This window comes from Streptococcus parasanguinis (genome assembly GCF_016648855.1).
GTDB lineage: Bacteria > Bacillota > Bacilli > Lactobacillales > Streptococcaceae > Streptococcus > Streptococcus parasanguinis_L.
In genome coordinates this window covers 1-57,671 of the sequence record NZ_JACLQU010000015.1, presented here as the reverse complement: position 1 = coordinate 57,671, position 57,671 = coordinate 1, and the positions used below count along the sequence as shown (strand labels likewise).

Sequence of the window (57,671 nt, the reverse complement as noted above, 5' to 3'; positions counted from 1 at the left end):
TAGTTGGCTAACTCAATCAAGGTGGAAGCTGGTGCAACCACAATGGTTGGTTGATAGTCTTTGAGACGCTCTAAATGCTCCTTGCTATCCTTGAAAATATCAAAATATTCCAAGCGGATAAGGCCTGAATTAATGGTTTGATAGAGTTCATTGTCCGCTCGTAAGAAAAAGGCAATGCGATGACCAAACAGTTTTCCTTTCGGTAGCATCTTGGCTAAGATCGCTGCAGCCCACATACTTCTTTCTTTTTCTGTGGTGACAAAAACTCCTCGGTGGCCGGAAGTTCCAGAAGACAAGCCTACTGCTACTTCTCCATTCATCTCGGTAAAATCTCGCGTCTGTTCTCCGCGAATCGCCATCTCTAAAGCCTGATCTCGATCCACCCCTAGGGTATTGAGCTCATTGAAATGTGTCATCATGAAGGTTTTATCCATCGTTCCAAAGGATTCGGGAGAATGAGTCTGGAAATAGGGAGATTGAGAGGTGATAAAAGCATGGTAGCGTGCCAATTGCTTATCTTGGTATCGCTTCAAGGCCTCTTTTGAACGGAATCGGTGGCACCATCTGGTTTCAATAAAGGTTTTCAGAAAGACTGTTTTTTTCATTTAAAATCCTTTCAATCCGTTTTTGCGGGTCGTGGCTGACCACAACTTGAATACCATCTTGCAAGAGTGTTTCCAGCAACTCAGTTCCTTTTAAATAAGCCTTCTTATCATCCTGAACCAAGGAAGGAATCAGTCGCATTTGCCCTGTGTAAGGCAAGAGGTCTACTCCCCAAGAAAGATCTGCTCCGATGAAGAGTTTGAGCTCATCCAGATAAAGACAGCCTTGTCCTCTCGCATGTCCATCGATAGACGATACAAGAATGCTCCCATCTCCAAAAAGATCCGCAGTCGGGCGATAGGGGAAAGCAGGATGCCTTTGATCTGCTTTGAGACAAGTCACCCGATCTTTGAAATCAGCTGGAAGAAACTCTTTAAAAATCAGATCTTTAAATTTCGGTTTTTGGTACACCTCATAGACTTCCTGGGTAACAACGAAATGAGCATTTGGAAAAAGTGCTGCTCCACCGAGATGATCAGGGTGCAAATGCGAAAGAATCACATAGGAAATGGCTGCTGGATCAATTCCACGCTCTCGCAATAAATAATCGATCTGGTCTTCTTTTTTCATCTGCATTGGGGTGGCTAGACGGTACCAGAAATACCGTGCTTTTTTCTTAATCTCGTAGTGATAGCCGGTATCGTACAAAATATAGCCTTTTTCACGATGATGAATCAAAAAGACACCTGCTGGAAATTGCATTTTTTCATTCGGAATCCCTTTAAATAAGAGTCCAGAATGACTGCTACAAAAACCTGCTGGAAAATAATCAATGTGCTCGATCATGTTGGACATAGTTGTCAATCCCTTCCTCAATGGTCATTTTTGGATAGTAGCCAAGTTCTGTTTGGGCCTTTTGAATATCGAGGGTTTGGCTATAGCGAAGGAGATAATAGGTGTAGCGAGTCAAGGGGGGTTCAGCTTTTATATGAAACAATCGATACACCCCTTCAAGGCTGTACGCCACACCTGCTACTAGACCTGTTGGAATTTTCCGATAGCGGATAGGTTCTCCTAACCCTTTTAGTGTTGTTTCAATCAAATACTTAAAGGTCTTTGGTTCTCCATTTGTAATATTATAAACCTGCCCGTGTGCTTCTTTTGCTTCCAAAGCCAAACGAATGGCTAGAGCGACATTTTCCACACAGGTCATATCCATGAGCTGTTCTCCCCCTCGAATCAACGGAATCCCAATTTTTCTACTGAGGCGTAAAACCCGAGGCAAAATACTGGTATCCCCTACGCCAAATAATCCTCTTGGACGCAAGATGATACTTGGCACATCTGGATAGTCAGGAAATAGTTTTTCAGAAGCCAATTTGCTTCGGATGTAATTGTTGAGGTGGTTTTCTTTGGGAGCATCGCTTTCCTTAATATCCAATTGGTCTTTTCCAGCTGCGTAAATACTGGGAGAAGACACATAAACCAAGCGTTTTACTGCATATTCACGACTCAAGTCAAGGACATTTTGGGTGCCGATGACATTTGCCTGATAGAAATCTTTCCAGGGTCCCCAAGCAGTGGACAAGGCTCCTGCATGAACAATAGCATCAATTTCCTGAAAAGCTTGTCTTAGTTCCTCAATAGAGCTCAAATCTCCTTTAACAAATTGAACGCGCTCACTTTCCAGAGCCTTCCCAACTTTTTCGTTTCGGCCAAAGGCTACAATGGAATAATCGTGATCCAATAACTCCTCAATCACATATTTTCCAAGGAAGCCAGTCGCGCCTGTTACAAGAATTTTCATAGTTTTCCATCCGTTCCACGTCTTAATAATCGTTGAATTTCAAACTCTAAGGTATCCAACGGTTTGTAGGTTTTTGATAGTTTGTTTAGTCTCGTTAACTCTTCCCAAGATTCTTTTTCTAACAGGGCGTTAAAACCTGCTTGAATTTCTTCAGTGCGATTTCGATGAGCTTGAAAAGCAATCCCTGCTTCTACTCCTCGAATGGCATAGTCAAATTGGTCATAATCATGCGGTAAGATCAAGGCTGGTTTCTTAAATTCGATGCACTGATAAAAGATTCCAGCCCCTCCATGGTGAACCACATAGTCCATTTGCGGTATGTATTCTTTGTAAGGGAGATAAGTTACGAGAGTCACATTTGAAGCCACCTCTTCTTCAGAAAATTCTTTTGCCCCGTCTCCTAGTGTGACAAAAAAGTGGCATTCTGGATGCTCTTTGGCTAACTGCTTGGTTTGATGGAGCAAATTTTCTTTTGCCCACGGCAACTGAGTCCCACAAGTCACGAGAACCTTCTTTTTGTCTTCATAAAGGCTGAGATCTAAAGGATAATCTTCTGCTTTTTCAAGAGAAGTCCCCAAAGGGCCAAGCCAAGCATATTGATGAGGGAAATGTGTTTTCAACTCCAGCTCCATCATACCAATTCCAAAGATAGCATAAGGAGAGTAAATAGTCTCCACTCCATTTTGATTGTACAACTTGAAATTGTAACGTTTTAATCGTTTGCGTAAGAGGAAAGCCCCACAGTATTTTCCAATGCGCGTGAGTTTACGGCATAGTGCCTGTATCTTTTCTTCCTTCTTGGTTCGCGCAATTCCCATCCCTCCGAAGAAGCAAGGGGGACCATAAGGAGTTTCGATTGCAAATTGTGTTGCCATTGTGGTAATCCAAGGAATTTCCAACTCTTCTGCCACAAAGCCTGCTGATAGAGTGATAAAATCAGCAATCACAATGTCTGGGCGATTGACGCGCCACTCCTCTAACAATTGATCCGATACATGATTAATCAAATCGAGGCTCTTGGACAATTGCCGATAGGCTGAAAAGAGATTGTGTTTTTTATCGTTATTAGCCGCACGTTCAAATTCTTCTACTTTGTCCTCTAGAATCGGAACGACAGTGAAGCCCAGACTTTCTGCAACGGCCTTTTTCTGAGGTCCTGTGAAAACCCGGATTTCCATAGTTGGATCATCCAATAAGGGTTTGACGAGATTTAAAGTTGGGTACAGATGCCCACTCAAGGGAACAGCTACCACATCAATTTTAATTTTTTTCATTTTTTTCCTGCCTTATATCTTTTTTTAGATCTAAAACTAGCTTCTATCTATTAATTCGTAAAAAAAATCAAAAATTGAAGAAAAAATAAAAATTTTTTAAAAATTTTTTCAAATCTTTTATTTATGACCATACTATCACTATTTAGAAAGAATGAGTTCTCACTAAAAAAGCTCCCAAATGCCCTGGTAATATGCCTCGGACATTTGAAGAGTTTTCTATTTCTGTTCATTGTTCGCTTAATTGTTTTCCAAATAAAATTCGAACCGCTCCCCGACATACTGACTTTTTACATACTCAAAAGCCGTCCCGTCTTCAAAATAGGAAACCTGTGTCAATCCTAAAATAGCCTGTCCTTTTGAAATCTGCAAATAGTCCGCAATCTTATCTTTGGCTAATCGCGCATAGATGGTCTGATGCGACTTTCCGATCTTATAACCATGACGCTCCAAGGTTTGGAAGAAATGGCTGGTCACCTCTTCGCGATTGAAATTCTTAATAAATTTCTCTGGAATGGAAGCTACTTCATAAACGACAGGGATCCCATCCGCATATCGGACCCGCTCCATCCGAATGATGGTGTCTGTCTTATCGATGCCTAATTTATCCACTTCTTGGAGGCTAGGAATGGTTTTACGGTAAGAAATCACTTGACTAGAAGGTTCCTTACCTTGCGATTTCATAATCTCAGTAAAACTGGTTGTTCCGCGCATTTTTTCTTGGACGCGCGTGCTAGTGATAAAGGTACCACTTCCTACCCGTCTTTCAAGTACTCCTTCTTCGACCAGAAGGGTAATGGCCTGCCTAAGAGTCATCCGACTCACCTGGAATTTTTCAGCTAGATCGCGTTCACTGGGAAGCCGCTCTCCAATTTTCCATATTTTTTGATCAATCTCAGATTTAATCTGATCATGAATTTGAATGTAAGCTGGAATCATAACATTGCTCTTTCTCTGTGTTACTTCTATTGTAGCGTAAAATTCCTATTTCTTCAATCAGAGATTGGTAAAGACATGGCTTTTGTGTTAGAATAGAGGAAAGTAAATTTCTATAAGAAGGGGATAAGATGACAAACCTATCAACTGATTTGCATGATGTTGAAAAAATCATCGTGCTTGACTACGGTAGCCAGTACAATCAGCTTATTTCACGTCGAATTCGTGAAATTGGTGTCTTCTCAGAATTGAAGAGCCATAAGATTTCTGCTGATGAAGTTCGTGCAATCAATCCAGTTGGGATCGTTCTTTCAGGCGGACCAAACTCTGTATACGAGGAAGGGTCTTTTGATATCGATCCTGAAATTTTTGAACTCGGTATTCCAATCCTTGGAATCTGTTACGGGATGCAATTGTTGACCCATAAATTGGGTGGGAAGGTCGTTCCAGCAGGTGACGCTGGTAACCGTGAATATGGTCAATCTGAACTCAGCTTGACAGAATCTTCTGCTCTTTTTGCGGATACACCAGACAAACAATTAGTCTTGATGAGCCATGGAGATGCTGTTACAGAAATTCCGTCTGACTTTATCCGCACTGGTACTTCTGCCGATTGTCCTTTTGCATCGATTGAAAATCCAGACAAGAAAATCTACGGAATCCAATTCCACCCTGAGGTTCGTCATTCTGTTCACGGTTATGACATCTTGCGTAACTTTGCCTTGAACATCTGTGGGGCTAAAGGTGACTGGACCATGGACAACTTCATTGACATGCAGATCAAAAAAATCCGTGAAACCGTCGGAGACAAACGTGTTCTTCTTGGCCTTTCAGGTGGTGTTGACTCTTCCGTTGTTGGGGTTCTCCTTCAAAAAGCAATCGGCGATCAATTGATCTGTATCTTTGTAGACCACGGTCTTCTTCGTAAAGGGGAAGCTGATCAAGTTATGGAAATGCTTGGTGGCAAGTTTGGTTTGAACATTGTTAAAGCAGACGCTGCTAAACGTTTCTTGGATAAATTGGCAGGTGTGTCTGACCCTGAACAAAAACGGAAGATTATCGGTAACGAATTTGTCTATGTCTTTGATGACGAAGCAAGTAAACTCAAAGATGTGAAATTCTTGGCACAAGGAACTCTTTACACTGATGTCATCGAATCTGGTACGGATACTGCTCAAACCATCAAGTCTCACCACAATGTGGGCGGACTTCCAGAAGATATGCAGTTTGAACTGATCGAGCCACTCAACACTCTTTATAAAGATGAAGTTCGTGCGCTTGGTACCGAGCTTGGTATGCCAGAACACATCGTATGGCGCCAACCATTCCCAGGACCTGGTCTTGCCATCCGTGTTATGGGTGAAATTACTGAAGAAAAACTTGAAACAGTCCGTGAATCAGATGCTATCCTTCGTGAAGAAATTGCCAAAGCAGGTCTTGACCGCGACATCTGGCAATACTTTACTGTCAACACAGGAGTTCGTTCAGTAGGTGTTATGGGTGACGGCCGTACTTACGACTACACTATCGCTATCCGCGCTATCACTTCAATCGATGGAATGACAGCTGACTTCGCTAAAATTCCATGGGAAGTACTCCAAAAAATCTCAGTCCGTATCGTAAACGAAGTTGACCACGTCAACCGCATCGTCTACGATATCACAAGTAAACCACCTGCAACCGTTGAGTGGGAATAAAAAAAAGGTCCGGGGGACCTTTTTTTCACGAGCCAAGAAATAGAAAAGCGAGTCTAAGGTCCAGTGGACCTTTTTTTACGAGCTAAGAAATAGAAAAGCGAGTTTAAAGGTCCAGTGGACCTTTTTTCATGAGCTTAAAAATAGAAAAGCGAGTCTAAGGTCCAGTGGACCTTGATTCACGAGCTTAAAAATAGTAAAGCCATATAAAATAAAAGATCTTGAAATGATAATGATTTCAAGATCTTTTATTCACTTAATCAGGTTCTACTTCATTGTCTCGATTCGTTGGTAGGATCATAAAAAGAAGCATGAAAAGCCAACCTACGTATGGAATAAGGGCAACAAGAAGATATAACCAGTGCAATCCTGCATCTCTTAGACGCCGAACTGAAAGAGTTAATGAAGGTAGGAAAATAATGAGTCCAAATACAGAATAAAGTGGGCGTAACGAAAAAATCAATTGATAAGCAGACACATCATTAGGATCGATTTGAAGTTGAATTAATGCATAAAACAATGGCATTGTAATAAGCAAATGGATGAAGTGTGGCCACCAGTATTCTGATACCGTTGAGTAACCGGTAAAATCTGCATAGCCCTCCCAAAATTTTTTATAAGCTTTTAACATAATTCCTCCTTTAATTTGTTTTTCAAAGTATACTATCTTTTTCAATTCTTTGCAACTCTTTTCTGCTACGCAGCAACTATTTTCAATACCTTTCAAGTTAGCAAACACACAAAATTACTCTGAATTCTTGTCAGCAGTGCTTTCGTGCTATTTTTAGCCAACTAAGCCACTAAAGAATTTAACGATGGCATTCCAGATGGCTCCGAAGAAGCCGGCAATGGCATTCCACGCATTTGTGAAGAAGTTTCCACTGTCTTTTAAAATGGCATTGGTATCAAAATTCAGATTGATATTGTTAAAGGTATCGCCTGCCTTGTCTACGATACTATCTTTCAGATCCGACAAGGTCTTCGTAAAGCTTTTGCTACTGATGACGCTACTCTTTGAAAGATTCACTGCGAAATTCACGATCAAATTAATCTGGTTGCCTGTCACCGTTGTATCTAACTTATAATTTTTCAGGGTTTCTTCGACAATCTTTCGAATATCATCCTTGCTTAAATCCTGATTGTTCTGTTTGGCATTGGCTACTGCCGTTTTTATGTCGGTCAATGCCACGTTCAATTTATCAGCATCGAAGTTTTTCTTTCCGGCATTTTCTTCATTGATCCCGGATAGAGTCTTTAATTCTTCTTGAGCCAGATCTTTGCTTTCTTGAGAAACTTTGGCACCATTTTTTTCAAGCGAGTAATAAATACCAGCCAAGGCACTTTCTCCGGTCACTTGGATAGGAGAAGCTACTGTAATTTGAGCATGCTCTAATCCAAGTGTAACGGCTGCATTACGATACATATCTGAAGTGACCTTGGTGATATTTTGAGGTGTCACGATATTCACTTCTAGTGGCTTATTTTTGCCTAATTTTTGAATTTTAACAGAGGAATAAAGTTCCAAACTATCATCGTTGGCAACGTTCATAATCGAAGAATAAACCTCTGGTGTCATGGTTTTCCACTCTTCTTTATCTTTTGAACTATCGTAGTTCAAGAGACTCAAGGTTTGTTCGATTTGACTTTGGTCCAGCGAATAGCCCAAAACATAGTCTGGCTTGACATAGGTTTCATCAATGACTTTCTGCACATTGCTATCTGCAAAAACACGTGGGACAGCTGTCAACAAGGCCAAAGTCGTCGTTACAAACAGTGCAATCTTCTTTAATTTCATCTTTTTCTTCTTTCTAACTCAAATCAACTTTGGGTATCTCTTATTACCTTTCTCACCTCACTAGAGATGAAAAAAGAAGTAAATAAAGAGTTTACCCACTTCGATTTTCATTATACAGTTGATTTCTTAAAACTAGCTTACAGTTTTTTTAAGAATGCATGACATTTTTATTATCCCTCAAAATCGGAGGCAGAACTGATCAGCTTAAAAAAGAGCCAATCGGCTCTCTGGAAAATGATTAAAACCATGAAAATAACTTCATAATCGTCATATTGGTTTCTACTAAACGAGAATAATAAATGTTCCCCCCATTAATGTAGAGTTCCATCCCGTTTAAAAGAGAGATAGGGTGGAGGTAAAGATAAGTTTCACCGGTTACATTGCCAAGACTTGGTGCCACTACATCTCGTGAATAAGCGCGGGCCAACTCGAGGGAATTTTTTCCACCGTGTTTTGCGACGTAATCGATGTAGTCTTTCCCAAAATTATAGGCTTGAACCGCTGTCCAGCTATCAACGCCTTTTTTCTTGGCTTCTTTTAACTCATCTGAAAGAGTTTGAATTCCTTGGCGAATGCTGGCCTTATTATCACTAATAGTATTGGTCTCACCACTTGCACTCTCACTCGCCTGCATGACATCGTCCTCTCGACCTTTGGTCTCCGTATAGATCATAGCAAGAATGAGGTTTTCATTGGCCGTGGTGTCCTCCTCAGCAAGGACTTCTCTAACCAGGGAGCGGTACTGCATGACTTGTTTGACATCATGGTGGATCTGAACCCCCTTGTAGATTCCAAATATTAGTAAGATGAATAAGAAGATCTTCACTATACGTTTAATCATTATTTACTCTGTATATCCTCAATATTTTTGATCAGAATAGAATAGGTCCCGTTATCGTTTAGAATAAATTCAACAGATTCGGCATCCTCATAGACATTATTCGGAACGATCAGTTCAATTCCATTCGACAATGACAATTTCTGATTTTCGAACTTCTTCAACTGGCGACTTGCATCAATTTCTTCAAAGGTGACAGGCTCTGGTACAGCTTCTTTGACTTGGTCAATAAAACTGAGGCGAGCTGTCAGATTGTCGTCGAAGAGATCATCCGCTAATTTCTCAGGAGAGAGTTTATTTTCTTCCTCAATATGGTTAAAAATAGCTGATTTAACCTTTGATTGAAATTGAAAATCATCTGTGTTGAAGCTTTCCGCAATCTTCTGGGCTGTTTTTTCTAGTTCCTTGATCGATTTTTTAGGAGAGATCTTGGGTTGCGCCTGCAACAGATTCTCAGAAAAATAGTTCAAGAACATCCCGTTGTACTTGATCCTTTTTTCAATTAAGTGGTATTTGCGACTTTGAAGATTGATGACCAAAGCCTCATCAGCACCAGTGCCAAAACCAGGTAGATTATTTTGCGTCAGCTTAATCGGATTATCCACTTCACCACCAAGATGCGTCAGGGTTTCCCGTAAGGCAATCCGAAGAAAGGCAAAATGGTCCACCCCTTCTTTTGAGAATTGAATGAACACCAAATCGTTTGTCTTTTGATTCTCAGAGACGACAAATTCTTCCTTCCAACGATTGGCTACGGCTACTGAAGTTTCTAGTAGGTCATCTGAGATCATCTCAAGAAAAAGATTGTCCTCTTCGAAAATACCGGTTCTGGCTTCATCCGAGTAGACCCGTTCAATCTTCTTACGCAAGTATTCCTCGATTTTAGGCGTGATATTGAGAAATTTATCTGCCAAATAGAGATCGGTATCGTCTGGGCTAAATTGATGAATGATGGCTTTTTTTACGTAAATATCCATAAGATGGTTTAGTCCTCGTAAAGTGGAAAGGCGTCTGTCAAGGCTTTAACTTGGCTACGCACTTCGTCTAATACTTCTTGATTGTCCGCATTCTTCAGCGCTTTGATCATGAGTTCAGCAACGGTGCGACTTTCTTTTTCACCAAAACCACGAGCGGTGATGGCAGCTGCACCAATCCGAATCCCACTGGTCTTAAATGGAGACAAGGTTTCATAAGGAATAGAGTTCTTGTTGAGGGTAATGTTGACCTCGTCCAGTAAGTTTTGCGCCACTTTCCCATTTTCAACGACTTTCGTCACATCGACAAGGAAAAGGTGGTTCTCTGTTCCGCCTGAAATGACACGGAAATCAGGATCTTGCAAGAAGACATCAGCCATGGCCTGACTGTTCTTAATCACGTTAGCTGCATACTCTTTAAAGGCAGGATCCAGCGCTTCTTTAAAAGCGACAGCTTTGGCTGCAATGACATGCTCCAACGGTCCTCCTTGAATACCAGGGAAGATAGCTGAATTAATCTTCTTAGCCAAGTCTTCATCGTTGGTCAAGATCAGACCTCCACGAGGGCCACGAAGGGTCTTGTGAGTGGTCGTAGTCGTGATATGGGCATAAGGAACCGGACTTGGATGAAGACCCGCTGCCACGAGACCAGCAATATGGGCCATGTCAACCATGAGCTTTGCTCCTACTGCATCCGCAATCTCACGGAATTTAGAGAAATCAATGATATGAGAGTAGGCTGAGGCACCAGCGACGATGAGTTTTGGCTTCACTTCTTGGGCTTGTTTTAGGATGGCATCAAAATCCAAGAGCTCTGTTTCAGGATCTACACTATAGGACACAAAGTTATAGGTTTGACCAGAGAAGCTCACAGAAGCTCCGTGCGTCAAATGCCCACCGGCAGCTAGATCCATCCCCATGACAGTATCACCAGGCTCAATCAAGGCCATATAGGCAGCACAGTTTGCCTGACTTCCTGAATGTGGTTGAACGTTGGCAAATTTAGCACCAAAGATTTCTTTAGCCCGTTCGATCGCTAGACTTTCGACCACATCGACCACATCTGTCCCGCCATAGTAACGACGACCAGGATAGCCTTCGGCATATTTATTTGTCAGAATAGACCCTTGAGCAGCCATCACTGCCTTAGAGACGACATTTTCAGAAGCAATCAACTCAATATTGTTTTGTTGACGCTCTTCTTCTTTAGTGATCGCATTCCATAGGTCTGCATCATAGGCTTTGTAATCTTCTTTATCAAAAATCATAGGTCTACTCCTTTATAAAAAATTATTTATGTACATTATCACTGAGGAAGTTCATCTTCCTCAAAGGAAAGCTCTGGCACTTGTGCAAGCAAATCAGCTTTTGTAATCGAACCTTGCCGCAAAATCCTGGCCTTGGAACCAGAGATATCCAAAATAGTTGAATCTTGACCAGTCAAAATGTCATCATCCTCTATACCAGGAACCACTTGATCAAATTCGCTTACAATAGCCTTATACTTTGTTCCACTTGCATGACCTGAAAGATTGGCCGAGGGACCAACCAAAGGACCGTATTTACGAATTAATTCTAATGTTTTTGGGTGAGCCGGAATACGGAAGCCAACTGTATCCAATCCTGAATGAATCCAGCCAGGTACCTTTTCATTTGCCTGAAGAATAATAGTCAGAGGCCCTGGTAAAAATGAATCAACCAGTTTTGTTAAATAACTAGGTTGATTTTTCGAATAAAGTCGAATTTCTTCTTCGCCGGCTACATTTAAATTCAGAGCCTTGTCTCTCGGTCTACGTTTTAATTCGTATATATAATCGACTGCCTCTTGATTCAAAGCTTTGGCGAAAATACCATAGACTGTCTCAGTTGGCAGAATAACTGCACGTCCTGCTTCTAATTCTTTCTCAATGTGATCCATTGTCTACTACTACCATTCTATCTTGTCCAAATTGGTCTTTCAGAACGCGAACTCGTTTGTTAGGAAACGCTTCTTGAAAGAGCTCTTTTACTTTGGCTCCTTGCTTATAGCCAATTTCTAGATAGATCTTTCCGTCTGGTGTTAAAACACTTGGTGCTTGCTGGGCAATCTTTTCGTAGATAGCATATCCATCACGATCCGCAAAAAGAGCTAAGTGGGGTTCAGAGGCTAAAACATTGGCTCCGACTTCTTCTACATCATCATGGGAGATATAAGGAGGGTTGGACACAATCAGGTCATAGGGACCTGGTAGCTGCTCCAAAACATCTGACGACTTAAATTCAAGGAAAGCTTCTAACTGCTTGGCATTTTCTTGAGCCAGGGCTAAAGCCTCTTCTGAGACATCACTTGCTTGAACCTGCCAGGTAGGTCTAGCAAGGGCTAGGCTAATAGCAATGGCCCCACTACCTGTTCCGATATCTAGAACTCGTAAGGCTTTCTCATCGTTTTCTTCAAGAATAAGAGCGACCAATTCTTCCGTTTCAGGTCGTGGAATCAGCACACGCTCATCAACTGTAAAAACTTGACCAAAAAATTCTGCGCTGCCAATAATATATTGGGCAGGGACGTGATGTTTCAGCTGCTCAAAGATGGATAGAAGCAAGGCCTGATCCTCTACTTTTACTTCTTTTTGCAAGGCAAGGACAAAGTCTGTAAAGGTCCAGTTTTTTAAAGCTCGATACGCGAAGGAGAGGCTTTCTGGTTCCTCTCCAATGGCTATTAATTCTTCTTCATACTGGGCTAATAATGGTCCCAACAACATTATTTGTTCAACTCTTCTAGTTTTTGTGTTTGATCATACAAGACCAAAGCATCGACCACTTCATCTAATTTACCAGATAAGATGGTATCCAGTTTTTGAAGGGTCAAGCCAATCCGGTGATCGGTCACACGGTTTTGAGGGAAGTTGTAAGTCCGGATCCGCTCTGAACGATCACCAGTACCGATGGTTGACTTCCGTTCAGCGTCTTGCTCGTCTTGGGCAATCTGAGCAAAGTGGTCAGCCACACGCGCACGGATGATCTTCATGGCTTTTTCGCGGTTCTTCTGTTGGGTCCGTTCTTCTTGCATCTCGACCTTGATATTGGTTGGCAAGTGGACGATACGAACGGCTGTTGCGACCTTGTTGACGTTCTGTCCACCCGCACCAGATGCGTGGTAGATGTCAATCCGAAGGTCTTTTGGATCGATGTCGTACTCGACTTCTTCGATTTCTGGCATGACCAGAACTGTGGCAGTCGAAGTATGGACACGACCTTGGCTTTCTGTCACAGGAACCCGTTGCACCCGGTGGGCACCAGATTCATACTTGAGTTTTGAATAAACCGATTGACCAGAAACCATGGCTACGACTTCTTTGATCCCACCAACGCCATTGTAAGAGGCTTCCATGACCTCAAAGCGCCAGCCTTGGCTTTCCGCGTATTTTTGGTACATTTGTAAGAGGTCGCCAGCAAATAACTGGGCTTCGTCTCCTCCAGCTGCTCCACGGATTTCCAAGATAATGTTCTTGTCATCGTTTGGATCTTTTGGAAGAAGTAAGATCTTCAATTTTTCTTCGTACTCTTCTTTTTCAGCCTTAGCATCTTTTAGCTCTTGCTTGGCCATTTCTTCCAAGTCCGCATCGCCGCCTGCTTCCTTAATCATTTCCTCAGCGTCGACAATGTTTTGAAGGACTTGCTTGTACTCACGGTATGCTGTCACCGTATCGCGAGTGGAAGCCTCTTCTTTTGAAAGCTCCATAAAGCGTTTGGTATCAGAGACCACATCTGGGTCACTCAATAACTCTCCTAACTCTTCGTATCGGTCTTCTACAGCTTGTAGTTGATCATAGATATTCATGTTTGCTCCTTAATTCTAGGTTGTTAGATCATAGATTGCTACAATTTCGTCTTCTATGACTTGGCCAGTTTCTTTAAATCCATAATGGAGATAGCAAGATCTCGCTTGATTATTTTCCGGTTCATAAGATAACCAAAGACTTGTTGCTTTTCCAGCTGGCTCTGTTCGAACAAAGTCAATGACTGCATCCATAGTCGGTTTAAAATAGCCTAAACCTTGAAATCGTTTATCGATCATAAAACGAAATAACAAGTAGTTCCCCTTACTGATCCCAATTTTCCGGTCATAGGCAATCATAACAAAACCAACTAATACTTCCTTATCATAAACTGCTAAGGGAGCTATAAAATCACCATTTTTATCATATACATAGGCTTCAGCTAAACTAATGGAATTGGATGCAATAAAATCCCTTTGGTTTGGATGAACTTCTAGATTTAAAACGTCAAAATAATTCTCTATTGTAATATCTTTTAAACAAATAGACATTATTATCCTCTCTAAAACGTTCTAGACGCTTTCAGTTGGTATGTCCGGATTAAAATAATGCTTGCGGCAAACCGAGATATAGGTCTCGTGTCCACCAATCTGGATCTGCTCTCCGTCGTAGACAGGTTTGCCCGCTTGGGTACGCAAGACCATAGTCGCCTTGCGGGAACAGTATTGGCAGATAGTTTTGATCTCTTCAATCTTGTCAGCTAATAAGAGGAGGTGTTTGGAACCTTCAAAGAGTTCATTTCGGAAATCATTTTTGAGGCCAAAAGCCATCACCGGCACATCCAGTTCATCCACGACTCTTGCCAAGTCATAGACATGGTGGCGTTTCAAAAACTGAGCTTCATCGATTAAAACACAGTAAGGTTTGATTGCTTGGTTTTTAATAAAGCCAAAGATATCCGTATCGTCTTCAATCGCAACAGCTTCTCGTTTCATACCGATCCGGCTAGAAACCACTCCTACTCCATCTCTGGTGTCGATTGCTGAGGTCATGATGACGACGCTCTTGCCTTGCTCTTCATAATTATGGGCCACCTTCAAAATCTCAATGGTTTTCCCCGAGTTCATGGTCCCATATTTATAATATAATTGTGCCATTTTCCCTCTGTTCTCTCTAAAATGTGTTTCATTATCATTTTACCATAATTTTGCTAAGCTTTGTATCCCAAAATGTGATAAAATAGTCCTATAAAAAATTTAGGAGGTGGCCATATGCCATTTGTACGAATTGACCTATTTGAAGGACGCACCTTGGAACAAAAGAAAGCCTTGGCCAAGGAAGTAACCGAAGCTGTTGTCCGCAATACTGGCGCTCCTCAGTCAGCTGTTCACGTTATCATTAATGATATGCCTGAAGGAACCTACTTCCCTCAAGGTGAAATGCGCACCAAATAATGGTTCTACTAAAAAAACCTTTCTTGCTTGTGATATCACATAGCAGGAAAGGTTTTTTCTTATTTTTCTTGGGCTTGACGTTCTGCTTTCCGTTCTTCGAATTCTTCGTCACTCATCAAGGTTCCGCCGACATTGGCTGATTTGGCAAAGGCTGTATAGCGACGCAACCAACCGCTGGAGATTTTTGATTTGAAAGGTTTCAAATGTTTGCGACGTTCTGCAAGAGTGGCATCATCGACAAGTAGATCAAGGGTACGGTTTGGTAGGTCGATCACGATTTCATCCCCGTCTTCGATTAGGGCGATATTTCCACCTTCTGCTGCTTCTGGAGAAACGTGACCAATCGCAATCCCACGAGTAGCTCCTGAGAAACGACCATCCGTAATCAGTGCCACATCCTTACCAAGACCGCGTCCGACAATCTTAGAAGTTGGCGCTAGCATCTCTGGCATACCAGGACCACCCTGAGGACCCTCGTAACGAATGACAACAACATGTCCCTTCTTGACTGTTCCATTGTCAATCAACTCAAGGGCTTGATCTTGTGAATCGCAACAAATAGCCTTACCACGGAAAGTAGTCACAGATGGATCGACCCCACCGACCTTGATAACAGCTCCATCCTGAGCGATATTTCCGTAAAGGATCGACAAACCACCTACAGGTGAAATCGGATGCTCGATTGGATGGATAATTTCTTCATTTTTGATTTCAGCACCAGCTACGTTTTCTTTCAAGGTTTTACCAGTAACTGTGATACGATCACCCTTAATGGCACCTTTTTTGATCAACTGATTGATAATGGCTGGAACACCACCAGCTTCATGCACATCATGCATAGTATAAACACTTGAAGGGGCAATTTTAGAAAGATAAGGTGTCTTCTTAGCAATCTCGTTGATATCTTTGAGATCATAGTCAATCCCTGCTTCACGCGCAATAGCGAGCGTGTGAAGCACCGTATTGGTTGAACCACCCATGGCCATATCGAGCGCAAAAGCATCATCGATGGCTTCTTTGGTCACGATATCCCGTGGGCGGATACCTTTTTTAATATTCTCTACCAATTGTTTGGCCGCTTGGCGAACCAATTCCCGGCGTTCATCTGAGACAGCTAGGATGGTACCATTTCCAGGAAGAGCAAGGCCTAATACTTCCATCAAACAGTTCATGGAATTGGCAGTAAACATACCAGAGCAAGAGCCACAGGTTGGACAGGCATTTTTTTCCAAGAAATCCAGTTCATCCATGCCCATATCACCAGCTTGATAAGTACCGACAGCTTCAAACAAACTCGAGAGAGTCGCCTGATGCCCCGTCATGTCAACGCCACCCTTCATGGGTCCACCAGAACAAAATACGGCAGGCACATTGGTCCGCATGGCTGCCAAGATCATACCTGGTGTAATCTTATCACAGTTGGGAATATAGAAAACACCATCAAACCAGTGGGCATTGATGACTGTTTCAGCAGCATCTGCGATCAACTCGCGAGATGGCAAACTATAACGCATCCCGATATGGCCCATCGCAATCCCGTCATCGACACCGATGGTATTAAATTCAAAAGGAATCCCACCAGCCTCGCGAATAGCTTCCTTGGCAACATCTGCTAATTCACGCAGGTGAACATGTCCTGGAACGATATCAATATAGGAGTTACAAATGGCAATAAAGGGCTTTTGCATATCCTTGGCTGATTTTACTTGCCCTGTTGCATAAAGGAGACCACGCGCTGGTGCTCGGTCGATCCCCATTTTGATCATATCACTTCTCATCTTGTTCTCCTTCTTATTCTTCATTTCTACCTCCTAATCTTACCACTTTGACATCAATTGTCAAGAACTTTCAGAAAATTTATAATATTCACGGTACACAAAAAAGTCTGGTTTCCCAGACTTCATTTTAGTTTGTTTGCTTTTTTTCGATCTGCCAGAGCCGAAGTTGGTAACAAATTCCACTCACGACAAGGCTAGAAATAAGGCCGATCCAATAAGCGTATGGACCCAAGTTGGTCACATGGTCAAGGAAAATCCCTAGTGGGATAGAGATGCACCAATAACTAAAGACACCTAATAAGAAAGGAACGGTTGTATCCTTATAGCCCCGCAAAATCCCTTGTAGAGGTGCTGCAAAAGTATCAGCCACTTGGAAAAAGAGACTATAAGTCATGAAAATCGCTGTTTGCTGCACAAAGACTGGATCCTTCCCGTATAGTCCTGCTAGTTGGAAGCGGAATGTATAGAGAAAGACGAGGGTGACAATGGCAAAACCAAAGGCTGTCAGTCGTCCCAAACGGCAATATTGTTTGACCACTTCTGGTCTTCCTGCTCCCAGTTCGTAAGATACGATAATCGCCATAGTACTGGAGATACTAACTGGGAAAGCATACATCAGGGTAGAAAAATTCATGGCCGATTGGTGGCTCGCAATGGTCAGTGATGGGAATTTTGCCATTAACAAACCAACCAGCGAGAAGATGATGACTTCTGCAAAAACAATTCCACCAATTGGAAGCCCAAGGCGCAGTACTTCTTTCATCCCTTTAAAATCATAAGGTTGAGGCTTCCACAATTGGAAAGGTGCTACCTTGGGGTGTTTGCACAAGATCAAAACCGCAATGGCCAACAAGACCCAGTAGGCCAGAGAGGTTCCAAGACCTGCTCCTGCTCCTCCCATCTCAGGAAAACCAAATGCTCCATAGATCAGGATATAGTTAAAACAAGCATTCAAAGGCAAGAGCAAGAGCATCAAGTACATGGATAGACGCGTCATGCCCAAGGTATCGAGGAAGGTCCGCACGATACTAAAGAGCAACAAAGGTAAGATTCCTAGAGAAAGGAAATATAAGTAGCGAATGGCTATTTGAGCAACAACATTTTCTAAGCCGATCTGCTTGAGAATCATGGGTGCAATCCCCCAAACAAAGCCTATTAAGAGAATGGCCATACCAAATGACAGATAGAGGAATTGGTAAAAATCGCCAGCAATCCGTTCTTTATTTCCCTTTCCTAAATGATGCCCAACAATCGGTGTCAGCGCAGAGACAATCCCTGTCAGAAAAGTAAAAAATGGATTCCACAGACTGGTAGCTGTAGAAACACCAGCCAAATCAAGGGTCCGGTACTGACCGGTCATGGCTGTATCGACAAAGCTGGCCGAATAATTGGCCAATTGATAGATCAAAATCGGCAAAAATAGACTCAAAAACAAGCGCAAGCGCTCTTTAAAGTGATAGGTTACATACATGATTCTAACTCTCTTCTCATCAAATAAGAAATAAGATTTTCTCCTCTTCCACTCTACTATATGTTTCCTTAAAAGTCAAAAAAACCGAAGATCCAAGGACCTCCGGTGCATCTGTAATTAGTGTTTATTGCGGTTTAAAATAGCGTTGAGAACGATCGCTAAGACACTTGCAACGACAATTCCGTTCGCAAAGAACATTTGGAATCCTGTTGGAAGGCCATTGAAGAGGGTGCTGTTGTTCAAACCAACCCCTGCAGCAATCGATACAGCAGCGATCAAGAAGTTGTGCTCATTGTGTTCAAAATCAACACGCGCAAGAATCTGCATCCCTTGAATCGATACAAAACCAAACATCACTAGCATCGCTCCCCCAAGAACTGGACTTGGAATGATTTGTGCTAAAGCTCCAAACTTAGGAAGGAGACCAAGAAGAACAAGGAAACCAGCCGCATAGTAGATTGGAAGACGAGTCTTGATACCAGACAACTTCACCAAGCCAACGTTTTGTGAGAATCCGGTGTAAGGGAAGGTGTTGAAGATACCACCGAGGAGAACAGCCAACCCTTCAGCACGGTAACCATTGCGAAGGCGCGTGCTATTAATTGGATCTTTGGTAATATCAGAAAGTGCAAGATAGACACCTGTTGATTCAACCATAGAAACTGTCGCGATGATACACATCATGACGATTGAGGTGATTTCAAACTTAGGAGCTCCAAAGAAGAAAGGTGTTGGAACGTGAACGACTGGTGCTTGAGCCACAGGTGTGAAGTCAACCAAGCCCATAGAAGCCGCAATAGCAGTACCTACGATCAAACCAATCAAAATTGAAATGGATTTAATAAACCCAGTCGTATAGATATTAACAACTAAAATGATGAGAATGGTCACCACAGCCAAAATCAAGCTTTGAACGGTTGGTTTTGGCGCATTATTTCCCATATTTCCAATCGCTACTGGAATCAAAGTCAAACCAATGGTTGTAATAACAGATCCCGTTACAATAGATGGGAAGAGATTGGCAATCTTAGAGAAGAAACCAGATACAAGGATGACATAAATCCCTGAGACAATCAAGGCACCAAACATGGCCCCACTTCCATGACTAGCCCCGATCATGCTGAGAGGTGCTACAGACTGGAAGGCAACCCCCAGGACTACCGGAAGACCGATCCCAAAGTATTTATTGAGCTGCACTTGAAGGAAAGTTGCGACCCCACACATGAAGATATCTGTAGAGATGAGATAGGTCAGTTGATGAGCGTTATAACCCAAAGCTCCCGCGATCATGATCGGTACCAAAATAGATCCCGAATACATGGCCAAAAGGTGTTGCAAGCCTAAAATGGCTGCCTGTGAATGGCTTTCTTGTTTTTGCATTAGATGTCTGCCTCCTTAAATACAACCTGACCATTTTCAAAACGGTCCAAACGTGCGAGGGATACAACTGGATATCCCAACTCTTCTAACAATCCCCGTCCATCTTGGAAGGATTTTTCAATCACGATCCCAATCGCTTCGACTTGAGCCCCGGCTTGTTCGATGATTTGAATCAAGCCTTTGGCTGCTTGGCCATTTGCAAGGAAATCGTCAATGATCAAAATCTTATCTGATGGATCCAAGAATTTACCCGCAATCGAAACGGTGCTGGTCACTTGCTTGGTAAAGGAATAAACCTCAGCCGTCAAAATGCCTTCATTCATCGTGATGTTTTTCGCCTTCTTAGCAAAGATCATGGGAACATCCAAGGCTTCAGCTACATAAAGGGCTGGCGCAATTCCAGACGCTTCAATGGTTACGACTTTCGTCACGCCAGCATCTTTGAACCGGTCCGCAAAGGTCTGACCAATTTCTTTCATCAATTTGAAATCCACTTGGTGGGTCAAAAAGGAATCCACCTTGAGGATATTCTCACCCAAAACATTGCCATCTTTTAAGATGCGCTCTTCAAGTAATTTCATACTTCCTCCTACTTTTTTAAAAATCCTCTACTTCATTCACAAAATACAAAAAGGCCTGCTAAGCAAGCCTTGAAATCTCTCTAGAAAGAGAAATAATCCCGACTTACTTATTGTTAGGTGTTCCGGCACCTTGTAGAAACATCACGCCTATTCGTGAAATAAATAAGTAATTCAATTAGTGTGCATCGCCATTCCAGATAGAATTCTTAACGATCACATAGTCAACATGTTTCAAATCTGCTAATTTTCGGCCTCCTGCATAAGAGATCGAACTTTGCAAATCTTGTTCCATTTCTGTCAAGGTATCTTGCAAATGACCCTTGGCAGGCAATAAAATCTTCTTACCTTCGACGTTCTTATATGCACCTTTTTGGTACTCTGAAGCAGATCCATAGTACTCTTTGAAAGACTCTCCATCAATCTCTACTGTTTTACCAGGACTTTCAATATGTCCTGCAAAGAGAGAACCGATCATGACCATAGATGCCCCGAAACGAATCGATTTGGCAATATCACCATGAGTCCGAATACCACCATCCGCAATGATTGGCTTACGCGCTGCTTTTGAGCACCAGCGAAGAGCAGCCAATTGCCAACCACCTGTACCAAATCCAGTCTTCACTTTGGTGATACAAACCTTACCAGGGCCGATCCCGACCTTAGTCGCATCAGCTCCCGCATTTTCCAATTCACGAACAGCTTCAGGTGTTCCAACATTTCCAGCAATGACAAAGGTATCTGGCAATTCTTTCTTGATGTGTTGAATCATCCGAATGACACTATCCGCATGACCGTGTGCGATATCAATAGTGATGTACTCAGGCGCATCTGCCTTTAATTGACTCACAAAGTCGTATTCGTATTCCTTAACACCAACCGAAATGGAAGCGATCAAACCTTGATCATGCATGCGTTTGACAAAAGGAATCCGACCCGCTTCATCAAAACGGTGCATGATGTAGAAGTAACCACCACGCGCCAACTGCTCTGCGACATTCTCATCTAAAATCGTCTGCATATTGGCAGGAACGACTGGAAGCTTGAAGGTATGCTTTCCAAATTGGACGGTTGTATCTGCTTCTGACCGGCTATTGATGATACATTTGTTGGGAATCAACTGAATATCTTCATAGTCGAAAATAGGAAATTCATTTAACATAGATTGAAAAATCTCTTTTCTAAAAACTGACCTACCTATGCGCAAGCGCATCGCTACGTCTCTTGACGTTTCCTTGATAGATTATACCAAAGATACGGACCTAATGCAATGGGAATGATTTTATAGGAAATAACGTTCGGAAATTACAAGACAAAAACCCGTTTCAAAAAGAGAAACAGGTTTTATTTATGAACATTTTGGAGCCAATTGTTCACTTCTCTAGCTACAATTTCAGGCGCCTCTGTATACAGTTCGTGCCCCAAACCATCTAGCAAGACTTGCTCGATCTGGGGATCTAGTTGCTTCAGAGCTTCTTTTCTCCATTCAGGCTCTTCTTGGTATCGAGGCCCGATAAATAGGACAGGCTTGTCTGCAACTGAAATCTGGTTAGCTTTGATCTGACGCCGTAGACGCAATAAGGCCATGACCTTTTCGAGATCCAGATTTAATTCATATTGTTCACTCACTGGATTCCAACGATAGCTAGCCTCTACTGCTTTTCGCGCTATAGGAGTAGGATCTGCTCCATCACCAAGTTCTGATAACACAGCCTCTTCTAAAGTCGCAAAAACTTGCTGCTGCATGAAGGATGATGTGTCATTTAGTTCTTCTTCAAGAGATAAGATCTTTTCCATATCCAGATAGCCACCATCCAGGAGAATCAAAGCCTGGATCTGAGGAAACTCAGTAGCCAGATAACGAGCCAAATCTCCACCCAAGGAATGCCCAAATAAGCAGATCTCTTCAGCCTGGCCAACCCGACCTTGGAACCAATCACGAAGATCGTTTTCTGTCTGAATCATTTCCCTATAGGGATCTAGAAAGGTCACAGGAAAGCCTAGCTCATCCATTAGTGGAGCCAGATGGTAGCTATTACCACCTAGGCCACCGATAAAATAATACTGCATGTGTTTTGTCCTTTCTTTTTCATTCTATTTCATTGGTTAGCGCTACTCTCTCGCGTCTCCTTTATGGAGTTCCGTATTATAAACAATTTCTGCACCAGGGCTTCCTTTATCATCCTTTACGACTCCTATTAACTGACCATCTTCTACTAATAATTCAATATTTTCATCTGTACTACTTGCCTCTGTGAGTATAGCTCTCTTAGGCAAATGCTCCTCATTTGAAACGTCTACAGGTTTGCCATTTGAGTCCAGTAACTCAATGACTTCATTGCCACCTCCATCAAAATCAAGAACAATGTCTGAAATCAATCCATAACTTAATGGAATAAATTTCTTTATTTTATCTCCCAGAGTAGCTTTATTTCCATACTTGTCATAGATCGTCGGACGCACATAGGCATTTGAGAATGTTGACCCTTCTTCAGTAACGTATATTGGGGAGAACTCAATCTTCTCAATCCCAGTATAGTGTTCTTTGATGTAGGTTCCGATTTGTTCTTCTAGCAAAAGAAAACCATGCTTATAGAGCTTTGTTGTTTTCGGTCCAAGATTCGGCTTCGTTAGTTTATTGTAGACAAAGTAACTACCGGATAGGATGAAAATTAAAATAGCAATGATCTTTACCCACTTTCTGCTCATCAGTCGCTCCTCCTTCTATCTACTTCAGTATAGCATATTTGGTTGGCTTTCCATCGCTATTCCTAACGAAACGGAATATAAAGATTTGAAATGTGGCGAAATTTTAAAGCATTTCACAGTCTCATGAAATACTTTTAAACTGTATTATTTTTATATGAATAGAAGACTAGTTCCTTCAGTTTTCTTGGTCTCTTCAATCCAATATTGCTCCTCTTTGGGGATCAAATGATCAAAACGTCCTGAAAAAAACTTCCATCCGTTTGGCACATATCTTTCGTAGTTTTTCATCCCCAGATGGTTTGAATAAAATTCTTCTTTATCAAAATCGATGAAAAGATCCGGAAGCAAGGCTTTTCCTTCCAGAATAATCTCTGAATTCAAGTTCTCCTCTTCCATTGAACGTTTGATCATTGAGATCAATTCTTCAACCGTCACCTTCAGCCAATCATCTTTATACATTTCTAAGTAGCTCTCAAGATTGCTTTTTGTAATCACATGAAGATTCTGCTGAATCTCAGGTAAATAGGAGAAATCAACATCCAGACCTGCTTCCTGGTATGCCTGAATATATTTATCGATATCCATTGTCCACATTTCGTTTGAACAAATATACCAGTTAAACTGATGATTTGCAATAACCCCAACAATATTTATTTCTGGTTTCTCTATCAATTGGTCTTTATTCACTAGTTTTTTCTCCCCTTCTCCTATCTACTTGTTCCGAACTGACAATAGGACTTACTTACCAAACATTATATATCTATGATACCGAATTATATTTTGACAAGCAAGTTAATGACCGAGTCGCTAACAAAAAAGCCAGCTAAAAGGGTTTAGCTGACTGATGTCATATCTAATAAATCTTTCTCTGCTCGATCATCTAGCAGAGAAAGCAAGTATCCCACATTCTCTTATATTCTATAAAACAAAAAAGCACTCTGCAAAAACAGAGTGCTATCGTCTTTAATACTTTATATTCCGTTCGACAAACTTGAAGTTGTTTACTTACAGTACTCCTCTATTTTGTAGCTATATTCTTTTAGAAGTCCCCGTGAATAAATTTTTTTATTTTTTGAATCTCTAACTTCATTCCAAAGGATAGCCGCAACTTTTAACTTGTTGGAGTAATGATTGCTAAATTCATCGGCACAAAAGTCTTTTAGAAATTGATTCCATTGGCAAGCTGAATTATCATACTTGGCGTAGTCTGACTCTCCATAGTATATTTTAATCATATCTTGGATTGTAAAATTTATGTTGTTGTCCCGTTTTACTTTTCTCCAAGCAGTTGCCATATCAGCATTAAACTTAAACGGATTAACACCTGTTACAGCTGAAAAATAATCCCGAAATTTCTGATTAAAGGAAAACCCACATTCAAGTAATGATGTATTTAGGGTTATTATTTCGGTTTGATTTTTGTTTCTTTTCCTCAAAACTTTTTCTACTCTATTTCCCCTAAAATATTGTTCTATAATATGATTTAATTCTTTTTTTGTACATCTGTATTCTAATCCAAGGTACTTACAAATTTGTGAAAGCTCTTCTCGATACCAGTAGTATCTGTTAAATTCTTCAAATGATTTTATATCTCTAAAATCAGGTCTATGTTCTTCCAAATGCTCGCCTCTACAACTCCAAATTTATCTCATTATACCATAGATAATAAAAGTCATATCAATTTATACCCATGCCACATAAAGCTATAACAGAATATATTACAATCTTGTAATTACTGTATTTCTATTAAGCTTAACATTCTTATAAAATAAATAAGAAAAACAAACGATATAGTCCATCACTAGTAACAAGAAATACTAGAAGTTGAAAGATATAAAAACATTTAAATGGAAAGCATAGCAATAAACAAAACAGTCAGTAAAACGATGGTTTTGTTGTGTTGTTTCACTTGCTTTCTAATTTCCTCTTTTGACTTTATCCGCAGACGCCCTTTGTATTTTGATTTAGTCATGGAACTTCTAATAAGTTCGCTGACGTCCGTACTCACTTAAGGAAAGTTTTTTATATGACTTTATCTTCAATCTGAGACCGTTAAAACCTCTTTGTTTGAATCTTTCTAACTGAATTGGACACAAAAAATCCACTCACTCGGGGTGAAATGGATTGTTTCTTCATTAACGGTTCAACAAGAAATTGAACAATTTTTCGACAATTTTTACGACCAACCAGCATAAGAATCCGATATAGCTAAAATAGAAAATGAGTGACAAAATCGTAATAATCATGGTTTCCTCCTTCGTCGATTGCAAGTACTTGTCTTATTATACCTTTTTATGCAATCGAACTCAATAGAATTTTGAAAATTGTCTGATTATTCTTTTTCTTCTTTAGCTTCTTTGGCGTCTTGATCTGCTTCTTCACTGCCTTTATTGACAGCTGTCTTAAATTCAGCAAACATTTTGCCGATGGACTGGCCCAACTCAGGCAGGCGTTTTGGTCCAAAAATCAAGAGGGCGCCCAGGATGATGATGATCAAACCTGGTGCTCCAATATCACGTAAAATTCCCATTAGTTTCTCCTTTTTCTTGAATAGATGACTTTACTGAAGGCGACACTGACTTCAAATAAGAGGATCAAAGGGAGTGTCATGGCCAAGTCACTGATAAAGTCTGCAGGGGTTAGCACGACGGCTAAGACCAGCAGAACAAAGTAAGCATAACGTCGGTAGGTTATTAAAAACTGTGGTGTCAAGAGACCAATCGAGGTCAGAAAAGCGACCAAAACTGGTAACTCGAACAAGACCCCTAAAGGCAAGGTAGTGTGCCATAAGAAGGTTAGATAATTTTGTGCTGTTAATTGGGTATCAAACAGCCCTTCTCCCAATCGCATCAGGACCTCTAAAATAGCTGGACTGACAAAGAAATAACCAAATGCAAGCCCCAGTACAAAGCAAATAAAGCTAGCTGGGATATAGGCAAAGACTGCACGCGCCTCCTTCTCCCTCAAAGCCGGCCTTACAAATTGCCAAATCTGGTAGACAATAAAGGGCAAGGTCAGGCTAAAGGATGTGAGATTGGCCAGCGATACATAGATCCAGAGAATATCATTCGGTCCCAGTACCAGCAGTTTTTGATGCAGGCTAGCCGTCAAGGCTTGATAGGTTTCTCCTCCAAATACAAATGCTAGGATGAAGACGATAATATAGCACAAGACCACTGCGATCAATCGTTTTCGAAATTCGACCAAATGTTCAACAATAGTCATTTCATCTGCTCTACTCTTTGCCATGTTGTCTCACCGTAACGAGTGCGATCAAGGCCACAAAGATACCTTGAGGAAGAAGAACTTCCCAGCTTGGATAGATCCCCGCCCAATCGATGGTTGGAAGTCCATTGACCAAATGGCTAGGTAGGATATTGGTCAACTGCAGGGCGTGAATGCTGACACCGAGCATCTTGAAGGCCAAAGCGTAAATCAACCACGTCAGAATGAAAAAGATTCGATGAGGTTGGATAGCTTGACTGGCCTTGGTCATGGCCAATGCAATGATGATGAGAACGGCTATGGCAAACCCTATTCCCAGTAAGAAATTCGCGGTTGTAATCCGCGGAATGATCCCAACATAAAAGAGAATAGTCTCAGCCCCTTCACGAAAGACTGCTAAGAAACTGAGAGCAAACATCGACACAAAGCTTCCAGTAGCCGTCACTGTCTTCATTTTACGTTCCATAAAGGCATTCCACTGTTTGACAGAGGACTTGCTGTGGAGCCAAATTCCGATGAGAATCATCATGACCACAGCGAAAATCCCAACGCCACCTTCAATGATTTCCCGATTAGACCCCGAAGTAACGGCTGGAAATGCTACTTGCAAAACAAGAGCAATCGCTGCACTGGCAAGAACACCCGCAATAGCTCCACCGTAAACCCATTTAAGGCCTTTCCTCATCTTAGCAGCCTTAAGGGTCGTCACAAGTGCCATGACGATCAGAAGGGCTTCTACTCCTTCACGCAAAAGAATCAACATGGCATCAAAGGCGTTGTAAGAAGCTGTCGTATCGATCGCAGACAGGTCTCTGATCAATCCTTGTAATTTCTCTTGATAGGCCTTCTCTTTCCCCTTGACCATAATGACCGGGGATTCGCTCTCTACGCGCGTGTAGAGACTGGGATTGGTCGTGCTGACATCCCCTTCGATAGTTGGCCAGATGGTGATAAACTGCTTCATAGTCGCTGCAGCAGACTTATCGTCGCCGGATTGGAATTGGCTTTGCGCCTTCTCCAAAAGCTTGATCCCATCGTTCAACGTCAAATCCGTACTGGCATTGCTAATGGCTTCTCCTTTTACAAAGGCATCAATCCCATTTTTGAGGTCATCATAAGAGGACTGGATGTTGGTAAAATCGGTAGGCTCTGTTTCAATACTACTGCGCAAAAGCGAAATGGCCGTCTCGATTTTACCATAGTAGGCTGTGCTGTGATCTCTGACCACCGCTTCGTTTCGCGTCCAGGTATTATTGAGATCGGCATAGGTTTGACGAGTTTCATCCAGATCCTTAGCCGTAATGGCCTCTTGTAGGTTCTTAAAGTAAGGAGCGAGGCGACTCACGAGTTTGTCTTTTTCCGCCTCTAAATCGACCGGATTTTGCTCTTTTTCAAAAGCGAGCAAGGCTGATGAGATCTTGGTGAGATCCTCTTTTCTTACCTCCCCTTTTATATCTAAGGCTTGGCTAACTTTTTTCCCTGCTTTGGAATCATGGTGGTCTTTGGATTCAAAATCAGCCTGAATTTCAGCAATCAATTCCTTGGCCTTTTTCTGGTCCTTATTTTCTATAGCGGTTGTTGCATCTGTGATCTTGATAAAGAGATCGCTATAAGACTCCGCAGCTACTGGATGAGTGCAGAACAAGGCAAGAAGGCCGAACAAGATCAAGAGTTTATTCAAAGAGTGCTTGACCAAGATACCCTCCTTTCTCAACGCCTGCAAAGCAAGCAAAGAGTCCACTTCCGATATGGGTGATGTACTCGTTCATTTTATCGACTGCGCCCAAGTTGGTTTGGATTTTGACAAAGCTGTTCGGATCCTTTTGAAAGGCTATAAAGATCAAGCCGGCATCAAATTGCCCAGTCTGTTCATTGATACCATCTGAATAAGAATAAGACCGCCGTAAAATTGGTCGATCCACTTCTTTGGCCAAACGGACATGTGAATCTACTGGTAGTTTAGATAAATCTACTTCATCAAATTCGTTGGTTTTACCAAAGGGAGCACCGGACTCCTTGTAGCGACCAAAGGTATTTTCCTGCTCCTGCAAATTCGTTCGGTCCCAAGTTTCCAAGTGCATTTGCACTAAGCGAAGAGCCATATAGGAACCACCCTTCATCCAATCCTTGCTGTCAGTCCAGACGACCTTGTCAAAGTCCTTCTCCGTCGTGACATTTGCCGTTCCATCCTTGAAACCAAAGAGGTTGCGGGGTGTTTCTTTTCGGTCACCAATGGCCGCAAAACCTGATTTGCTCCACTTCATGGTAATGGTATTGCGACCCTTACGAATCAGATTTCGCACCGCATGAAAGGCTACTTGCTCATCGTCTGCACAGGCCTGAATGACGATATCGCCACCTGTATATTTGTCCTGCAACTGCTCCTTTGGAAATGGGGGCAAATCACGAAAGAGTTTCGGACGTTTGGACTCCAAGCCCAGTTTCTTTAGAAAGGAGGCCGAAACCCCAAAAGTCAGGCTCAAGCGATAGGGGTTGAGTCCCACTGTTTCACCTGTATCTGTTGGAGGCAAGAGGGCATTGGAACCATCTTTTTTGACCAATTCTCCTTCGACTAATTTACTACTATAATCAGTCCAGTCTTTAAAGAGTTGGATGACTTCTTTTTTGTCCGTCGTGTGAAGATCTAATACAACCAAGTAGCAAGCCTTCTGCATGGGCGTCGTAATCCCTGCTTGGTGCTTGCCATAAAAGGAGACGTCTTCATCCCCATCATAAGCTTTTTTGCTGGAACTGTCTTGATTAGCGAAAAAAGCAGATGCACCAGAGAGACCTAGCGCTAGACCAGCCCCTCCAATACCTGCTTTTTTAAGAAATTCACGACGGTCCATTTTTTTATCTAAAAATTTTTCGTCAGCCATGTTTCTTATTTCCCATCTAAAATCACACCCATTTGAGACAAAGGTTCACCAAGTTTGGTCACAGCTTCTGCCAATTCCTTGGTATCTTCCTTGGATAAGTCTGTGTAAGACTTATAGTTTGAATCATCTGTCATGTGTTTGTCCAATAAAGCATTAACATTCTTGAACTCTGCTTCCAAGGTTTTAACCAATTTGGCATCTTTTTTCTCAATCAAAGGTTTAAAGAGAGAGAAGATCTTTTCAGCCCCTTCAATATTGGCACGGAAGTCGTAAAGATCTGTATGAGAGAAGACTTCTTCTTCACCTGTAATCTTTTGCGTTGCCACTTCATTGAGCAAATCGACAGCTCCGGTCAACATGATATCCGGTGTGACTTCTACTGTAGCAATTTTAGCTTTCAACTCCTTGATATCGTTCACCAGTTGGTCAGCGTATTTGTCTGTTCCATCTGTGGTATTGTTTTCCCAAAGGATACGCTCAATCCGGTGGAAACCTGACCAGCCATCTTCTGATTTATTTTCATCCACATAATCCACCAAACGGTAGTCGATCTTGACATCTGATTCTCCGAAGGTTTCAGCAATCGGTTCGGAACGTTCATAGGCCATACGGATCAAGGGATATTGCTTTTTGGCTTCTTCCAAATTCCCATCTTTTAACGTAGCTCGGAATCCTTCTGTATCCTTGAGCAATTGGTCAATTTGCATTTCAACAAAGTCTTTGTATTCAGCTGTCGCATTGTCCAAGGTCTTCTGGTCAGCCTTTGACAACTGCACCGTTGAGCTGGTTTGCGTCTTTTGACTCGACTGTTTGCTAGTAGTATTTGCACACCCTGCTAAAAGAGCAACACTCAATAAGAGTAGACTATATTTTTTCATGAAAGACTTCTCCTCATTTGTTCTTGGCCCTATTTTACCAGATATTTTCTCATTTTTCAATAATTGTCTGAAAATTTAATAATAGGAAAACATTTCTGAGAATCTGTCTTTTACAAAAGAATATCCTTGACCCGTCCAATTTCGGATTCTTTAACCACTACAAAGATGCTATCTCCAAGATACAAGCGGGTTGCACCATTGACCGTATAACTCTTCCCGCTTCGCATTTGCGTGGTAATTAAGATATCTTGAGGGAGGTGCAGTTCATGAACTTGCTTTCCAGCAATCTTTTCTGATACAGGGATCTCAATCAAAGTCAACTCTCCTTCTTCTTGCGCCTTATCCGGCAACAATTGCTCGAGCATGGCTTCATAGACTGGCGCTCCATGGAAGAGATCCATAATCATATAAGCCAGCAAGGTCACCATGCCTAGGGGCATTAAACTGCGAATATCACCGACCATCTCTGTTACCAAGATCATCGCTGTTAAAGGTGCTTTTGAAATAGCCCCAAAATACCCACTCATTCCTAAAATAATGAAGAGAGGCAGCTGATTTTGAGAGATAAAGCCAATGTTTTGAAGGATAGTTCCAACGATGGCCCCTAAAAGTGATCCTAATGCTAGTATGGGCAGGAAGATTCCTCCCGGCAAACCACTACCATAGCTTAACATACTCCAGATGAAACGGATCACAAAATAGAGAAGGATGGTCAGCACTGGATACGGTACTCGAGCTAAATCCAAGACTAATTGGTTCCCACCACCAAGAATTTGGGGAAGAAAATAGCCGATTGGAAGAATCAAGACAAAGGCGAATAAAGAAGAATAATGAGAAGGAACATGGAAAATCTTCTCTAGCAAACGATACAGGCGACCGATATTGAGCACCACTATTTCGTAGACATAACCCGCTGCCCCTAAAAAGACTCCAAGAAATAGATAAATCCAGTACTGAGACAGATGAAGTGGTGGAATATTTTGTGGCATATGAAGCACTGGTGTTTGACCAAAGACATTGAGTGAAATAAAATTAGCAGTCAAACTAGCAGCCAAGGTTGAAATCCAAAAGAAACGTGAAAAATGATGGTAGACCTCTTCAACCACAAATAAGAGCCCCGCTATAGGTGCATTAAAGGCAGCGGCAAGACCAGCGGCAGCCCCACTTGCAATCAAAGACCGCTCCTCAACCGGACTGACCTTCAAATGATGGGCCACTCCTTTTCCACCCATTGCCCCTAATTGAATACTAGGACCTTCACGACCAAGCATCAAGCCACTTCCGATGGCCAAGACACCTAGAATATACTTCTTCCACAAGGTATCCCACCAGCTTACCGCCAATAGGCCCTTAAGCTCTGCTTCGACTTGCGGAATTCCTGATCCTTTGATATCCCGATTGGTGCGAATAAGTCGGCCAGCAATCAGTACGATCACCCCATACCCCAACAGCATCGCCAGCAAATAAAGTGGTTGACCAGACATCTCCTTGTAAACGCCTTGAACAAAATGAAAAATATGTTCGATCAAAAAACGAAAACTTGAGACGATGCAGCCCACAACGATCCCAACCAGAACACCTCTGACAATATGGGCCACAATTGAACTAGAGGCAAAATGAAATTCCTTTTTTAAGGCTTCTTCTTTAGCAGACATTCCCTAACTCCTTCAAACTCTTATCCTATTCATTATACCTTATTTCACTGCCTCTGAATACATGGAAAGACAGAAAAAAACAAAACCACCCTTGTTAGTTTTGTTTAGAATGTAGACAAACCATTTTATCAAGTAAATTAAGTTAAGAAATTCTACAAAGAAATATAAATATGTTCTATTATTATGGAATGAATAAAGAAAAGTCAAAACTTTCCGCTGTGAGAAAAGTGCCTGAAACAATACAGTTTCAGGCACTCGGAATTATTGAGACCTTAGGCTCAATAATTAGTCATGGAACTTCGTAGAAGTTCGCTGACGTCCGTACTCACCTAAGGAAAGTTTTTAATAGAACTTTAGCTATTATTCAGCAGTTAAAGCTGCCATTGTGATGTAGTTGTAAGGTTTGTTGAAGTGTGGCAAGAAGAACAAGTCCGTCAAAGCCAACTTATCAATCGTCACGTGTTCTTGAATCGCAAGTGAGAACATGTGAATAGCCATTGAGATAGCGCTATCACGTGATACCATTTGAGCTCCAAGGATTTGACGAGTGTCTTTATCGTAGACGATCTTGATACCAACCTCATAGTTATCGTGTTTGATAAATTCAGGTTTTTGAAGGTCGTTGAAGCCAGTTTCAGTGGCATTGAAGCCTGCAGCTTTCGCTTTTTCAAGAGTCAAACCAGTTGAAACCATGTGAAGGCCATAGATAGAGATACCGTTAGAACCTTGAACACCGATTCCTTCTAATTCATGACCAGTCGCATTGTAGGCACCAACAATACCTGAACGAACCGCATTAGACGCAAGAGCGATGTAGCTCATTTCGTTACGAGCGTTATCAAAAATCGTCGCACAGTCACCAACAGCGTAGACACCTGGAAGTGACGTTTCTTGTTTCTTATCAACAAGGAAGGCACCGTTGCGGAAGAGTTCGATCTTACCATCAGCAAGAGCTGTATTTGGACGGAAACCAACAGCTAAGATAACCATATCTACATCAAAGGTTTCTTTATCGGTTACAAGGCGTTCTACCTTACCATCTCCTTCAACCGCTTGAACAGTTTGTCCAAGTGCCAAACGGATGTTGTGGTCTTCCAAGTTTTTCGCCATGATGTCAGTGAAGTCTTTGTCGTAGTATCCATTCAAGACAGTGTCCACGATATCCACCAAGACAACATCTTTACCAAGACGTTCGAAAGCTTCAGCAAGTTCAACACCGATGTAACCACCACCAACTACGGCGATACGATTCAAGTGTTTGCTGTTGTCTTTCAATTTTTCGATCACTTCTTCAGCGTTTTGGTACAATTTAACGAATTGAAGATTTTCAAGAGTTGCTTTGAATTCGCGGTTACCAGGTACGATTTCAACTCCTTTAATTGGAGGAATGATTGGTGTTGATCCAGTCGCAAAGATCAATTTTTCGTAAGATTCTTTATGTTCTTTTCCATCAACTTCCGCTGTAACCACTTTGTTGTCATAGTCAATTGAAAGAACAGGTGAATTCATGTAGACTTTTGCACCTTTTGCTTCCAATTTTTCTTTGTCAGAGTAGAAAAGACCTTCAGGACCATCGATTTGTTCACCGATCCAAAGCGCCATCCCACATCCAAGGAATGAAATGTTTGAGTTTTGGTCAAAAACTACAATTTCATTTTCATTTCCGAAATTATCTAACATAGTGTTGATACAAGCTGTTCCGGCATGGTTAGCCCCTACAACAACGATTTTACTCATAGAATAAATCCTACCTTTAATTTAATTTACTTCTTGAGTATATCATAAAAATGATATCGGTTACAATTATTTTGCTCAGAATTTGTGATCTTTTTTTCAATTTTCAAGAAAATCCCACTTCACATGTTTCAAAAAATGTCAAACAATATGCTTGAAATAATTGTGAAAACGATATCTTTTTGATATACTGTAAGTAAGTGAAAATAGGAAAGGATAGATTTTTAGTGGACCTAAGTAGTCGATCCGAACGTTTGATGGGAACGACCATCACTGTTTCGATCTGTCACCCACAAGCGAATGAACTCTTAGCCCGCTGCTTTGAACTTCTTCGCTCCTACGAACATCGCTTCAGTGCCAATGATGCAAGTTCTGAACTCATGGAGGTCAATTACCAAGCTGGTATTGCTCCTGTCCAAGTTCATCCAGATCTTTTTGAACTGATTGCATTAGGAACCTTGCATAGTCAAGCTCAAAACAGCCATTTAAACATCGCCATTGGTCCTCTTGTACAGACCTGGCGAATTGGATTTTCAGATGCTAGACGTCCCCAGCAAGGGGAAATTAATCAAGCTCTGACCATGATCGATCCTCACCGAATTCAGCTCGACCCAGAAAACCATACGGTCTTTCTTATGCGTCCTGGAATGAAGATCGATTTAGGTGCCTTGGCTAAGGGCTATAGTGCAGACTGCATTGCGACCTTTTTAAAGAGCCAGGGAGTAACAGATGCCTTGATCGATCTTGGAGGAAATATCCTCACTGTCGGTCAACATCCCGTCAAACAGCAACCTTGGCGGATTGGCATTCAAAATCCAGTCGAAAAAAGAGGTCAGCACCTACTGGTCCTCTCTGTCAAGGATAAATCTATTGTCACCTCTGGCATCTACGAGCGTCATTTAGAAGTGGACGGCCAGTCGTTTCACCACATCTTTGATAGCGCGACGGGCTATCCGGTCGAGACAGACTTAGCCAGTATCACCATCATATCTGATCGATCCGTAGACGGGGAGATATGGACTACCCGCTTGTTCGGGGAATCTCCTGCTTCTATCCTCAACACTGTTGAATCACTTCCTGGTATAGATACCTTATTGGTTTCTCAATCAGGCAAGATCGCCTATACAAGTGGGCTTCAATCTTATTTATAATTCTCCTATCAGAAAGGAATTTTCCATGATAAAACTTATTGCGATTGTGGGGACTAACTCCAAACGTTCTACAAACCGTCAACTGCTTCAATACATGCAAAAACATTTTGCTGATAAGGCTGAGATCGAATTGGTCGAAATTAAAGATATCCCTGTCTTTAACAAACCAGCCGACAAACAAGTTCCTGAAGCTGTCTTAGATATTGTTGCAAAAATTGAAGAAGCTGATGGGGTCATTATTGGAACTCCAGAATACGACCACTCTATTCCAGCAGTCTTGATGAGTGCACTCGCTTGGCTCTCATACGGAGTCTTCCCATTGTTGAACAAACCGGTCATGATTACTGGGGCATCATACGGTACGTTGGGATCTTCACGCGCCCAACTCCAACTTCGCCAAATCTTAAATGCTCCTGAAATTAAAGCGAATGTCTTGCCAGATGAATTCTTGCTCTCTCATTCATTGCAAGCCTTTGATCAAAATGGAGACTTGGTGGATTTAGATGTCATTCAAAAATTAGATGCGGTCTTCAATGATTTCCGTGTGTTTGTAAAAATTACAGACAAATTGCGCAACGCCCAAGAATTACTTCGCAAAGATGCTGAAGAATTTGACTGGGAAAACTTGTAAGATAGGAGACAGAAAAGAATGAAATTTGTTGGACTTGTAGGCTCAAACTACGATCAATCATATAACCGTAAACTTTTGGAATTCATTCGCCGCCAATTTAAAATCAAATTTGAATTGGAAGTTCTTGAAATCGACGAAGTTCCAATGTTTAACCAAGATGAAAAATGGGACGAAAGTTTCCAATTGCGTCTTTTATATAACAAAATCACTCGTGCAGATGGTGTTATCATTGCCACTCCAGAGCACAACCATACGATCTTTGCTGCTCTCAAGTCTGTTCTTGAATGGCTCTCTTTCGAGGTGCATCCATTTGAAAACAAACCGGTTATGATCGTCGGTGCTTCTTACTATGATCAAGGGACTTCACGTGCGCAAGTTCACCTCCGTAAGATCCTCGATGCCCCAGGTGTCAATGCTTATACCCTTCCAGGAAATGAATTCCTTCTTGGAAAAGCCAAAGAAGCTTTTGACGAAGACGGCAATATCATTAACGAGGGAACCGTCAAATTCCTTGAAACCTGCTTGGATAATTTTATGAAATACGTTGAGGTTGTATCTAAATTGAAAAAACCAAAACCAATTGAACCAGAAGACTTGGATTGTAATCATCCAATCGCTACAACTGTTACTGAAGTCGATCCTGACGATCCAGATTGGGTAGAAAAAGTAGCTGAAATCACTGGTGCCGTTTCCGGCGATACCTATGTCAAACTCGACCACGGTATCCTAACCGTTAACCAAATTGATATGTTCTTAAAGGCTATGCCATTTGAATTGACCTATGCCGATGATAACAACCAATTCCTCTACTACAACAATGCCCATCAAGATCCTGATACCATGTTTGCCAAACGCGTGCCACCTCAATCAGGAAGCCGGATGTCAACCGTTCATGGTTCCCTACCACCAGCACGTATGAAAAACGTAGAATGGGTGATTGGTACCCTTCGTAACGGTAACCAAGACTATGTTCGGACCATTGTTCCAGGTTCTCCTGAAGGCGTGATTAACACTCACAACTACCAAGCTATGTACTATGAAGATGGTTCTTACGCTGGTATCAATGAGATTGTCTTCAACTTCAAACCATGGTTGGACTGGTACCTGCAAACAACAGGTCAACGTCTAGTTGGTGGAAGCGGTCCATTTGCTCCTGCTGGTGGACACGGTAGTGCAGATGCAACTTCTGGTGCTTCTGATGCTGGAGGACATGGTGACGGAGGGCACGGAGATGCCGATGCCACTTCTGGTGCAAGCAACTAAGAAACAATAAAAAAATGAAGCTTCGTGCTTCATTTTTTTATTGTAACTCTTTGATAATCTTCTTAGCATCGTCGTTTGAAATAGCCCCTAATTGGACATGTCCAATTTTCCCATGACTGTCTATAAAGACTTCTGTAGGAATAGAGCGAACCTGATAATCTGCAAATGCAGAACCGTCTGGATTGTACAAGACCGGTACGGACTTGTAATCTTGTTGATCAAACCATTTAACGAATTCTTCTTCTGTTTTTTCACCTTGGAGTCCCGGTGCCATAATGGTCAAAATTTCAAAGTCTCTATCCGTATCCTTGACCAATTTCTCTAATTCAGGCATACTTTTCCGGCAAGGACCACACCAGGTTGCCCAAAATTTCAAATAAACCTTCTTCCCTTTGTAGTCTGAAAGTTTAACCGTATTCCCCTTCATATCCTTTAGTTCAAAGTCACTAGCGTCTTTTCCTACCAAAGCATTCTTATTCGTTGTTGTATTCATTGTTGGCTGATTGTCCATACTACTCTCACTGGATTGATTCATGGAACAAGCTGACAGCAAAGCTAAAGAGAGGACTGAGAAACAAGCGTATTTAAAACCTTTCATCATGCGTTAAACCTCCGGATTATTTTATGAAAAGATAGATGACAAACTGTTCAATTGTCCCAAAAGTAAGAGAATTCCCATCAGAATAATGATGGCTCCGCCGATTTTCTTCAGCAATAACAAATGGGGTTTGAGACGATTAAAGTAAGGTAGGACCAGACTAGATGCTAAGGCCAAGAGTAAAAACGGAAGAGCCATTCCCAAGGTATAAACAAGGAGATAAATAGCTCCCATAAGAGCATCTTGCCCATCCGATGCTGCTAGAGCAAGAACTGATCCCAATACAGGGCCGATACAAGGCGTCCAACCAAAACTAAAGCCAAGACCAAGGAGAAAAGCTGAAAACAACTCATTCTTCTGTTTGTTGGCTCCAAAATCCATTGTTTTTTGCTTCTCAAGGAAATGAAAGTGAAAGACTTCCATCTGATGAAGACCAAGGATAATGATGAGGGCTCCCATCAGATAACGGAACCAATTGGTGTACATGATCTTTCCAAGCAAGCCCGCTCCAAAACCAATGAGGAGGAAAATAACAGAAATACCAGCAATAAAACATAGGGTTTTCAGCAAGCCATGCCAGCGAATTTTTTTCCCGAACAATTGGATAGCCTTTTCCTGATCACTTCCTAGCAAGATTCCAATATAAACAGGTAGCAAAGGAAAGACACAGGGAGAAAAGAAAGACAGAATACCCGCAAGAAAAACTGTCAATGAAAAAATGATTGGATTCATAGTTCACTCCGTATATTGATATGCTACATTCAGTATAACATTGACTGACAAAAAATAAAAATTTCTGCTACGTTTTTTTACTAAAGTTTGGATTTAGATACTAGTTTCAAAAGAAAAACTCTAAAGCACAAAACTTTAGAGTTTCTAATATAACTTATTCTTCTGCTGTTTGTTTATTTGGTAATACGAGCGATAAAAGAATCCCGATGACTACTGGCACTAACCACGGAAGAGATTGAGCCGCAAATGGAAGCAAAGCAATCCCCTTTTCTACTAGTGAAATTTTAAAGGTACTTGCCAGAACACTTGCAAGAGAGACCAAGCTGGCCAAGAAAATAGTCAATTGCATCCCTGGTTTTGAAAGAGCCACAAATTTATTCACTATCACAATCAATACAATGGTAATGGTGATTGGGTAAAGAATCATCAAGACTGGTAATGAAAAGGCAATAATGGCATTCAAGCCAAGGTTGGCAATCGCAAAACCGATCAAAGTGAAGACAGTTGCATAGACCTTGTAAGAAACCTTAGGGAAGGTGCTATGGAAGAATTCACTGGTAGAGACGATTAAACCAGCGGTTGTGGTAAAGCAAGTTACCGTCACCATTCCTGCTAGGAAAATCTGAGCAGTCGGACCAAAGATCGCTTTGGTTGCTTCTGATAATACATACACCCCTTTATTGGTATCAGATGCCATAACAGAAGCCGGAATTGGAAAATGATTCCCCAGAAATCCTAAACCGATATATAGCACACTAAAACCAAGGGCTACGACAATTCCAACCAACCAAATAGTCTTGATATATTCTTTCTTACTTGAAAATCCAAGTTGATTCAAGGTCGTCACTGCGATCACACTAAAGGCAACAGATGCCAAGGCATCCAAGGTATTGTAGCCCTCTAAAAATCCTTGCCCAAAGGCAGAAGCCTGATAGGCTTTTGTGGCCACCATTGGAACATGTCCACTGTATTTCAGAGCCCCAAGAACGACCAAGATCAAAATAAGAATCGCAAAGATCGGGGTCAAAATACGACCGATTCGATCTAGAATCTTAGATGGATTCAAAGCAATCAGAAAGGCAAGCAAAAAGTAGACCAGGGTAAAAATGAAAAGTGCTAAACTGGCATTCATTCCACCTAATAAGGGGGCTGTCCCCACTTCGAAAGATACCGTCGCCGTTCTTGGAATGGCAAAGAAAGGACCAATCGAAAGATACAGCGCAACTAAGTATACAATTGCGAAAACAGGTGAAATCTTACGAGAAATCTCATCAATATAACCTTTGGGATTGAGTGTCCCGATAATCAAGGTCACAATGGCAATTCCCACTCCTGAAAGGACAAACCCAGCAATAGCTGGCCAAAATTGATTACCCGATAAAGCACCAAGAGTCGGCGGGAAAATCAGGTTTCCAGCACCAAAAAAAATACCAAACAGTAATAAACCTGTCAGGGAACCTTTTCGTAACATACGATCTCCTTAAAAAACGATAATCTTAACTTTATCAAATTCATTTGAAGAATGCAACTTATTTGTATGAACAATCCGCTATTTTTATCAGTCATTATGGTACAATGGATATAAGATTTTACGAGGGGCAAAAAATGTATCTATATCTATTCTGGTTATTTCCAGCTCTTATTTTTTTATTGTTCTTTATGAGTGATCGCAGAAGGCTTTTCAATGCTTATCTCTTTTCGATAAACCTGGGGCTTCTTCTACTGATTTCTGCATTTCTACTAGTCGTTCGAACTGAGCTATGGTTTAATCAACAAATTGCAATGATTGTCTTTGTAGTGATTTCCATCCTCGTTTTTCTCAGCATTATTTTCTCATCTATCTTTCTCCTTTTTAACGGCCGTCAAATGATGGCTTTTGAAGGAAAAAGACTGGCCAACCTCCTCTCTCTGCTTTATGGACTGTTTATTATCGGAGCTTTGGCACTACATTTTCTACCCTATTTCCCAGGGAATGACATCCTCATCTATCTGACTGACTTTGCCCTGTTTTACATGACCTTTCTCTACCTCTCTTATGTATCCTATGGGACCTTTTGCAATCTCTTTCCGGTTCGCAAAGAACCAGACGCCATCATCATCCTTGGCTCAGGTTTGATCGGAGACAAGGTTCCCCCACTCTTGGCCCAGCGTCTTGAGAAGGGAAAGGCCATTTATGAGCAGTTCAACGGACGACCAAAGCTGATTGTTTCTGGTGGTCAAGGGTCAGATGAGCTGATCGCTGAGGCGGAAGCTATGGCCGGATACTTGATAGAACACGGGGTTCCAGAAGACGCCATTCTCATCGAGAATCGCTCTCGTACTACTTTTGAAAACCTGACCTTTAGCAAGTGTATCTTTGAAGAAGAGGGTCTTGGCAAGAGAGTCCTTGTGGTAACCAATTCTTTTCACGCGCTCCGTGCAGGTGTCTTTATGAGACGATTGAAAATACCTGGTCGAAGTATCGGTTCAAGAACAGCTTTTTACTATCTCCCATCCGCTTGGATTCGAGAAACCGTTGGCTTGGTTTCACTTTATTGGAAATGGCATGTTACCTTCCTAGCTCTTCTATTTCTGCCTTGGTTCTTTACACAAATCATGAAACTGATTGAGTTCTTCATTAAATATCTGAACTAAAAGAGGCTGGGCAAAAACTGTCCAGCCTTCTATGCTTGATAGAAGTAACTATATGACGCAGTGGTTGATTGGCATCTTTGTTCGCTTTTCAAGCTACAAAGATGACCTAATGAGGGAAACAACGTTTCCTTTATCCGCAACCTTCAACAGTCTCCCAGACTGTTGAAGCTATGCAGGGGTGGGAAAATTGAAAAGGTTTGGGGAACCTTTTCAACCTTTTTTAATTCCTAGGAGTTCTTTCCCACTCCCTTTCTTGTCTAGTGGTCACTAAAGCGTCTATATTTAATGCGGAAATCGAAATAATTTTCTTCCTGCAGTTTACGGAAAATATCACGATAAGCCTCTTCGTCAAAGTGATCACCCCGATAGAGAATTTCAAAGCTAAGTCCTTCGTATTCTAAAAAGGCATTGGCAGTTTTAAATCCATTTCGCTTATAGAAATCCATCCGAGACTGACGTTGCTCTAGATTGTCACATTCTTCATCTAAACGTTCCACTTCAAGAATCATGGTTCTTTGGTAAAATTCTACCAATTTTTCAATGATTTCTTGACCATAACCGTGGCTACGTAGGTGGGGCATAATGGCAAAGAAGCTAACATAAAAAGCTTTCTGATTGTAGATAGAGAAAGCAAATCCGACAAATTCTTCTTCGTTATAAAAAGCAAAGAAATTGGCATCGTCATTATCCGTATAGCGTAAGTATTCTGATAAAGGAATCCGTTCCTCTTCAGGGAAAGCCTCGATATTTAACCTCTCGACCTTATCTAGATCAGGGAACGATTCAGTGATTAATTGGCTGGTTAAGCGCATAAAGCCTCCATTTCTGCACTGATTATACCAAAAAATGTAAGGGTATTCAACTAAAGACGCTTGTCCCTGTTTTGTGAAGTTGGTATAATGGCACTATGAAAAAAATTCAACGTGTGGATCTCATAGATGGCCCTATTTTACCAGCTCTTTTGAGTTTTGCCTTTCCTATTCTCTTATCCAATATTTTCCAACAAGTCTACAATATATCGGATGTTATGATTGTTGGGCGTTTTTTAGGTCAAAAATCATTGGCAGCCGTTGGGGCGACCTCTGCTATCTTTGATCTGATTGTCGGATTTGCTGTCGGTGTTGGAAATGGGATGGGCATCATTATTGCGAGAAATTATGGAGCAAAAAACGAAGACCAATTACGAAAATCAGTCGCCGCAACTGCTGTTATTGGCGGCGTCCTCAGTCTCTTCGTGATCTTCTTTGGTGCTGTGGGGCTTTATCCCCTACTCCAATTTTTAGGGACTCCATCAGCTATTGTGTCTCAATCTTATCTCTATATCTCCACCATTGTCAATGGTGTGGCTGTGACCTTTGCCTATAATCTTTGTGCTGGACTTCTTAGAGCGGTTGGCGATAGTTTAGCGGCACTCTACTTCCTGATTATCGCTGCTATTCTCAATATTCTTCTCGATCTATATTTTATTACCCAACTGCATCTCGGAGTCCAATCTGCTGGGGTTGCGACCATTATTGCGCAAAGTTTTTCCGCCCTTCTTTGTTTCTTTTATATCCGCAAAAAAGTACCTTTTCTCCTGCCAAATCGCACCGATTTTGTGTGGGATCAAAGGCTCTATCAGGACTTGATCAGTCAAGGACTGACCATGGGTCTCATGTCTTCGATCGTCTCTATCGGAACCGTCATCTTACAATCGGCTATCAATAAGCTTGGAATGACCATCATTAGTGCCCAAATCTCAGCTCGTCGGATCATGTCCTTTGCTCTTCTACCAATGACTGCTATTTCCTCTAGTATGACAACGTTCACCTCTCAAAACTTTGGTGCCAAGCAATTCCGACGGATTCAACAAGGCGTCAAACAAGCTTGTCTCCTCTCCCTCCTTTGGTCTGTCTTTGTTGCCATCCTCCTCTTCTTTACAAGCCCCTTCTTGACGAGCCTGATTTCTGGATCCACCAATCCTAACTTGATCGCAAATGCCAGTCTCTATCTGCAAATCAGCTCCTGCTTCTATCCGGTCTTAGGATGTCTCTTGATTCTAGGGAATTCCCTTCAAGGCATCGGCCGAAAATTAACCCCTTTGATTTCTAGCTTTATCGAGTTAACTGGAAAAATTCTCTTTGTTCTCTTGATTATTCCCCATACAGGCTATATAGGAGTCATTCTGTGCGAACCCTTGATTTGGGTTCCAATGACCCTTCAACTATGGTTTACCTATCATAAAGCCAGTCATCAGCTTCTTGCATCATCAACCTCAACGAGTCCATAACAAAAGAACTTCTGTTCAAATGAGCAGAAGTTCTTTTGTTTTTCTGATTAGAACAAACCGATGGCTGTTCCATCAGCAGCTACATCCATATTCAAAGCAGCTGGACGTTTTGGTAAACCAGGCATGGTCATCACATCCCCAGTCAAAGCGACAATAAAGCCTGCTCCCAATTTTGGAACCACTTCACGGATAGTGATTTCAAAGTTTTCAGGAGCTCCCAAGGCATTTGGATTATCAGAGAAGCTATATTGTGTTTTGGCCATACAGATTGGCAACTTATCCCATCCATTTTTCACGATTTGAGCAATTTGTGTCTTGGCTTTCTTCTCAAAATTCACCTTCGTACCGCGGTAAATCTCTGTAACAATCTTTTCAATTTTTTCTTCAACAGAAAGGTTGTTATCATACAAGCGTGTGTAGTTAGCTGGACTTGTTTCGATGGTTTTAACCAAGGTTTCAGCAAGGTCAACTCCACCGTCCGCACCATTCGCCCATACACTCGCAAGCTCAACTGGAACATCAATTTCAGCACACAATTCTTTCAAAGCAGCAATTTCTGCTTCTGTATCGGTGATAAATTCATTGATAGCAACCACTGCAGGAATGCCAAACTTACGGATATTTTCAACGTGGCGTTTCAAGTTGGCAAAACCAGCACGAACAGCCTCTACATTTTCTTCAGTCAAAGCATCCTTGGTCACTCCACCGTTCATCTTAAGAGCACGGAGAGTCGCTACGATTACGACTGCATCTGGTGATGTAGGCAAGTTTGGAGTTTTAATATCGAGGAATTTTTCAGCGCCAAGGTCAGCACCAAATCCTGCTTCTGTAATCGTATAATCGGCTAAATGAAGAGCTGTCGTCGTTGCTAACACAGAGTTACATCCATGAGCGATATTGGCAAATGGACCACCGTGAACAAAGGCAGGTGTACCATAGATGGTTTGAACCAAGTTTGGCTTAATCGCATCTTTGAGGATCAAGGCAAGTGCGCCTTCAACTTCCAAATCGCGGACATAAACTGGACTACGATCATAGCGGTAACCAATCACAATATTAGCCAAACGGCGTTTCAAGTCTTCAATATCTGTCGCCAAGCAAAGGATGGCCATGATCTCAGAGGCAACGGTAATATCAAAACCGTCTTCACGCGGAATCCCATTTAAAGGACCGCCAAGACCCACGCTAACATGACGAAGAGCGCGGTCATTCAAGTCTACTACCCGTTTCCAGATAATCCGACGTTGGTCAATGCCTAGCTCATTTCCTTGGTGCAAATGATTGTCAATCAATGCTGAGAGGGCGTTATTAGCCGTTGTGATCGCATGCATATCCCCTGTGAAATGAAGGTTGATGTCTTCCATCGGTAGAACTTGGGCATAGCCACCACCAGCAGCACCACCTTTAATCCCCATAACCGGACCTAAAGAAGGTTCGCGAATGGCAATCATGGTTTTCTTACCGATTTTATTCAAAGCATCTGCTAGACCAATGGTGATGGTTGATTTCCCTTCTCCAGCTGGAGTTGGGTTGATCGCAGTGACTAAGATAAGTTTTCCTACTGGATTTTTCTCAACTTCACGAATCTTATAAAAGCTCAATTTCGCCTTGTATTTTCCATACAATTCAAGATCATCGTCTACCAAACCAATTTTCTTAACAACGTCCACAATCGGTTGGAGTTCAATGCTTTGAGCAATTTCGATATCTGTTTTCATAAGGGACTCCTTTATATTTGATAGATCTATTATACCTAAAATTCGCGAAAATAACATGGTTTTTCAACCTTTTGAATCGAACGTTCTTTTTTTATCTAAATTTTATGGCTACACATAGCTAATCCTAATAGCTTCAGAACTTTACTTACGTATCTTTTTTGTGTAAAATAAGCATATGCATATTTTAATTACATCAGGCGGGACGAGCGAAGCCATTGATAGCGTTCGTGCGATCACCAATCATTCCACCGGGAGCCTAGGGAAAATTCTTGCAGAAATGGCTCTTGCAAAGGGACATCAGGTGACCTTGATCACAACGCCTACCGCGCTTAAACCCGGTCCTCACCCACAGCTTCGTCTTCTATTGATCCAGAATGTCGAAGAACTAGTCGCACAAATGAAAACGGAAGTCCCTCATCATCATGTTTTGATTCACGCTATGGCTGTTTCAGACTACACACCTGTTTACATGACAGGCCTTGAGGAAGTTGAGAAGGCTCAAGACCTTCATAGCTTTATCCATCGCGAAAATCAGGAAGCGAAAATTTCTTCCAAAGAAGAATACCAAGTACTCTTTCTAAAGAAAAATCCCAAGATTATCTCGCTTGTCAAAGAATGGAACCCTGCTATTCAACTAATCGGCTTTAAGCTATTAGTCGACGTTTCTTCTGAAGAGTTGATCCAGGTAGCGCGTGAAAGCCTGGTTAAAAATCATGCCAGCATGATCGTTGCCAATGATCTGACCAAGATTCAGAACGGTCAGCATCAAGCCTATCTAGTGACAGATGATCACATCCTAGAAGCTTCTACGAAAACAGAAATCGCAGAGGCTATCCTACGTTATATCAAATAAAAAGGAACATATGACACACATTACTTTAGCGGTTACCGGTAGTATTTCCGCCTATAAAGCTGCTGATATTACCAGCCAACTAACCAAATTGGGCTTTGAAGTGAAAGTCCTCATGACTCCTTCAGCCCAAAAATTTATCACCCCTTTAACCTTGCAAGTTCTTTCAAAGAATCAAGTCGGGCTAGATGTTATGATGGAAGACGATCCACAGCGGATCGAGCACATCGACCTTGGGAAAGAAACTGACCTCTTTCTTGTAGCGCCAGCCAGTGCCAATACCATTGCTAAATTGGCTATTGGACTGGCAGATAATATGGTGACAAGCACAGCTCTAGCCTTGCCTCAAAGGACTAAAAAATTACTGGCCCCTGCTATGAATACAAAAATGTTAGAACATCCCGCTACCCAACGAAATCTAAAACTCTTACAAGACTATGGTTACCAGATTATCCAACCTCGTGATGCTATTCTTGCTTGCGGGGACAAAGGTTCTGGAGCTCTAGCGACTGTAGAATCTATTGTTGAAGCTGTTAAGGAGAATTGTTTATGAGAAAGTCATCTTCTATTTCACGAATTGCCATCTTTTTTGCAGTGATGATTACCATTCACTTTGTGACATCTTTCATTCTGCAATTTGTTCCATCAGGAATTCAACCAACCTTGGTTCATATTCCTGTCGTGATCGCCTCTATCATATACGGTCCACGGATTGGAGCTATCTTAGGACTCCTCATGGGACTCTTTAGCCTCACCATGAATACCCTGATTATAACACCAGCCAGCTATCTCTTTAGTCCCTTTGTTCCTCACGGGAATCTCTACTCCCTTATCATTGCCATAGTCCCTCGGATTCTCATCGGGGTAACCCCTTACTTCGTCTATCGTTGGATTCGCAATCGTACAGGACTTGTGATCGCTGGAATTGTCGGCTCTATGACCAATACTATTTTCGTTCTAAGTGGGATTTATTTCTTCTTTGGAAATAGCTTCGGTGGTGGGATTCAACATTTCCTAGCCTTGATTGTATCTACCAACTCTCTCATCGAAGTCATTGCGACAGTACTCATTACCAGTGCAGTCGTTCCATCTCTTGAAAAATTAAAATAACCTTTCAAGCCAAGACCAATTTATCTTGGCTTTTTTTGATGGTGAATTAGCTCTATTTTTTTGAAAAGATTTACAATTATCGCTAGAGTTTTCTGAAAAAATTTGCTATAATGTAAGCGATTAAATTATAAGCAAAAAGGAGACGCTTTCATGACCTATCAAGAAAACTACCAAAAATGGCTCGACTTTGCTGAATTACCAGCTTACCTTCGTGATGAGTTGGTCGCAATGGATGAAAAAACAAAAGAAGATGCCTTCTATACCAACCTTGAATTCGGTACAGCTGGTATGCGTGGATTAATCGGTGCTGGTACTAACCGTATTAATATCTATGTTGTTCGCCAAGCAACTGAAGGGTTGGCCCAATTAATCGACTCAAAAGGTGAGGAAGCGAAGAAACGCGGTGTTGCGATCGCCTACGACAGCCGTCACTTCTCTCCTGAGTTTGCTTTTGAATCTGCTCAAGTTTTGGCTGCACATGGGATCAAATCGTATGTATTTGAAAGCCTACGTCCAACACCGGAATTGTCATTTGCCGTTCGTCATCTTCACACTTTTGCTGGAATCATGGTAACCGCTAGCCACAACCCTGCTCCATTTAACGGATACAAAGTATATGGTGAAGACGGTGGACAAATGCCTCCAGCAGATGCAGATGCATTGACAGATTACATCCGTGCGATCGAAAATCCATTCACTGTACAATTAGCTGACCTTGAAGAAAGCAAAGCTAATGGCTTGATTGAAGTTATCGGTGAAAACGTCGACGCTGAATACTTGAAAGAAGTGAAAGGCGTTAACATCAACCAAGACTTGATCAATGAATACGGTCGCGACATGAAGATTGTCTACACTCCACTTCATGGTACTGGTGAAATGTTGGCTCGTCGTGCTCTTGCCCAAGCTGGATTTGAAGCTGTTCAAGTTGTTGAAGCTCAAGCTGTTCCAGACGCTGACTTCTCAACTGTTAAATCTCCAAACCCTGAAAACCAAGCTGCCTTTGCTCTTGCTGAAGAACTTGGCCGCAAAGTAGACGCTGATGTATTGGTTGCAACTGACCCAGATGCTGACCGCCTTGGTGTTGAAATCCGCCAACCAGATGGTTCTTACCTCAACCTTTCTGGTAACCAAATCGGAGCGATCATTGCTAAATACATTCTTGAAGCTCACAAAACAGCTGGTACCCTTCCTGCCAATGCTGCCCTCTGTAAATCAATCGTATCAACTGAGTTGGTGACTAAGATTGCAGAAAGCTACGGCGCAACAATGTTTAACGTCTTGACTGGTTTCAAATTTATCGGTGAAAAAATTCATGAATTTGAAACACAACACAACCACACTTACATGCTTGGTTTCGAAGAAAGCTTCGGTTACCTCATCAAACCATTCGTACGTGACAAAGATGCTATCCAAGCCGTTCTTATCGTTGCTGAAATCGCAGCTTACTACCGCTCACGTGGTATGACTTTGGCAGATGGTATCGAAGAAATCTACAAACAATATGGTTACTTCGCAGAAAAAACTATCTCTGTTACCCTTTCAGGTGTGGATGGAGCTGCTGAAATCAAGAAAATCATGGATAAATTCCGTGGCAATGCTCCTAAACAATTTAACAATACAGACATTGCTAAGACAGAAGACTTCTTGGAACAAACAGCTACTACTGCTGACGGCGTTGAAAAATTGACAACTCCTCCAAGCAACGTGCTTAAATACATCTTGGCTGATGATTCATGGTTTGCCGTTCGTCCTTCAGGTACAGAACCAAAAATCAAATTCTACATCGCTACAGTTGGTGAATCTGAAGCAGATGCCAAAGAAAAAATTGCGAACATCGAAGCAGAAATCAATGCTTTTGTAGGCTAAAACATGAAAAGCTCCTCATCGGAGCTTTTCTCTTTCTTTCGTAGCAAATACCAGCGATTTTTTAGAAAATATGGCATACTAGATTTAAAAGAAAGCGAGGTAATCTCATGGAACAATTTTTAGAAGATATTAAAGATCTTGAAGTCACAACTGTCGCGCGTGCGCAAGAAGCGATCGATCAAAAAGAAACAGCAACCTTCTTTATCGGACGCAAGACTTGTCCTTACTGCCGGAAGTTCGCTGCTAAATTAGCAACTGTCGTAGCTGAAACAAAAGCTCATATCTACTTCATTAATAGTGAAGAACCAAGTCAACTTGATGCTTTACAAGCCTTCCGCTCAACTTACGGTATTCCAACTGTCCCTGGATTTTTACATGTTGAATCCGGCGAAGTCACAGTTCGTTGCGACTCTTCCATGTCTGAAGAAGAAATCAAAGCATTCGCTCATCTATAAAAAAATGAGGCTGGGACAAAAGTCCTAGCCTCTCAATTGTCTTTGGATTGTCGAGCAAGACGCAGTGGTTGAGTGGGCTCTACTACGCTGATTTCATCAGCTTTTACAGCCCTACTCAACTGTGCGGAGGTGGGACGACGAAATCGAATTCTAACGAATTACCGATTTCTGTCCCACTCTCATTTTTCGTTTTCCGTAAACGTCGTCCAAATCTTTTGCTGGGATTTAGCAAAAGGATAACCTGAAAATTCTTCTGGTGTTAACCAAACAGTCGATTCACTTGATTCTTGTTCTCCTTCTTTTACCAGACCGTAACGAAGTTGAACCTGCCACTTACGATGCGAAAAGACATGCTGGACGATAGGATAAGATCTGTCCTGCCAATCAATGGCCAAGTCATAGTCCTGTTCAAAGGAAAGAATTTCTGGGTTGTCTACTGCATGCCTCTGCCCATCCAGTAGTGACAACTGCCCCTGGTTCTCTGATAGGCTATCCACTTCAATCAAAGGAAAATGCCAAAAGCCTGACAATAGTCCTTCTCGCTCATTTTTCTCCAGCAAGTAACGTCCTTGGTTATCCATTATAATAAAGGCTGTTAGATAGACTGGCACTGGTTTCTTCTTTGGTGCCTTGATGGGATAACGATCCATGGTCCCATGCTGGTAGGTCGCACTAAACTCCTTGACAGGACTCTCTTCTGGCCGTGGGTTGATTGGGGACTCAATATCTGATCCCAAATCCATCAAGGCTTGATTGAAATCACCAGGTCGATCTGGATCAATCAAGATTTCCATCATGGCTTGGAAAATCTTGCGATTGGTCGGGACTCCGATATCGTAGTCCACCTCAAACAAGCGAGCCAGTACTCTCATGACATTACCATCCACAGCGGGCTCCGGCAGGCCAAAGGCAATACTCGCAATGGCACCAGCAGTATAAGGCCCAATTCCCTTCAGTTTAGATATTTCCTCATAACTTGATGGAAACACTCCTCCGTGGTTCTCCATCATCTGCTGGGCAGCTTTCTGCATGTTCCGAACTCGTGAGTAATAGCCCAATCCCTCCCAGGCTTTCAAGAGCTTTTCTTCTTGCGCATTGGCCAGATCCTCGATAGTCGGAAACCAGTCAAGAAAGCGCTCATAATAGGGAATCACCGTATCGACACGTGTCTGTTGGAGCATAATCTCTGAGATCCAAATTTTATAAGGATCCTGAGTTCTTCTCCAGGGGAGATCCCGTTTATTGGCATCATACCAGGCTAATAACTTTTCTCGGAAGGAAGCAATTTTTTCCTCCTCCCACATGATAATCCCGTAATCTTTTAAATCTAACATATTCCTAGTATACCATAGAATGAGTTATAGTTTAGAAATTCTGATTTTATAAAGAAAAAGGCTCAAGATCATCCTGAGCCTTTCAATCATTCTTATTGCTCCACAGCTTGAGCAGCCGTAATCAAGGTTAATTTATAGACGTCATCTGCATTACATCCACGAGAGAGGTCATTGACTGGTTTGTTCAACCCTTGCAATACTGGACCTACCGCTGCAAAGCCACCAAGGCGTTCTGCCATCTTGTACCCAATGTTACCTGCCTCAATACCAGGGAAGATAAAGACATTGGCTTGACCTGCCACCTTGCTTCCTGGAGCCTTCAAGGCTGCAGTTGCAGGGACAAAGGCTGCGTCAAATTGCAATTCCCCGTCAATTTCAAGGTCTGGACGAAGTTCATGGGCAAGCTTAGTCGCTTCGACAACCTTATCAACACTTTCACCGAAACCAGATCCTTTTGTTGAATAGCTCAACATAGCAATTTTTGGATCAATTCCAAACATCTTGGCTGTGATAGCTGAGTTGATGGCAATTTCGGCTAATCCTTCAGCATCTGGATTGATGTTGATGGCACAGTCCCCAAACAAGTAGCGTTCAGATCCACGAACCATAAGGAAAGCCCCTGAAGTACGTTTTACATTTGGACGAGTTTTGATAATTTGCAAGGCCGGACGAACAGTTGCGGCTGTTGAGTGAATCGCACCAGAAACCATCCCATCAACAATTCCCATGTGTACCAACATGACACCAAAATAGTTAACGTCGTCTTTCAAGACTTGACGCGCTTCTTCTTCTGTCATTTTGCCCTTACGACGTTCTACCAAGGAAGCTACCATTTCTTCAAAACCTGGATAAGAATGAGGATCGATGACTTCATATCCATCCAAAACCCCTTCGATTTCAAGATAAATCCGAATTTTATCCGGATTACCAAGCAAGACAGGGGTTACTTCTGTCTCGTTCACAATGCGTTTTGTCGCTTGGAGGATACGAGGTTCCTCACCTTCTGGTAATACAATACGTGCATTCTTACCAACGAGGTTGGCTTTGAGATTTTCGAAAACTTCCATGAGTTTTACTCCTTTTAATAATTAATAACTAGTTTGAAGCTGTGTTAATACAGCTTGGAAATCTGGAGGCAGTGGACTTTCTATGACCAACTCTTCCTCTAGAAATGGATGATAATAGGATAGGCGATGACAATGAAGGGCTTGGCGCTCAATGCCGTCTTCTAAACTGCCGCCATAAAGATCATCTCCCAAGAGCGGAAAACCAATATGGGAAAAATGAACTCGGATCTGATGAGTCCGACCTGTGTGTAACTGAATATCCACTAGGTGAATATCACCAAAAGATTGAACAACCTGGTAACTAGTATGAGCATACTTGCCGCCTTTAGCTACCTTTCGGGTGATAATTGACTCTTCATCACGCGCAATCGGAGCAATAATCTCTCCGACAGGATCAAGCTTCCCAGATCCCTTGACCAAGGCATAATAGCGTTTTTGAATCGTTTTAGACTGCAATTGCTTATCTAATCGAGCATGAGCATAACCATGTTTGGCAAAGAGCATAACACCACTAGTGTCCTTGTCCAGGCGAGTGACAATGTGAACCTGCTGATTCTCGTAGCCTTGTTTCACATAATAGCCTTTTACAAAATTTGCTAAGGTATTGGAATGAATCGCACTTGGAATAGAAGCAATCCCAAAGGGTTTGTTTAAGACCAAAAAATGATCATCTTCAAACAAAATATCCAAAGGCCGATCCATGGGTTTTAGGGTTTCAAACCCTTCTTCTGCTGGAATATCAATGACCAAGTGATCTCCAATATCCAACAAATAAATCGCATTCTCCGGACGCCCATTGACAAGGATCTGGCCACCACGAAACTTAATCTTTGCTAATAGGCCCTTAGAAACCTCATGCTTTTTCAGGAAGGTCTTAACCTTGACATGCTCATCGACAATGAATTCAAATCTCATTCTCTATCATCTCCGATAAAGGCATCCTTGACCCGATTCCAGAAGCTGGTGTGACTGGAACTTGCCACAAAATTAATCTTATGGTTGTCAATCTGATATTCTACCTTTGCAATATTGCGGTAAGAATAGGTTGAATTATCAACAGAGATAATGTGGAAGCCAGGTCTCGTCGGTGTAATCTCAATCTTATCCTTTTTAGGGACAATGACAGAAGAACCCAAGGTACGATAAACACGGTTGTTGAGACTGGCGATCTCAGCGATCTGTAGCGCCTCAATAGTCGGGTGAAGAACGGCTCCTCCCAAGGATTTGTTGTAAGCTGTGCTTCCTGTCGGAGTCGAAACGGTAATCCCGTCTCCTCTGAAGCGCTCAAAATCCACTCCATTAATCGTAAGATCGGCAACCATAGTCCGGTCGCTTCTCTTAATCGTTGCTTCGTTCAACGCTCTCATAGTACGGGTTTCCCCATTTTCAAAAGTAATCTTGACATTCAAAATAGGGTAGGAAACCTTAGCGCCTGTATCATATTTTAAGTTCTCAACCAGCTTATCGATTTCACTGTCTAAGTAATCCGTATAGAATCCTAAGTGTCCGGTATGGACGCCAACAAATCGCACCCGATCCAACTGGTGTTCATACTTGTGAAAGGCTGATAACAACATCCCATCACCACCAATTGAAATCACAATATCCGGGTGCTTCTCCGTCAAAATAAAATTATTTTTCCGAAGCTTGTAGCGCAACTGCTGAAAAACCTCTTCACTTTGACGCTTGCGATTGCGAATAATGGATACTTTTTTACCTGTAGTCTTCATCTGTGTCATCACTATTTCCAACGCCATCATTTAACTTACGATGAAGTGGATCAAACAGGGCTTGAGCCTCCTGAATCGCATCCCGAATTGCTCCCATCTCTTCATCCAAGAGATAGGCTAGGTTTGCTGTCGTCTCTAAGCGTTTTTTGATCTCGTCTGGAAAGTCTCCTTTATATTTATAATTGAGCGAGTGTTCAATGGTTGCCCAAAAATTCATGGACAAGGTCCGAATTTGAATCTCTGCTAAGATCGTTTCATTTCCATCAATGGTATCGACCGGATACTCAACCACGACGTGGTAACTCCGGTAGCCACTTGATTTCTTGTGGCGGATGTAATCTCGCTCTTGGACCACGCGCATATCTTGCCGTTGTCTCAGAACCTCTAGGATCTCTTCGACGTCATCCACAAACTGAACCATGATACGAAGACCAGCAATATCTTGCATATCCTGAGCCAGATTTTCTTCAGAAATATTTCTTCGGATCATCTTTTCACGGATGCTCTCAATCGGCTTGACCCGACCTGTGACAAACTCAATTGGAGAATGCTTTTGCTGCTTACGATATTGCTTACGAATCCCACGCAGTTTGATTTTTAATTCCCCAACTGCTTGGATATACGGATCTAAGAAGTTTTCCCAATCAATTGCCATCCTACCACCTTGTAATCTGAACCATTTTTGTATACAATAAACACATCTCTTATTATATCATGAATCGCTTTCGAAAAAAAGCAAAGGACTACAAAATGAACCATTTAGAAATTGAATACAAAACCTTGCTAGACAAGGAGGAATACCAATCCCTCCTTCCACTTTTTGATGATACAGAATTGGTTGTCCAAACCAATCACTATATCGATACCCCCGACCAGCTCATCCGTAAGGAAAAAATGGCCTTGCGGGTGCGTACTTTCACAGATCAAGCTGAGTTGACTCTCAAAGTCCCTGAGGCAGTTGGCCATTTCGAGTACAATCAAAACCTCAGCCCAGAAGAAACCGAGGCGATCCTTCAACACCAACAGTTTCCTGACGGAGAAATCAAAAACCTCTTAATCTCTAAAGAAATCTCTGTTGAGCAACTCGCTGTCTGGGGAAGCCTTACAACAGAACGATTCGAAAAAGAAACAGCTGCAGGATTGGTGGCACTAGACCACAGTCTCTATCTAGACACTGAAGATTATGAATTAGAAATCGAGGTCGAAACCGCTGAGCAGGAAGAAAATTTCCATCAGTTCATGACAGACCATGGAATCGTCTACAAAGCTGCAAAAAATAAAATCGCCAGATTGGCGGAAAGATTGTAAAATAGCTGAAATTATCGCAAATTTTTGCTAAAATAGTGCTAAGATCAAAAATCTAAATGAGGTTGGAATCACATGTCAGATAAAAAAAATATGAAGCTCTTCTCTCTCAATTCAAATCCAGAGATTGCGCAAAAAATCGCGGATCATGCTGGGGTTCCACTTGGGAAAATTTCATCCCGTCAATTCTCAGATGGTGAAATCCAAGTCAATATTGAGGAAAGTGTTCGTGGATATGATATTTATATCATTCAATCAACCAGTTTCCCTGTCAACAATCACTTGATGGAACTCTTAATTATGGTGGATGCTTGCCAACGGGCCAGCGCAAATACTGTCAATGTGGTCATGCCTTACTTCGGTTATGCCCGCCAAGACCGGACTGCTGCTCCTCGCGAACCAATTACTGCTAAGCTTGTCGCAAACATGTTGGTCAAAGCTGGGGTGGATCGCGTCGTCACACTGGATCTCCACGCTGTTCAGGTCCAAGGTTTCTTCGATATTGCCGTGGATAACCTCTTTACCATTCCACTTTTTGCAGAGCACTACATCAACAAAGGTCTAACTGGTCCTGATGTTGTAGTCGTCAGTCCTAAAAACTCAGGTGTCAAACGGGCTCGTAGTTTAGCGGAATATCTTGATGCACCGATTGCGATCATCGATTACGAACAAGATGATGCAAACCGTGATTATGGCTATATTATCGGGGATGTCAAAGATAAGAAAGCAATCTTGATTGACGATATCCTCAATACTGGGAAGACATTCTCAGAAGCTGCGAAAATCGTCGAACGCGAAGGTGCTACTGAAATTTATGCTGTTTCAAGCCATGGTTTATTTGTAAAAGGCGCTGTTGAATTATTAGACCAAGCTCCGATCAAAGAAATCTTGGTAACCGATTCTGTTGCTCCAAAAGGACCAACACCAAAAAATATTAACTATCTGACAGCTAGCGAACTGATCGCTGAAGCTATTGTTCGCATTCAAGAAAGAAAACCTGTTAGTCCTCTATTTGCCTACCACAAGAAATAAGGTCTTAATGTGATATATTTTGATAATGCCGCAACAACTCCCCTTCTACCTGAAGTCATTGATAAAATGTCTGCAACTATGAAGACCACTTTTGGAAATCCATCGAGTCTTCATGCTCATGGACGGATGGCTAGTAAACTCCTCCGAGAATCTCGCGAGCAGATTGCTCAGTCTCTCCATACTCTTCCAAATCGTGTTTTCTTCACTTCAGGTGGATCAGAAAGTAATAATACTGTGATAAAAGGCTACTGCTTGAAACACCAGGCAGATGGCAAACACATCATTACTACCGCTTTGGAACACCATGCTGTTCTCGAACCCATTGAATACCTTGTAGAACGTTTCGGATTTGAAGTCACGATCGTGCCACCAAGAGAAGGGCGTATTCAGGCTAGTGATATCAAGGCAGCTCTTAGACCGGATACCATTCTTGTCTCTACCATGTTTGCCAATAACGAGACTGGAGATCTTCTACCGATTAAAGAAATCGGAGAACTCTTAAAAAATCATCCCGCTGCCTTTCATGTTGATGCTGTCCAAGCAATTGGGAAAGTCCCGGTCTATCCCGAAGAGTTAGGGATTGATTTTCTCAGTGCTTCTGCCCACAAATTCCATGGCCCCAAGGGAGTCGGTTTCCTTTATGCAGCCGTCCCAGATTTTGATAATCTCATCCATGGTGGTGATCAGGAAAGTAAGATGAGAGCCAGCACGGAAAATCTCATTTCTATTGTCGGGATGGCAACTGCGCTTCAGCAAGCTACACTACATCAAGTAGAAAATTTCAACCAGGTTCAAAAACTCGGCCAAGAACTAGTCAATGGTTTAGCAGCCTACGACTACTACGTAAATGCGAATGACGATCATCTTCCATTTGTTTGGAACCTTGGCTTTCCGAGTGTCCAAAATGATGTCTTATTGATGCGACTCGATCTTGCTGGAATTTCTGTCTCTACAGGTTCTGCTTGTACCGCTGGTACAGTTCAACCCAGCCATGTCCTTGAGGCGCTCTATGGAAAAGATAGCTCACGCCTAAAAGAATCCCTTCGAATTAGTTTTTCAGAACTCAATAGCGTAGAGGAGGTTCAAGACTTCCTCTCAAAACTTAAAGAAATTTTATCATAGGAGAACAATATGGCTTTTGAAACAAGTGTTTCATTGAAAGACTGCAAATATACCTATAGTCTACACCCAAATGTTAAAAAATATACCTTACGTGACAATACATTTGCTGTTACAAAAGTTGGAAATTACGAGTTAAATCGTTTGCTCGAGGCCGTTCCAAATAGCGGCGAAGGCTTCCTACTTAAAATCATTTTTAATAAAGATTTGACAGGTTTTAAGATCAATATTACAGACAAGTCTGGGCTTCGCCTGGTTAATATCTTTAAAAATCCAGAAAATGACATTATCCAACAAAAATTCTATTTCTTAATGGATAGTCTTGTCGAAAGAGAAATTTTCAACAAAACAGAGGCCTAATATGGTAACCCTAACTTATATCGATGCTTACCAAGTAGAACGAACGACTACTTATCCTGACCTTGCAGCCTGTATCCTAGCTTTTTCAGGCTGTGTAACCTTGCCTGACTCTTACTCAATCGTATCCATTGAATACAAGGGGGAAAAGCTCCCCTATACAGGACGAGTCGATGGACTCTATGCCTTTTTGAAAAAGGTAGAACAAGCTGAAAACTAAGCTGATGCTGATGGAACTCTCCATCGCCATCAGCTTTTTCTTTAGACAAAAATATTTTTGAAAAACCACTCTAGATAGTTGATTTTTTCACAATCTTCCTATACAATAAGAGGGAAAGGTTGTGATATTGTGAAACATGATAAAAATACTCCAATTCCACGCGCAACAGCAAAACGCTTATCGCTCTACTACCGCATTTTTAAACGCTTTAACTCTGAAAAAATAGAGCGCGCCAATTCCAAGCAAATTGCTGATGCAATTGGGATTGACTCTGCTACCGTTCGCCGAGATTTTTCTTATTTTGGTGAATTAGGAAGACGGGGATTTGGTTATGACGTAAAAAAACTGATGAACTTCTTTGCCGATCTCTTAAATGATAATGCCATTACCAATGTCGCTATTGTGGGGATCGGAAATATGGGAAGTGCGCTTCTCAACTATCGCTTCCACGAACGCAATAAGATGAAAATTGTCATGGCATTTGATCTAGACGATCACGAACTGATCAATACCAAAAGTAAGGATGGAATTCCTATTTACGGTATTTCCTCTATTAAAGAAAAGCTCAAACAAGAAGGCATTCAAACAGCCATCCTAACTGTTCCAAGCGTCAAGGCTCAAGAAGTGGCTAGCCTTTTAGTAGACGCTGGTGTCAAGGGAATCCTCAGCTTCTCACCAGTGCATCTGACAGTCCCTAAAGATGTCGTCGTCCAATATGTCGATCTCACCAGTGAATTGCAAACACTCCTTTATTTCATGCGAAAAAACGAAGAATAAAGACTTATACATTAACAAGAAAAGAGGCTGGGACAAAAGTCCTAGCCTCTCAATTATTTTTGGATTGTCGAGCAAGACGCAGTGGTTGAGTGGGCT

General features: G+C 41.8%; 59 protein-coding genes and 1 riboswitch (1 of these 60 running past the window's edge). Of the genes, 18 read left to right on the top strand and 41 right to left on the bottom strand.

The window, feature by feature from the left end; all coding sequences use genetic code 11:
• The 5 genes from H7T92_RS09170 to H7T92_RS09150 form a co-directional block, all read right to left on the bottom strand.
• Positions 1-605: the 5' portion of a F390 synthetase-related protein gene (locus H7T92_RS09170; protein ID WP_155199602.1), read on the bottom strand. The gene continues 661 nt to the left of window position 1, outside the view; only the first 605 of its 1,266 coding nucleotides appear in the window; the start codon lies at positions 603-605; the stop codon falls past the left edge of the window.
• Positions 571-1,398, bottom strand: coding sequence for an MBL fold metallo-hydrolase (locus tag H7T92_RS09165; RefSeq protein WP_201037613.1), 828 nt, complete (start codon positions 1,396-1,398; stop codon positions 571-573). The genes H7T92_RS09170 and H7T92_RS09165 overlap by 35 nt, the downstream gene beginning before the upstream one ends.
• Positions 1,373-2,350 carry an NAD-dependent epimerase/dehydratase family protein gene (locus H7T92_RS09160; RefSeq protein WP_201037612.1) on the bottom strand — a complete coding sequence of 326 codons (978 nt, stop codon included), beginning with the start codon at positions 2,348-2,350 and terminating at the stop codon, positions 1,373-1,375. The genes H7T92_RS09165 and H7T92_RS09160 overlap by 26 nt, the downstream gene beginning before the upstream one ends.
• On the bottom strand, positions 2,347-3,624 hold the full coding sequence (locus tag H7T92_RS09155) for a glycosyltransferase (protein ID WP_201037611.1): 1,278 nt from the start codon (positions 3,622-3,624) through the stop codon (positions 2,347-2,349). Before H7T92_RS09155 ends, H7T92_RS09160 begins: the two co-directional genes overlap by 4 nt.
• A 237-nt stretch (positions 3,625-3,861) precedes the next feature.
• On the bottom strand, positions 3,862-4,560 hold the full coding sequence (locus H7T92_RS09150; protein ID WP_049514367.1) for a GntR family transcriptional regulator: 699 nt from the start codon (positions 4,558-4,560) through the stop codon (positions 3,862-3,864).
• A gap of 128 nt (positions 4,561-4,688) precedes the next feature.
• Here H7T92_RS09150 and guaA point away from each other — a divergent pair, with 128 nt between their 5' ends.
• On the top strand, positions 4,689-6,254 hold the full coding sequence (guaA, locus tag H7T92_RS09145; protein WP_201037610.1) for a glutamine-hydrolyzing GMP synthase: 1,566 nt from the start codon (positions 4,689-4,691) through the stop codon (positions 6,252-6,254).
• A 253-nt stretch (positions 6,255-6,507) separates the two neighbouring features.
• On the opposite strand, the gene H7T92_RS09140 is transcribed toward guaA, so the two are convergent.
• The 10 genes from H7T92_RS09140 to H7T92_RS09095 form a co-directional block, all read right to left on the bottom strand.
• On the bottom strand, positions 6,508-6,882 hold the full coding sequence (locus H7T92_RS09140) for a DUF805 domain-containing protein (RefSeq protein WP_195327148.1): 375 nt from the start codon (positions 6,880-6,882) through the stop codon (positions 6,508-6,510).
• 153 nt (positions 6,883-7,035) lie between these two features.
• Positions 7,036-8,046 (bottom strand): DUF1002 domain-containing protein, encoded by a 1,011-nt coding sequence (locus H7T92_RS09135; RefSeq protein ID WP_201037609.1) that lies wholly within the window; start codon positions 8,044-8,046, stop codon positions 7,036-7,038.
• A gap of 238 nt (positions 8,047-8,284) precedes the next feature.
• Entirely contained in the window at positions 8,285-8,887 is a 603-nt protein-coding gene (locus H7T92_RS09130; RefSeq protein ID WP_201037608.1) for a lysozyme family protein, read from the bottom strand.
• On the bottom strand, positions 8,887-9,861 hold the full coding sequence (locus H7T92_RS09125; RefSeq protein ID WP_201037607.1) for a nucleoid-associated protein: 975 nt from the start codon (positions 9,859-9,861) through the stop codon (positions 8,887-8,889). Before H7T92_RS09125 ends, H7T92_RS09130 begins: the two co-directional genes overlap by 1 nt.
• 8 nt (positions 9,862-9,869) lie before the next feature.
• Positions 9,870-11,126, bottom strand: a complete 1,257-nt coding sequence (gene glyA / locus H7T92_RS09120; RefSeq protein ID WP_201037606.1) for a serine hydroxymethyltransferase — start codon at positions 11,124-11,126, stop codon at positions 9,870-9,872.
• 38 nt (positions 11,127-11,164) lie between these two features.
• Positions 11,165-11,776 (bottom strand): L-threonylcarbamoyladenylate synthase, encoded by a 612-nt coding sequence (locus H7T92_RS09115; protein WP_201037605.1) that lies wholly within the window; start codon positions 11,774-11,776, stop codon positions 11,165-11,167.
• Positions 11,763-12,599 carry a peptide chain release factor N(5)-glutamine methyltransferase gene (gene prmC, locus H7T92_RS09110; RefSeq protein WP_201037604.1) on the bottom strand — a complete coding sequence of 279 codons (837 nt, stop codon included), beginning with the start codon at positions 12,597-12,599 and terminating at the stop codon, positions 11,763-11,765. Before prmC ends, H7T92_RS09115 begins: the two co-directional genes overlap by 14 nt.
• Positions 12,599-13,678 (bottom strand): peptide chain release factor 1, encoded by a 1,080-nt coding sequence (gene prfA / locus H7T92_RS09105; protein ID WP_003007273.1) that lies wholly within the window; start codon positions 13,676-13,678, stop codon positions 12,599-12,601. Before prfA ends, prmC begins: the two co-directional genes overlap by 1 nt.
• Before the next feature lie 15 nt (positions 13,679-13,693).
• Entirely contained in the window at positions 13,694-14,167 is a 474-nt protein-coding gene (locus tag H7T92_RS09100) for a GNAT family N-acetyltransferase (RefSeq protein WP_201037603.1), read from the bottom strand.
• Positions 14,168-14,188: 21 nt separating this feature from the next.
• On the bottom strand, positions 14,189-14,773 hold the full coding sequence (locus H7T92_RS09095) for a thymidine kinase (protein WP_003001444.1): 585 nt from the start codon (positions 14,771-14,773) through the stop codon (positions 14,189-14,191).
• 114 nt (positions 14,774-14,887) lie between these two features.
• Between H7T92_RS09095 and H7T92_RS09090 the strand changes: the two genes are divergently transcribed.
• The gene (locus H7T92_RS09090; RefSeq protein WP_001117401.1) at positions 14,888-15,070 is read left to right on the top strand and encodes a 4-oxalocrotonate tautomerase; all 183 of its coding nucleotides are present in this window, start codon (positions 14,888-14,890) and stop codon (positions 15,068-15,070) included.
• A gap of 59 nt (positions 15,071-15,129) precedes the next feature.
• Here H7T92_RS09090 and ilvD read toward each other — a convergent pair whose 3' ends face one another.
• The 16 genes from ilvD to nox all read right to left on the bottom strand — a co-directional run bounded on the left by ilvD (position 15,130) and on the right by nox (position 33,360).
• Complete coding sequence (ilvD, locus tag H7T92_RS09085) at positions 15,130-16,848, bottom strand: dihydroxy-acid dehydratase (protein WP_201037616.1); 1,719 nt, start codon at positions 16,846-16,848, stop codon at positions 15,130-15,132.
• A gap of 127 nt (positions 16,849-16,975) precedes the next feature.
• Positions 16,976-18,319 carry an MATE family efflux transporter gene (locus H7T92_RS09080; protein WP_201037602.1) on the bottom strand — a complete coding sequence of 448 codons (1,344 nt, stop codon included), beginning with the start codon at positions 18,317-18,319 and terminating at the stop codon, positions 16,976-16,978.
• Positions 18,320-18,436: 117 nt separating this feature from the next.
• On the bottom strand, positions 18,437-19,699 hold the full coding sequence (locus H7T92_RS09075) for a nucleobase:cation symporter-2 family protein (protein WP_155171814.1): 1,263 nt from the start codon (positions 19,697-19,699) through the stop codon (positions 18,437-18,439).
• Positions 19,699-20,280: a xanthine phosphoribosyltransferase gene (locus tag H7T92_RS09070; RefSeq protein ID WP_049522975.1), complete on the bottom strand. Its 582-nt coding sequence runs from the start codon at positions 20,278-20,280 to the stop codon at positions 19,699-19,701. Before H7T92_RS09070 ends, H7T92_RS09075 begins: the two co-directional genes overlap by 1 nt.
• A gap of 90 nt (positions 20,281-20,370) precedes the next feature.
• Positions 20,371-20,466: riboswitch (purine riboswitch) on the bottom strand.
• The gene (gene guaC / locus H7T92_RS09065; RefSeq protein ID WP_021153179.1) at positions 20,456-21,439 is read right to left on the bottom strand and encodes a GMP reductase; all 984 of its coding nucleotides are present in this window, start codon (positions 21,437-21,439) and stop codon (positions 20,456-20,458) included. It overlaps the preceding riboswitch by 11 nt.
• A 182-nt stretch (positions 21,440-21,621) precedes the next feature.
• A complete protein-coding gene (locus tag H7T92_RS09060) occupies positions 21,622-22,347 on the bottom strand; it encodes an alpha/beta fold hydrolase (RefSeq protein ID WP_201037601.1) in 726 nt (241 codons plus the stop codon).
• 42 nt (positions 22,348-22,389) lie between these two features.
• Entirely contained in the window at positions 22,390-22,986 is a 597-nt protein-coding gene (locus H7T92_RS09055) for a hypothetical protein (RefSeq protein WP_023918094.1), read from the bottom strand.
• Between the two features lie 150 nt (positions 22,987-23,136).
• The gene (locus tag H7T92_RS09050; protein ID WP_023918092.1) at positions 23,137-23,673 is read right to left on the bottom strand and encodes a hypothetical protein; all 537 of its coding nucleotides are present in this window, start codon (positions 23,671-23,673) and stop codon (positions 23,137-23,139) included.
• Positions 23,674-23,987: 314 nt separating this feature from the next.
• On the bottom strand, positions 23,988-24,605 hold the full coding sequence (locus H7T92_RS09045; protein ID WP_023918090.1) for an SAP domain-containing protein: 618 nt from the start codon (positions 24,603-24,605) through the stop codon (positions 23,988-23,990).
• Between the two features lie 713 nt (positions 24,606-25,318).
• On the bottom strand, positions 25,319-25,516 hold the full coding sequence (locus H7T92_RS09040) for a Sec-independent protein translocase subunit TatA/TatB (protein WP_023918087.1): 198 nt from the start codon (positions 25,514-25,516) through the stop codon (positions 25,319-25,321).
• Positions 25,516-26,235 carry a twin-arginine translocase subunit TatC gene (tatC, locus tag H7T92_RS09035; RefSeq protein WP_201037600.1) on the bottom strand — a complete coding sequence of 240 codons (720 nt, stop codon included), beginning with the start codon at positions 26,233-26,235 and terminating at the stop codon, positions 25,516-25,518. The genes H7T92_RS09040 and tatC overlap by 1 nt, the downstream gene beginning before the upstream one ends.
• Positions 26,222-27,907, bottom strand: coding sequence for an FTR1 family iron permease (locus H7T92_RS09030; RefSeq protein ID WP_201037599.1), 1,686 nt, complete (start codon positions 27,905-27,907; stop codon positions 26,222-26,224). Before H7T92_RS09030 ends, tatC begins: the two co-directional genes overlap by 14 nt.
• Positions 27,885-29,090 carry an iron uptake transporter deferrochelatase/peroxidase subunit gene (gene efeB / locus H7T92_RS09025; protein ID WP_201037598.1) on the bottom strand — a complete coding sequence of 402 codons (1,206 nt, stop codon included), beginning with the start codon at positions 29,088-29,090 and terminating at the stop codon, positions 27,885-27,887. Before efeB ends, H7T92_RS09030 begins: the two co-directional genes overlap by 23 nt.
• A gap of 5 nt (positions 29,091-29,095) precedes the next feature.
• Positions 29,096-29,968 carry an iron uptake system protein EfeO gene (gene efeO / locus H7T92_RS09020; RefSeq protein WP_118398255.1) on the bottom strand — a complete coding sequence of 291 codons (873 nt, stop codon included), beginning with the start codon at positions 29,966-29,968 and terminating at the stop codon, positions 29,096-29,098.
• Positions 29,969-30,078: 110 nt separating this feature from the next.
• Positions 30,079-31,623, bottom strand: a complete 1,545-nt coding sequence (locus tag H7T92_RS09015) for a ClC family H(+)/Cl(-) exchange transporter (RefSeq protein ID WP_201037597.1) — start codon at positions 31,621-31,623, stop codon at positions 30,079-30,081.
• Between the two features lie 360 nt (positions 31,624-31,983).
• The gene (nox, locus tag H7T92_RS09010) at positions 31,984-33,360 is read right to left on the bottom strand and encodes a H2O-forming NADH oxidase (protein WP_003001563.1); all 1,377 of its coding nucleotides are present in this window, start codon (positions 33,358-33,360) and stop codon (positions 31,984-31,986) included.
• A 224-nt stretch (positions 33,361-33,584) separates the two neighbouring features.
• On the opposite strand from nox, the gene H7T92_RS09005 reads away from it, so the two are divergent.
• The 3 genes from H7T92_RS09005 to H7T92_RS08995 are packed head-to-tail and all read left to right on the top strand — an operon-like array spanning position 33,585 to position 36,402.
• Positions 33,585-34,508: an FAD:protein FMN transferase gene (locus H7T92_RS09005; protein WP_023918075.1), complete on the top strand. Its 924-nt coding sequence runs from the start codon at positions 33,585-33,587 to the stop codon at positions 34,506-34,508.
• A 25-nt stretch (positions 34,509-34,533) separates the two neighbouring features.
• The gene (locus tag H7T92_RS09000) at positions 34,534-35,139 is read left to right on the top strand and encodes an NADPH-dependent FMN reductase (RefSeq protein WP_023918073.1); all 606 of its coding nucleotides are present in this window, start codon (positions 34,534-34,536) and stop codon (positions 35,137-35,139) included.
• 18 nt (positions 35,140-35,157) lie between these two features.
• Positions 35,158-36,402 (top strand): NAD(P)H-dependent oxidoreductase, encoded by a 1,245-nt coding sequence (locus tag H7T92_RS08995; RefSeq protein WP_201037596.1) that lies wholly within the window; start codon positions 35,158-35,160, stop codon positions 36,400-36,402.
• A gap of 37 nt (positions 36,403-36,439) precedes the next feature.
• Here the strand turns inward: H7T92_RS08995 and H7T92_RS08990 are convergent, their stop codons facing one another.
• From H7T92_RS08990 to brnQ, 3 genes are all read right to left on the bottom strand, one after another.
• Entirely contained in the window at positions 36,440-37,000 is a 561-nt protein-coding gene (locus H7T92_RS08990) for a TlpA family protein disulfide reductase (protein ID WP_037599449.1), read from the bottom strand.
• 24 nt (positions 37,001-37,024) lie between these two features.
• Positions 37,025-37,732 (bottom strand): thiol-disulfide oxidoreductase-associated membrane protein CcdA2, encoded by a 708-nt coding sequence (gene ccdA2 / locus H7T92_RS08985; RefSeq protein WP_150906038.1) that lies wholly within the window; start codon positions 37,730-37,732, stop codon positions 37,025-37,027.
• Between the two features lie 154 nt (positions 37,733-37,886).
• A complete protein-coding gene (brnQ, locus tag H7T92_RS08980) occupies positions 37,887-39,203 on the bottom strand; it encodes a branched-chain amino acid transport system II carrier protein (RefSeq protein ID WP_201037595.1) in 1,317 nt (438 codons plus the stop codon).
• Between the two features lie 134 nt (positions 39,204-39,337).
• On the opposite strand from brnQ, the gene H7T92_RS08975 reads away from it, so the two are divergent.
• Positions 39,338-40,366, top strand: coding sequence for a YdcF family protein (locus tag H7T92_RS08975; RefSeq protein ID WP_155199574.1), 1,029 nt, complete (start codon positions 39,338-39,340; stop codon positions 40,364-40,366).
• 257 nt (positions 40,367-40,623) lie between these two features.
• Here the strand turns inward: H7T92_RS08975 and H7T92_RS08970 are convergent, their stop codons facing one another.
• Positions 40,624-41,178 (bottom strand): GNAT family N-acetyltransferase, encoded by a 555-nt coding sequence (locus H7T92_RS08970; RefSeq protein ID WP_155199573.1) that lies wholly within the window; start codon positions 41,176-41,178, stop codon positions 40,624-40,626.
• Between the two features lie 95 nt (positions 41,179-41,273).
• Between H7T92_RS08970 and H7T92_RS08965 the strand changes: the two genes are divergently transcribed.
• Positions 41,274-42,635: an MATE family efflux transporter gene (locus tag H7T92_RS08965; protein ID WP_070674058.1), complete on the top strand. Its 1,362-nt coding sequence runs from the start codon at positions 41,274-41,276 to the stop codon at positions 42,633-42,635.
• A gap of 47 nt (positions 42,636-42,682) precedes the next feature.
• On the opposite strand, the gene H7T92_RS08960 is transcribed toward H7T92_RS08965, so the two are convergent.
• Positions 42,683-44,353: a formate--tetrahydrofolate ligase gene (locus tag H7T92_RS08960; RefSeq protein ID WP_201037594.1), complete on the bottom strand. Its 1,671-nt coding sequence runs from the start codon at positions 44,351-44,353 to the stop codon at positions 42,683-42,685.
• A 175-nt stretch (positions 44,354-44,528) separates the two neighbouring features.
• Between H7T92_RS08960 and H7T92_RS08955 the strand changes: the two genes are divergently transcribed.
• From H7T92_RS08955 to H7T92_RS08935, 5 genes are all read left to right on the top strand, one after another.
• Positions 44,529-45,206, top strand: coding sequence for a phosphopantothenate--cysteine ligase (locus tag H7T92_RS08955; protein ID WP_201037593.1), 678 nt, complete (start codon positions 44,529-44,531; stop codon positions 45,204-45,206).
• 10 nt (positions 45,207-45,216) lie between these two features.
• Positions 45,217-45,756, top strand: coding sequence for a phosphopantothenoylcysteine decarboxylase (gene coaC / locus H7T92_RS08950; RefSeq protein ID WP_201037592.1), 540 nt, complete (start codon positions 45,217-45,219; stop codon positions 45,754-45,756).
• Complete coding sequence (locus H7T92_RS08945; RefSeq protein ID WP_150906024.1) at positions 45,753-46,313, top strand: ECF transporter S component; 561 nt, start codon at positions 45,753-45,755, stop codon at positions 46,311-46,313. The genes coaC and H7T92_RS08945 overlap by 4 nt, the downstream gene beginning before the upstream one ends.
• Positions 46,314-46,463: 150 nt before the next feature.
• Complete coding sequence (locus tag H7T92_RS08940) at positions 46,464-48,179, top strand: phospho-sugar mutase (RefSeq protein WP_003007201.1); 1,716 nt, start codon at positions 46,464-46,466, stop codon at positions 48,177-48,179.
• A 107-nt stretch (positions 48,180-48,286) separates the two neighbouring features.
• Positions 48,287-48,634 (top strand): thioredoxin domain-containing protein, encoded by a 348-nt coding sequence (locus tag H7T92_RS08935; RefSeq protein ID WP_003011784.1) that lies wholly within the window; start codon positions 48,287-48,289, stop codon positions 48,632-48,634.
• Positions 48,635-48,813: 179 nt separating this feature from the next.
• Here the strand turns inward: H7T92_RS08935 and mutY are convergent, their stop codons facing one another.
• The 5 genes from mutY to H7T92_RS08910 form a co-directional block, all read right to left on the bottom strand.
• The gene (gene mutY, locus H7T92_RS08930; protein WP_201037591.1) at positions 48,814-49,968 is read right to left on the bottom strand and encodes an A/G-specific adenine glycosylase; all 1,155 of its coding nucleotides are present in this window, start codon (positions 49,966-49,968) and stop codon (positions 48,814-48,816) included.
• 92 nt (positions 49,969-50,060) lie between these two features.
• Positions 50,061-51,035, bottom strand: coding sequence for a phosphate acetyltransferase (pta, locus tag H7T92_RS08925; protein WP_021153149.1), 975 nt, complete (start codon positions 51,033-51,035; stop codon positions 50,061-50,063).
• Between the two features lie 21 nt (positions 51,036-51,056).
• Entirely contained in the window at positions 51,057-51,950 is an 894-nt protein-coding gene (locus tag H7T92_RS08920) for an RluA family pseudouridine synthase (protein ID WP_201037590.1), read from the bottom strand.
• The gene (locus tag H7T92_RS08915; RefSeq protein ID WP_282188909.1) at positions 51,947-52,765 is read right to left on the bottom strand and encodes an NAD kinase; all 819 of its coding nucleotides are present in this window, start codon (positions 52,763-52,765) and stop codon (positions 51,947-51,949) included. The genes H7T92_RS08920 and H7T92_RS08915 overlap by 4 nt, the downstream gene beginning before the upstream one ends.
• On the bottom strand, positions 52,749-53,420 hold the full coding sequence (locus H7T92_RS08910) for a GTP diphosphokinase (RefSeq protein ID WP_023918039.1): 672 nt from the start codon (positions 53,418-53,420) through the stop codon (positions 52,749-52,751). The genes H7T92_RS08915 and H7T92_RS08910 overlap by 17 nt, the downstream gene beginning before the upstream one ends.
• A 95-nt stretch (positions 53,421-53,515) precedes the next feature.
• Between H7T92_RS08910 and H7T92_RS08905 the strand changes: the two genes are divergently transcribed.
• The 6 genes from H7T92_RS08905 (at position 53,516) to H7T92_RS08880 (ending at position 57,575) form a co-directional block, all read left to right on the top strand.
• Positions 53,516-54,073 (top strand): CYTH domain-containing protein, encoded by a 558-nt coding sequence (locus H7T92_RS08905; protein WP_201037589.1) that lies wholly within the window; start codon positions 53,516-53,518, stop codon positions 54,071-54,073.
• Positions 54,074-54,145: 72 nt separating this feature from the next.
• A complete protein-coding gene (locus H7T92_RS08900) occupies positions 54,146-55,102 on the top strand; it encodes a ribose-phosphate diphosphokinase (RefSeq protein ID WP_070661397.1) in 957 nt (318 codons plus the stop codon).
• Positions 55,103-55,111: 9 nt separating this feature from the next.
• Positions 55,112-56,224: a cysteine desulfurase family protein gene (locus tag H7T92_RS08895; protein ID WP_201037588.1), complete on the top strand. Its 1,113-nt coding sequence runs from the start codon at positions 55,112-55,114 to the stop codon at positions 56,222-56,224.
• 9 nt (positions 56,225-56,233) lie between these two features.
• A complete protein-coding gene (locus H7T92_RS08890; RefSeq protein ID WP_009730974.1) occupies positions 56,234-56,581 on the top strand; it encodes a DUF1831 domain-containing protein in 348 nt (115 codons plus the stop codon).
• A 1-nt stretch (position 56,582) separates the two neighbouring features.
• Positions 56,583-56,798: a DUF4649 family protein gene (locus H7T92_RS08885; protein ID WP_049490891.1), complete on the top strand. Its 216-nt coding sequence runs from the start codon at positions 56,583-56,585 to the stop codon at positions 56,796-56,798.
• A 129-nt stretch (positions 56,799-56,927) separates the two neighbouring features.
• Entirely contained in the window at positions 56,928-57,575 is a 648-nt protein-coding gene (locus H7T92_RS08880; protein WP_024055729.1) for a redox-sensing transcriptional repressor Rex, read from the top strand.
• Positions 57,576-57,671: the final 96 nt, after the last annotated feature.

Bases quoted from the DNA above. Each gene is read 5' to 3' on its own strand.
- H7T92_RS09055 (WP_023918094.1), bottom strand. From the start codon at position 22,986: ATGAGCAGAAAGTGGGTAAAGATCATTGCTATTTTAATTTTCATCCTA.
- H7T92_RS08965 (WP_070674058.1), top strand. From the start codon at position 41,274: ATGAAAAAAATTCAACGTGTGGATCTCATAGATGGCCCTATTTTACCA.
- H7T92_RS09075 (WP_155171814.1), bottom strand. From the start codon at position 19,699: ATGCAAAAACAAGAAAGCCATTCACAGGCAGCCATTTTAGGCTTGCAA.
- H7T92_RS08940 (WP_003007201.1), top strand. From the start codon at position 46,464: ATGACCTATCAAGAAAACTACCAAAAATGGCTCGACTTTGCTGAATTA.
- H7T92_RS08910 (WP_023918039.1), bottom strand. From the start codon at position 53,420: ATGGCAATTGATTGGGAAAACTTCTTAGATCCGTATATCCAAGCAGTT.
- coaC (WP_201037592.1), top strand. From the start codon at position 45,217: ATGACACACATTACTTTAGCGGTTACCGGTAGTATTTCCGCCTATAAA.
- H7T92_RS08955 (WP_201037593.1), top strand. From the start codon at position 44,529: ATGCATATTTTAATTACATCAGGCGGGACGAGCGAAGCCATTGATAGC.
- prmC (WP_201037604.1), bottom strand. From the start codon at position 12,599: ATGTTGTTGGGACCATTATTAGCCCAGTATGAAGAAGAATTAATAGCC.
- H7T92_RS09095 (WP_003001444.1), bottom strand. From the start codon at position 14,773: ATGGCACAATTATATTATAAATATGGGACCATGAACTCGGGGAAAACC.
- H7T92_RS09165 (WP_201037613.1), bottom strand. From the start codon at position 1,398: ATGTCCAACATGATCGAGCACATTGATTATTTTCCAGCAGGTTTTTGT.
- prfA (WP_003007273.1), bottom strand. From the start codon at position 13,678: ATGAATATCTATGATCAACTACAAGCTGTAGAAGACCGATACGAAGAG.
- H7T92_RS08915 (WP_282188909.1), bottom strand. From the start codon at position 52,765: ATGAAGACTACAGGTAAAAAAGTATCCATTATTCGCAATCGCAAGCGT.
- guaC (WP_021153179.1), bottom strand. From the start codon at position 21,439: ATGTTAAATGAATTTCCTATTTTCGACTATGAAGATATTCAGTTGATT.
- H7T92_RS09080 (WP_201037602.1), bottom strand. From the start codon at position 18,319: ATGTATGTAACCTATCACTTTAAAGAGCGCTTGCGCTTGTTTTTGAGT.
- H7T92_RS08970 (WP_155199573.1), bottom strand. From the start codon at position 41,178: ATGCGCTTAACCAGCCAATTAATCACTGAATCGTTCCCTGATCTAGAT.
- mutY (WP_201037591.1), bottom strand. From the start codon at position 49,968: ATGTTAGATTTAAAAGATTACGGGATTATCATGTGGGAGGAGGAAAAA.
- H7T92_RS08905 (WP_201037589.1), top strand. From the start codon at position 53,516: ATGAACCATTTAGAAATTGAATACAAAACCTTGCTAGACAAGGAGGAA.
- efeO (WP_118398255.1), bottom strand. From the start codon at position 29,968: ATGAAAAAATATAGTCTACTCTTATTGAGTGTTGCTCTTTTAGCAGGG.
- H7T92_RS08885 (WP_049490891.1), top strand. From the start codon at position 56,583: ATGGTAACCCTAACTTATATCGATGCTTACCAAGTAGAACGAACGACT.
- H7T92_RS08960 (WP_201037594.1), bottom strand. From the start codon at position 44,353: ATGAAAACAGATATCGAAATTGCTCAAAGCATTGAACTCCAACCGATT.
- H7T92_RS08975 (WP_155199574.1), top strand. From the start codon at position 39,338: ATGTATCTATATCTATTCTGGTTATTTCCAGCTCTTATTTTTTTATTG.
- tatC (WP_201037600.1), bottom strand. From the start codon at position 26,235: ATGGCAAAGAGTAGAGCAGATGAAATGACTATTGTTGAACATTTGGTC.
- H7T92_RS08990 (WP_037599449.1), bottom strand. From the start codon at position 37,000: ATGAAAGGTTTTAAATACGCTTGTTTCTCAGTCCTCTCTTTAGCTTTG.
- H7T92_RS08935 (WP_003011784.1), top strand. From the start codon at position 48,287: ATGGAACAATTTTTAGAAGATATTAAAGATCTTGAAGTCACAACTGTC.
- ilvD (WP_201037616.1), bottom strand. From the start codon at position 16,848: ATGAGAAGTGATATGATCAAAATGGGGATCGACCGAGCACCAGCGCGT.
- H7T92_RS09155 (WP_201037611.1), bottom strand. From the start codon at position 3,624: ATGAAAAAAATTAAAATTGATGTGGTAGCTGTTCCCTTGAGTGGGCAT.
- H7T92_RS09100 (WP_201037603.1), bottom strand. From the start codon at position 14,167: ATGTCTATTTGTTTAAAAGATATTACAATAGAGAATTATTTTGACGTT.
- H7T92_RS09140 (WP_195327148.1), bottom strand. From the start codon at position 6,882: ATGTTAAAAGCTTATAAAAAATTTTGGGAGGGCTATGCAGATTTTACC.
- efeB (WP_201037598.1), bottom strand. From the start codon at position 29,090: ATGGCTGACGAAAAATTTTTAGATAAAAAAATGGACCGTCGTGAATTT.
- glyA (WP_201037606.1), bottom strand. From the start codon at position 11,126: ATGATTTTTGATAAAGAAGATTACAAAGCCTATGATGCAGACCTATGG.
- H7T92_RS09130 (WP_201037608.1), bottom strand. From the start codon at position 8,887: ATGATTAAACGTATAGTGAAGATCTTCTTATTCATCTTACTAATATTT.
- H7T92_RS09000 (WP_023918073.1), top strand. From the start codon at position 34,534: ATGATAAAACTTATTGCGATTGTGGGGACTAACTCCAAACGTTCTACA.
- H7T92_RS09040 (WP_023918087.1), bottom strand. From the start codon at position 25,516: ATGGGAATTTTACGTGATATTGGAGCACCAGGTTTGATCATCATCATC.
- H7T92_RS08890 (WP_009730974.1), top strand. From the start codon at position 56,234: ATGGCTTTTGAAACAAGTGTTTCATTGAAAGACTGCAAATATACCTAT.
- H7T92_RS09160 (WP_201037612.1), bottom strand. From the start codon at position 2,350: ATGAAAATTCTTGTAACAGGCGCGACTGGCTTCCTTGGAAAATATGTG.
- H7T92_RS09070 (WP_049522975.1), bottom strand. From the start codon at position 20,280: ATGAAATTACTTGAAGAGCGCATCTTAAAAGATGGCAATGTTTTGGGT.
- H7T92_RS08945 (WP_150906024.1), top strand. From the start codon at position 45,753: ATGAGAAAGTCATCTTCTATTTCACGAATTGCCATCTTTTTTGCAGTG.
- H7T92_RS09115 (WP_201037605.1), bottom strand. From the start codon at position 11,776: ATGGATCACATTGAGAAAGAATTAGAAGCAGGACGTGCAGTTATTCTG.
- H7T92_RS09015 (WP_201037597.1), bottom strand. From the start codon at position 31,623: ATGTCTGCTAAAGAAGAAGCCTTAAAAAAGGAATTTCATTTTGCCTCT.
- H7T92_RS08900 (WP_070661397.1), top strand. From the start codon at position 54,146: ATGTCAGATAAAAAAAATATGAAGCTCTTCTCTCTCAATTCAAATCCA.
- H7T92_RS09150 (WP_049514367.1), bottom strand. From the start codon at position 4,560: ATGATTCCAGCTTACATTCAAATTCATGATCAGATTAAATCTGAGATT.
- H7T92_RS08995 (WP_201037596.1), top strand. From the start codon at position 35,158: ATGAAATTTGTTGGACTTGTAGGCTCAAACTACGATCAATCATATAAC.
- H7T92_RS09125 (WP_201037607.1), bottom strand. From the start codon at position 9,861: ATGGATATTTACGTAAAAAAAGCCATCATTCATCAATTTAGCCCAGAC.
- H7T92_RS09090 (WP_001117401.1), top strand. From the start codon at position 14,888: ATGCCATTTGTACGAATTGACCTATTTGAAGGACGCACCTTGGAACAA.
- H7T92_RS09060 (WP_201037601.1), bottom strand. From the start codon at position 22,347: ATGCAGTATTATTTTATCGGTGGCCTAGGTGGTAATAGCTACCATCTG.
- pta (WP_021153149.1), bottom strand. From the start codon at position 51,035: ATGGAAGTTTTCGAAAATCTCAAAGCCAACCTCGTTGGTAAGAATGCA.
- H7T92_RS09135 (WP_201037609.1), bottom strand. From the start codon at position 8,046: ATGAAATTAAAGAAGATTGCACTGTTTGTAACGACGACTTTGGCCTTG.
- brnQ (WP_201037595.1), bottom strand. From the start codon at position 39,203: ATGTTACGAAAAGGTTCCCTGACAGGTTTATTACTGTTTGGTATTTTT.
- H7T92_RS08920 (WP_201037590.1), bottom strand. From the start codon at position 51,950: ATGAGATTTGAATTCATTGTCGATGAGCATGTCAAGGTTAAGACCTTC.
- guaA (WP_201037610.1), top strand. From the start codon at position 4,689: ATGACAAACCTATCAACTGATTTGCATGATGTTGAAAAAATCATCGTG.
- ccdA2 (WP_150906038.1), bottom strand. From the start codon at position 37,732: ATGAATCCAATCATTTTTTCATTGACAGTTTTTCTTGCGGGTATTCTG.
- nox (WP_003001563.1), bottom strand. From the start codon at position 33,360: ATGAGTAAAATCGTTGTTGTAGGGGCTAACCATGCCGGAACAGCTTGT.